This window comes from Streptomyces sp. NPDC107471, from assembly GCF_055582845.1.
The window spans coordinates 1-49,176 of record NZ_JBVJPC010000010.1; the positions used below are offsets into that span (position 1 = coordinate 1).

Here is a 49,176-nt window from a genome sequence, read left to right on the forward strand (position 1 = left end):
CTCCGCCGCCCTCGACGCCGGCACCACCCACGGCCGCGTCCACAACACCCTCAAGAACACCGACGGCCCCCACCCCGCCCTCACCGTCCGCGCCACCACCACCCAGGGCGACATCACCGCCCGCAGCCTCTGACCCGCGGCCTCCGCCAGCCTTCGAAGGAGCACCCACCATGACCGAACTGGCCATATCGGCGAGCGGACTGCGCAAGTCCTACGGGGACAAGACCGTCCTCGACGGCATCGACATCCGGGTGCCGGCCGGCACGATCTTCTCCCTCCTCGGACCGAACGGAGCCGGCAAGACCACCGCCGTCAAGATCCTCTCCACCCTCGTGCCCGCAGGCCCGGGCACCGGTGACATCCGGGTCGGCGGGCACGACCTGGCCGCCGACCCGCAGGGGGTGCGCGCCTGCATCGGTGTCACCGGGCAGTTCTCCGCGGTGGACGGGCTGATCACCGGGGAGGAGAACATGCTGCTCATGGCGGACCTGCACCACCTCGCCAAGAGCGAGGGGCGACGGGTCGCCGCCGAACTGCTGGAGCGCTTCGACCTCACCGACGCGGCGAAGAAGCCCGCCTCCACCTACTCCGGCGGCATGAAGCGCCGCCTCGACATCGCCATGACCCTCGTCGGCGACCCGCGGATCATCTTCCTCGACGAACCGACCACCGGCCTCGACCCCCGCTCCCGGCACACCATGTGGCAGATCATCAGGGACCTGGTCGCCGACGGTGTCACCGTCTTCCTCACCACCCAGTACCTGGAGGAGGCCGACGAACTCGCCGACCGGATCGCCGTCCTCAACGGCGGCAGGATCGTCGCCGAGGGCAGCGCCGAACAGCTCAAGCGCCTGGTCCCCGGCGGACACGTCCGGCTCCGCTTCACCGACCCGGACGCCTACCGCGGTGCCGCCCGCGAACTGCGCGAGGTCACCGGGGACGACGAGTCCCTCACCCTGCGCCTCCCGAGCGGCGGCAGCCAGTCCGAGCTGCGCACCCTCCTCGACCGGCTCGACGCGGCCGGCGTCGAGGCCGACGAACTGACCGTGCACACCCCCGACCTGGACGACGTGTTCTTCGCCCTGACCGGCCCCGCCCAGACCAAGGAGACCGTCCGATGAGCAACCTCGCCCTCGTGGTCCGCGACTCCTCCACGATGCTGCGCCGCAACCTCCTGCACGCCCGGCGCTATCCCTCGCTCACCCTGAACCTGCTGCTCACGCCGATCATGCTGCTGCTCCTGTTCGTCTACGTCTTCGGCGACACCATGAGCGCGGGCATCGGCGGCGGCGACCGCTCCGACTACATCGCCTACCTCGTCCCCGGGCTGCTGCTGATGACGATCGGCTCCACCACGATCGGCACCGCGGTCTCCGTCTCCAACGACATGAGCGAGGGCATCATCGCCCGCTTCCGGACGATGGCGATCCACCGCGGTTCGGTGCTGGTCGGGCACGTCGTCGGCAGTGTGCTCCAGTCGGTGGTCAGCGTGGTGCTGGTCGGAGCGGTCGGGGTGGCCATCGGCTTCCGCTCCACCGACGCCACCGCCCTGGAGTGGCTCGCCGCCTTCGGACTGCTCGTGCTGTTCGCCACCGCGCTGACCTGGATCGCCGTCGGCATGGGCCTGATCAGCCCCAACGCCGAGGCGGCCAGCAACAACGCCATGCCGCTGATCTTCCTGCCGCTGATCTCCAGCGCGTTCGTCCCGGTCGACGCGATGCCGGGCTGGTTCCAGCCGATCGCCGAGTACCAGCCGTTCACCCCGGCCATCGAGACCCTGCGCGGACTGCTCCTCGGCACCGGGATCGGCAACAACGGCTGGATCGCCGTGGCCTGGTGCCTCGGGCTCGCGGTGCTCGGCTACCGCTGGGCGACCGCGAGGTTCAACGGCGAACCGAAGTGACCATGTGGACCGCACGGGTCAACTCCCTTGCACTGTCCGCAGGTTGGTGGCCCCGGCGCCGGCCAAGAACGGTTCAGTGTTCGCCCATGAAACACCAACGCCCGGTCATGAAAAGGCAATCCGAACGGGAAGGGAACGGGTCGGACGTACGTTCCCCTCCGTGAACTCCGACCAACGACCCCACGGAACCGCGCGGCGCGCTCTCCTGCGCGCCGCGCTCACCGGTACCGCGGCCCTCGGTACCGGTCTCGCCGCCGGCGTCCCGGCCGCCGTTGCCGCGCCCTCCGCGACCGCCCCGCGCAAGCGGCCCAGCACCGCAGAGGAGGCCCTGCGCGAGCTGGCCGAGGGCAACCGGCGCTGGCGCACCTACCGCGAGCGGCACCCCGACGAGACGCCCGCCGTCCGGCAGGCGCTGACCACCTCCCAGCACCCCTTCGCCCTCGTGCTCGGCTGCATCGACTCCCGGGTGGCGCCGGAGCTGGTCTTCGACCAGGGGCTCGGCGACCTGATGACCGTACGCACCGCGGGCCAGGTCCTCGACGAGGCGGTGCTGGGCAGCCTCGCGTACGGGGTGCTCGAACTGGGGATCCCGCTGCTCATGGTGCTCGGCCACCAGTCGTGCGGGGCCGTGAAGGCGGCGGTGCAGGCGGACGGGTCGGGCGCCCAACTGCCCGCCCACATCCAGTACTTGGCTGACCAGATCAGCCCGGCGATCGACCGTACGAAGACGGGGGACGCGCGGATCGACGCGACGGTCGACGCGAACATACGGCTCGTCCGGGCACGGCTCGCGGCCGAACCCGACCTCGCCGCCAAGATGGACTCCGGCGAACTGGCCGTCGTGGGCGCCCGCTACGAGCTGACCACGCAGCGGGTGCACCGACTCGACTGAGGTGCGGGGGACCCCGGCCGCCTCAGTCGGCGCTGTAGGGCTCGCCGAGGTCCCACGCCTGGTACATCGCCTCCGCGAAGGCCGCCGCGATCTTGTGCTCGCCGCTCGCGTTCGGGTGGGTGCCGTCGTAGGTGTCGTGGTCGATGTCGTACGTCGACGGGGGCGACGCCGGCAGCAGGGGGGAGCGGGGCTCGTCCAGGTCGGCGATCACCTTGGCCAGGAGCTCGTTGAAGCGGGTGACCTCCCTGGCGAAGGGCGGGTCGGTCTCCGCCCGGACGTTGGGGATCACCGGGAGGACGGCCATCCGGATCCGGGGGTTGGCCCGGCGGGCCCCGGCGACGAAGGCGCGGACGTTGTCGGCGGTCTGTTCCGCGTTCGTGTAGAAGCCGAGGTCGATCAGGCCGAGGGAGACCAGGAGCACGTCCGCGCGGTGCGCCCGTACCGCCTCCCCGATCAGCGGGGCCATGTGCAGCCAGCCCTCGCCCCAGCCGGCCAGGTGGGCCCGGGGGAAGTCGGGATCGGCGTACTCGTACGACGTGGGGGCGTCGGCCGCCTTGTCGTACAGCGTCTCGCGCGGTCCCACGAGAGCGAAGGGGCCGCCGTGGCTGTCCCGCAGGTGCTGCCACATCCGGTACCGCCAGGTGTGCTCCCCCGCGCTTCCGATCGTCATCGAGTCACCGACCGGCATGAATCTGAGCATCCGCTCATGATGGATCATCCACCCCCGCTCCGGCATGTGAGTCCGCCCACGCCACCCCAGCGGCCACCACACCAGACGGCCCCACCGCACCTGCTTCTACGCCGTCCGGGGCTCGTCCGGTCCCAGGCGACCCCGTCCCCCCCCAACCCGCAGCCGACGAAACCCCGCCGTCCCGTCGCCCGCCCCGAGCCGTCCCCACCCCGGGCCCCTCACCGGGTCCTCGCCCCCACCCCCCTTTCCCCGATCGCTCGACCCCGCCCCCGACCACCCCCGCTCAACCCCCGGAGGGGATGGCAGGCTTGGGGTATGCGTCGATCCTTTGCCCTGTTCGTCGGGGTCCTCTTCCTGGGTGGTCTCAGCCTGCCCTTGGCCGTGCCCGCCTCCGCCGCCGACGGGGACGGGAAGGGGGACCGGGGCTTCACCATCAGCGACCCCCGGATCACCGAGTCCAGCGGGCTCGCCGCCTCGCGGCAGCACCCGGGGATCTACTGGACCCACAACGACCAGGACACCGGCGCGTACCTGTACGCCGTCGACAGCGCCACCGGGAAGACCGTCGCCAGGATCACCATGACCGGCGTCGGCACCCCGCGGGACGTCGAGGCCGTGTCCATCGGGCCCGACAACCAGATCTGGGTCGGTGACATCGGTGACAACGACGGGGTCACCTGGCCCTACGTGTGGATCTACAAGCTGCCCGAGCCCAAGGACCTGAAGGACCAGTCCGTCAAGGCCACCCAGTACGTCGTGAAGTACACCGACGGCTCGCGCGACGCCGAGTCGATGGTCGTCCACCCGAGGACCGGGCGCGTCTACATCATCGACAAGCAGGAGGACGGCGGACATCTCTACGAGGGACCCGCCACCCTCTCCCCGTCCGGGAGGAACGTCTTCAAGCCCGTGAAGGCCGTCGACCTGTGGGCCACCGACGCCGCCTTCTCGCCGGACGGCCGCCGACTCGTCGTACGCGGCTACTTCGGCGGCATCTGGTACGACTGGAACGACGGCGACCTCAAGCGCGGCGGCCGGATCACCGTGCCCCTCGGGCAGGGGGAGTCCGCCTCCTACTCGCCGGACGGGACCAAGCTCCTGCTCGGGATGGAGGGCGCCGACAGCGAGGTGGAGGCGCAGGACGCGCCCGGCGGCGGCGGGTCCGGGGCGTCCTCGGACGGCGGGAGCCCCTCGGCCTCCGGAGCCGACGGCAGCGGGAACTCCGTCGGCACCGTCAAGATCGGCGCCCTCGCCCTCGGGGCCGTCGTCGCGTTCTTCGGACTCCGACGGCTATTCCGCCGCTCCTGAGCCCTCCCGCCGGCCGGCCACGAACACCTCGAGACCGTCCAGGATCCGCTGGAGCCCGAACTCGAAGTGGTCGAACCCCGGGCTCCAGGTGTCCTCGGCGAGGGACCCGAGGACCGGGTACCGGCCGGTGGCCATGACCTTCTCCAGGAACGGCGCCTGGGCCGCGAAGAAGTCCGCGGTCGTCATGCCCGACGTGCGCTCCGCCTCCCGCTGGTAGACCTGCGTGCGCGCGGCCCCGACGACGTACCCGTCGACCATGATGACCGCCGACACCAGCTCCGGGTCGCTCAGTCCCATCGGCCGGATCCGGCCCAGCACCTTCTCCATGCCGTCCAGCGCGCTCGGGCCGAGCAGCGGCCGGGCCTGGTTGACGCCGAGCAGCCAGGGATGGCGGGTGTAGAGGGCGAGCGTGGCGCGGGCCATGGCCTCGAGGGCCGAGCGCCAGGTGCCGTCGCCGAGGTCGGCCGGGTTCTCCGAGGGGCGCTGGACGCGGTCGAGCATCAGGTCGAGCAGCTCGGCCTTGCCGGGGACGTACCGGTACAGCGACATCGCGCCGGTGCCGAGCTCGGCGGCGATCCGGCGCATCGAGACCGCGTCCAACCCCTCCTCGTCCGCGATCCGGACGGCCGCTTCCACGATCCGGTCGAGCGTCAGCCCCGGCCTGGGCCCCCGGCTGGGCCGCGGAGCCCCGTCCCACAGCAGTTCGAGCGTGCGGACGATGTCCCCGCCGCCACTGGTCTCACCGCTGCTCGTCATGGGTGCAGCTTAGTTCCGGCGAAAAACCGAGTACAGCGTACGCGCAATCGGGTACGGTGTACTCAATTGAGGAGCGAAGGGGGACCCATGACCACCGACGACGGATACGCCGTCCACGCCGAGGGGCTGGAGAAGCGGTACGGCGACAAGCGCGCCCTGGACGGCTTCGACCTCGCCGTCCGCGAGGGCACCGTGCACGGCCTGCTCGGTCCGAACGGCGCGGGCAAGACCACCGCGGTCCGCATCCTGTCCACGCTGATCCGGCTGGACGGCGGCCGGGCCACCGTCGCCGGACTGGACGTGGCCCGGCAGGGGCGCGAGGTGCGGTCGAGGATCGGTCTCACCGGGCAGTACGCGGCCGTGGACGAGGTCCTCACCGGCCGGCAGAACCTGGAGATGTTCGGCCGGCTGTTCCACCTCGGCGGCAGCCGCGCCAAGCAGCGGGCCGCCGAGCTCCTGGACCGGTTCGACCTGACCGACGCCGCCGACAAGGGCGTGGGCAAGTACAGCGGCGGCATGCGGCGCCGTCTCGACCTGGCCGCCTCCATGATCCTCGCGCCCGCCGTGCTCTTCCTCGACGAGCCGACCACGGGACTCGACCCCCGCAGCCGCGGCGAGGTCTGGGACTCGGTCCGGGCGCTGGTGGCGGGCGGCACCACGGTCCTGCTGACCACCCAGTACCTGGAGGAGGCCGACAGGCTCGCCTCCCGCATCACCGTCATCGACCAGGGCCGGGCCATCGCCGACGACACCCCGGACGGCCTCAAGGACCGCGTCGGCGGCGACCGGATCGAGGTCGTGGTCTTCGAGCGGGCGGACATCCCGCGCGTGGTGAAGGTCGTCGCCCGCGTCAGCGACGGCGAACCGGAGTCGCACGAGGGGGAGTTGCGCGTGCACGCCCCGGTCGTCGACCGCGTCTCGGCGCTCACCGAGGTGGCCCGCACCCTCCAGGACGAGGGCGTGCGGGTCGAGGACATCGGACTGCGCAGGCCGAGCCTCGACGACGTGTTCCTGCGCCTGACCGGACACCGCACGGAGACCGAGGAGGCGGCGGCATGAGCACACTGGAGGCCACCCGCGGCCGCACCTACTGGGTCCTGGCCGACGTCTGGAACGTCGTCCGCCGAGGACTCACCCACTACCAGCGCCAACCCGTCAACATCGCCTGGCAGTTGGGCTTCCCGATCCTGTCCGTCCTGCTCTACGGCTATGTCTTCGGCAGCGCCATGCAGGTGCCCGGCGGCGGGGACTACAAGGACTTCCTGATGCCGGGCATGTTCGTGATGACGATGGCCTTCGGCTTCATCAACACCGCGACGCTGGTGGTGCACGACGCCACGAAGGGCGTGATCGACCGGTTCCGCTCGATGCCGATGGCCTCCTCCGCGGTGGTCGCCGGACGCGGGGTGACCGATCTCCTCGTCGCCTGCGCCGAGTTGGCGATCATGATGCTCACCGCGGTGGCCATGGGCTGGCGGCCGGACGGCGGCCTCGGCTTCCTCGCCGCCTTCGGACTGCTGCTGTGGCTGCGGTTCGCGCTGATCTGGATCGGGGTGTGGCTCGGCCTGATGGTCCCCAACCCGGAGGCGGCGGGCGGCCTGTTCGCGGTCGCCTTCCCGCTCACGATGATCTCCAGCATCTTCGTGGCGCCGCAGCTCATGCCCGACTGGCTGGGCGCGGTGGCCGCGTGGAACCCGATCTCCTCGACGGCCGCGGCCACCCGTGACCTGTTCGGGACGCCGGTGGGCGGCGGGGACTCCTGGGTCGAGCAGCACGCGCTGCTGATGGCCTGGGTGTGGCCCGTGGTGCTCACGGCGGTCTTCCTGCCGCTGGCGGTACGCAGGTTCCGCAAGCTCGGCCGGTGACGTCACCTGCGGGGGGAGGCGCCACCGGCACAAGGTGACGTCCGGTGTCTTGACGTGTCCATGTGACCTGACTTCCATGGGGGGTGCAGGGCGGTGGGAGCGCTCCCATCGTGTTCCGGGCCCGCGCCTCCCGAGAGGAAGCAGCGAACATGTTCCGCAGCTTGCGAAGAGCGCTGTGCGTGATGGCGGCGGCTCTCCTGGTGCTACTGGGGACCGCAGGTCTCCAGACGGCCGACGCCGCCGAGGCGGCCGGCGCCGGTTACTGGCACACCAGCGGCCGCCAGATCCTGGACGCCTCCGGGCAGCCGGTCCGGATCGCCGGCATCAACTGGTTCGGCTTCGAGACCAGCAACCAGGTCGTCCACGGCCTCTGGTCCCGCGACTACAAGTCCATGATCGACCAGATGAGGACGCTGGGCTACAACACGATCCGCATCCCGTTCAGCGACGACATCCTCAAGTCGGGGGCCGTCCCCAACAGCATCGACTTCTCCGCCGGCAAGAACGCCGACCTCCAGGGCCTGAACTCGCTCGGCGTCCTGGACAGGATCGTGTCGTACGCCGGTCAGGACGGCCTCAAGGTCATCCTCGACCGGCACCGCCCGGACTCCGCGGGCCAGTCGGCACTCTGGTACACGGCCGCGGTCCCGGAGTCGACGTGGATCGCCAACCTCAAGGCGCTCGCGACCCGGTACAAGGGCCAGGACACCGTCGTCGGCATCGATCTGCACAACGAACCCCACGACCCGGCCTGTTGGGGCTGCGGGGACACCGCCACCGACTGGCGGCTGGCCGCCCAGCGGGCCGGGAACGCGGTGCTGTCCGTCAACCCCGAGCTGCTGATCTTCGTGGAGGGCGTGCAGACCTTCAACGGCGTCTCGGGCTGGTGGGGCGGCAACCTGATGGGCGTCGCCCAGTACCCCGTGCAACTCGACGTCGCCAACCGGGTCGTGTACTCCGCCCACGACTACGCGACCAGCGTGGCCCAGCAGAGCTGGTTCAGCGACCCGGTGTTCCCCGCCAACATGCCGGGGATCTGGGACAAGTACTGGGGTTACATCTTCAAGCAGAACATCGCACCGGTGTGGGTGGGCGAGTTCGGCACCACCCTCCAGTCGACCGTGGACCAGAAGTGGCTCTCCGCGCTGGTGAGTTACCTGCGGCCGACCTCGACGTACGGCGCCGACTCCTTCCATTGGACCTTCTGGTCCTGGAACCCCAACTCCGGTGACACGGGCGGCATCCTGAAGGACGACTGGCAGAGCGTGGACACCGTGAAGGACGGGTACCTCGCGAGCGTCAAGGCGCCGGGCTTCCCGAGCTCGGGCGGCGGGAGCGACCCCGGAGGCCCGGGCGGCGGCACGGCGGCCTGCACCGCCGCCTACGCGGTCAGCAGCGACTGGGGCGGCGGCTTCAACGCCGAGGTCAAGGTGACCAACACGGGGACGACGGCCCTGTCCTCCTGGAAGGTGACCTGGACCTGGCCGGGCGCCCAGAAGGTCACCTCGATGTGGAACGCGTCGTACACCCAGACCGGCTCGACCGTGACCGCCGGCAACGCCGCGCACAACGGGGCGGTCACAGTGGGCGGTTCGGCGACCTTCGGGTTCGGGGGCGCGCCCGGGGGCGGGGGTGTGCCGAGTGTGAGCTGCACGGCTGCGTAGGACCGTGCGCCCTGTGGTGCCGGAGGCACTTGGTACGGGCCAAGTGTCTCCGGATCAAAGGAGTTTCAAATCTTTCGCTCAGGCGTTTCTCATCCGAAGACTTCTTCGACAGGATGCGGCGTCATGAGAAGAAGCGCAGTTGTGCTGTGCGGTGCGGCCATCGTCCTGGCGGGAGCCGTCACGGCCGTCCCCGCCGAGGCCGGTACGTCCGTCACCGCGGCTCCCGCCCAGGCGGCGGCGAAGGTCAGTTGGAAGAAGTGCGCCACCGACGACTACCCGACCCTGGAGTGCGGGTCGGTGAAGGTGCCGCTCGACTACGCCAGGCCGAAGGGCCGCCAGATAACCCTGGCCCTGTCCCGGGTCCCGCACACCGCGACGAAGTACCAGGGTCCGCTGCTGGTCAACCCCGGCGGCCCCGGCGGCAGCGGTCTCACCCTCGCCGGGTTCGTCGCCTCGAACCTGCCCAAGGCGGTCGCGGCCCAGTACGACGTCATCGGCTTCGACCCGCGGGGCGTGGGCCAGAGCAAGCCCGCCCTCGACTGCGTGCCGGGCTACTTCAACCCGGTCCGCCCCCCGAGCGTGCCGAGCACGCCCGCGATCGAGAAGGCCAACCTGGAGCGCGCCAGGTCCTTCGCCGCCGCCTGCGGCCGCAAGTACGCCGACGTGCTGCCGTACATCGACACGATCAGCGCCGTGAAGGACATGGACGCCATCCGCGCGTCCCTCGGCGCCAGGAAGATCAACTACTTCGGGTACTCGTACGGCACCTACCTGGGCCAGGTCTACGCCAAGCTCTTCCCGAGCCGGGTGCGCCGACTGGTCCTCGACTCCATCGTGAACCCCGACGGCGTCTGGTACGACGACAACATCGGGCAGGACTACGCCTTCGACGCCCGCCACAAGGCGCTCATGGCGTGGATCGCGAAGTACGACTCGACGTACAGGCTCGGCACGAACCCGGCCCGGATCGAGGCCAAGTGGTACGCCATGCAGGCCGAGTTGGCGAAGAGGCCGGCCGGCGGCAAGGTGGGCGCGGCCGAGCTGGAGGACACCTTCCTGCCCGGCGGCTACTACAACGGCTACTGGCCCTACCTGGCCGACGCCTTCGCCGCGTACGTCAACGACAAGAACGCCGAGCCGCTGGTCGAGGCGTACCAGAACTTCGCCGCGATCGACCCCTCCGGCGACAACGGCTACAGCGTCTACGCGGCCGTGCAGTGCCGTGACGTCGCCTGGCCGCGCGACTGGAAGCAGTGGCGGAAGGACAACTGGGCGGTCTACAAGAAGGCGCCCTTCAACGCCTGGAACAACGCCTGGTACAACGCGCCGTGCGCGTTCTGGCCCACCAAGTCGCTGAAGCCGGTGAACGTCGCCAACGCCAAGCTCCCGCCGGTGCTGCTGTTCCAGGCGACGAACGACGCGGCCACCCCGTACGAGGGCGGTGTCACCGTGCACCGCCTGCTCAAGCACTCCAGCCTGGTCGTCGAGCAGGGCGGCGGCAACCACGGCATCTCGCTGAGCGGCAACGCCTGCCTCGACAAGTACCTGGCGAGGTACCTGACCGACGGCACCGTCCCGCGCGGCCACGGCACCGCCGACGCGGTCTGCCAGAAGCTGCCCGACCCCAAGCCGCTGGAGGCCCAGCCGGCGACGGCGTCGGCCCTGACCGGCGCGTCCACGCCGGCCGCGGCGGTGCCCGGCGGCGGCACGCTGCACGGTCTGCTCGGCTTCCGCGGCTGACCGTGAGCTGACGGACGAAGAGGGGCGCCCGGTGTCCGCCGGGCGCCCCTCACTGTCGTACCGGAGTGATCAGAGCTTCTCGATCACGTAGTCGACGCACCGGGTGAGCGCCTCGACGTCCGCGGGGTCGATCGCCGGGAACATCGCGACCCGCAACTGGTTGCGGCCGAGCTTGCGGTAGGGCTCGGTGTCGACGACGCCGTTGGCGCGCAGCACCTTGGCGACCGCGGCGGCGTCGATCTCGTCCGAGAAGTCGATCGTGCCGATGACCTGGGAGCGCTTGGCCGCGTCGGTGACGAACGGCGTGGCGTGCTTGGACTCCTCCGCCCAGGTGTAGAGGCGGGTCGAGGAGTCCTTCGTACGGGCCGTCGACCAGGCGAGGCCGCCCTGGCCGTTGATCCACTCGAGCTGCTGGTTCAGTAGGAAGAGAGTGGCGAGGGCCGGGGTGTTGTACGTCTGGTTCTTGCGGGAGTTGTCGATCGCCGTGGGGAGCGAGAAGAACTCCGGGATGTGGCGGCCGGACGCGTGGATCCGCTCGGCCCGCTCGATCGCGGCCGGGGAGAACACGCCGATCCACAGGCCGCCGTCGGAGGCGAAGGACTTCTGCGGGGCGAAGTAGTAGACGTCCGTCTCGGCGATGTCGACCGGGAGGCCGCCGGCGCCCGAGGTGGCGTCCACCAGGACCAGCGCGCCGGAGTCCGCGCCCGCGACCCGCCTGATCGGGGCGGCGACACCGGTGGAGGTCTCGTTGTGCGTGAACGCGTACACGTCGACGCCCTCCTCGGCCCGCGGGTCCGGGTGGGTGCCGGGGTCGGAGGAGACGACGGTGGGCTCGGCCAGCCAGGGGGCCAGCTTGGACGCCTTCGCGAACTTCGACGAGAACTCGCCGAAGGTCAGGTGCTGCGACTTGTTCTCGATCAGGCCGTGCGTCGCCACGTCCCAGAACGCGGTGGAGCCGCCGTTGCCGAGGACGACCTCGTAGCCCTCGGGCAGCGAGAACAGCTCGGAGATCCCCTCACGGACCTTGCCGACCAGGTTCTTCACCGGAGCCTGGCGGTGGGAGGTGCCGAGGAGGGAGGTACCGGTCGCGGCCAGCGCGTCCAGCGCTTCCGTCCGCACCTTGGAGGGGCCCGCGCCGAATCGACCGTCGGCGGGCTTGATGTCAGCGGGAATCTGGATCTCAGCCACGAGGGGAGCGTAGCCGCTGGGGAAACCCGGTCGAAACGTCGTCCGTCCGGTGAGACGCGGGGATGTCGGCCGGACGGCGGGGGCGGCGCGTCCTGACAGACTCCGGCCATGGACACGAGCACCTGGACCCTGCGTCCCGCGACCCCATCCGACGTCGAGCCGATAGCCGAGCTGCGGGCCGTGGTGATGCGCCCCGACCTGGAGCGCTTGGGCCGGTTCGACGAGCAGCGGGTGCGGCAGCGGTTCCGGGACGCCTTCGTCGCGGAACACCTCTCGGTCATCGAGTCCGACGGCCGCCTCGCGGGGTGTGTCGCGCTGCGCCCGGCCGAGGACGGGCTGTGGCTGGAGCACTTCTTCGTCGACCCGGCGCTCCAGGGCCGCGGCCTGGGCTCGGCCGTCCTGCGCGCCCTGCTCGCCCGCGCCGACGCCGGCGGCGGGACCGTCCGCCTGAACGTCCTCCAGGGCAGCGCGGCCAGGCGGCTCTACGAGCGGCACGGCTTCGTCGTCGAGAGCGAGGACCCGGTCGACGTGTTCATGGTGCGGCGCTGAGACAGTCGTATACCGGGTTTACGCACCTGACTGAGTCCATTAACCTGGACCGAGTAGTGCAGCGTGATGAACAATACCCCGGAACCGACCTCCTGGAAGCACCGTGACCGCCCCCAGCACCGACCTGTCCTCCTCGCTCCCGGTCGCCACGACGCCCGCCGGCGGCCCCCGTCGCCTCGGCTCCCTCGGCCCCGTCGGACTGGTCCTCGCGGGCGGTGTCTCCGTGCAGTTCGGCGCGGCGCTGGCCGTGACCCTGATGCCGAGGGCCGGTGCGCTCGGGGTGGTGACGCTGCGGCTGCTGGCCGCCGCGGTCGTGCTGCTCGTGGTGTGCCGTCCGCGGCTGCGCGGCCACTCCCGCACCGACTGGGGCACGGTCGTCGTGTTCGGTCTCGTCATGGCCGCGATGAACGGCCTCTTCTACCAGGCCGTCGACCGCATCCCGCTCGGCGCCGCGGTCACCCTGGAGGTCCTCGGGCCGCTCACCCTCTCGGTGCTCGCCTCCCGGCGCGCGGTCAACCTCCTGTGGGCCGCGCTCGCCCTCGCCGGCGTCTTCCTCCTCGGCGGCGGGGACTTCGGCGACCTCGACCCGCTGGGCGTGGCCTTCGCGATGGACGCGGGGGTGATGTGGGCGGCGTACATCGTCTTCAGCGCGCGTACCGGACGCCGTTTCCCGCAGGCCGACGGGCTCGCCCTGGCGATGGCGGTCGGTGCGCTGGCGTTCCTGCCGTTCGGGGCCGTGGAGTCCGGCAGCAGGCTCCTCGACCCGGTGACCGTGGCCCTCGGCGCGGCGGTGGCCGTGATGTCCTCCGTGCTGCCCTACACCCTCGAACTCCTCGCCCTGCGCCGCCTGCCCGCCTCCACTTTCGCGGTCCTCATGAGCCTGGAGCCCGGCCTGGCCGCCCTGGCCGGCTTCCTGATCCTCGGCCAGTCCCTGTCCGCCCTCCAGGCCCTCGCCGTCGCCCTGGTGATCGCGGCGAGCATGGGAGCGGTACGCACCCAGACGACCCGGGCCAAGCCGATCACACCCTGAGCCGGGGCGCGTTGTCGGGGGGCGCCGGTCGCATCCGAGGCGCCCGGCGCGTTGTCGGGCGGGGCTGGCCGCTGGCGAGGCGCATGGGCGGGGCGAAGGGGAACGCCTTGATTCGGGGTGTTGTCGGGGCGTCGGCGTGTTGTCAGGGGGCGTCGGCCGCTGCCGAGGCGTGGGGGTGGGGGCCGGGCCAAGGGGATCGCCCTGAGCCGTGGCGTTTTCGGGGGCGTTGGCGCGCTGTCAGGGGCGTCGGCCGTTGCCCAGGCGTACGGGTCGAGCCAAGGCGATCACGCCCTGAGCCGCCGCGCTGCCCGAGCGTCGGCGTGTTGCCGGGGAGCGCCGGTCGCTGTCCACAAGCACGGCCCGGCCGGCGGTGGCCCCAGATGCCGTACGGCGTCGACTCGGGCCGTGGGCCGTGGTCAGTTCGACGGCTTCTCCCATACCGAGACGTGGGAGTCGCTGTCGGTGGTGAAGGGGGCTCGGGTCCAGTCCGCCCATCGGTGCCGTAGTCGCAGCCCGGCCAGCCGGGCCATCAGGTCCAGCTCCGCCGGCCACACGTACCGGAAGGGGATGGACCGGAAGGAGCCCCGGCCGTCCTCCCCGACCCGCACATGGTGGGAGGCCATCGCCTGCGTGGCGGTGTCGTAGGTGTCGAAGCCGAGGCGGCCGTCGCCGATGTGGAAGGGCACGGCGTTCTGCCCGGGCGGGAGCTTCCGCAACTGGGGGACCATGACCTCGACGACGAACGTGCCGCCCGGCTCCAGATGGCCGGCGGCATTGCGGAAGCAGTCCACCTGGGCGTCCTGGGTCGTCAGGTTCATGATCGTGTTGAAGACCAGATAGGCGACCGAGAAGCCGCCCGGCACCCGGGTCGTCGAGAAGTCCCCGATCGTCACCCCGACCGCCGCACCGCCCGGCTTGGCCCGCAGCCGCTCCGCCATCGCCCCGGACAGCTCGATCCCGTGCACCGCCACCCCGCGCGCCGCCAGCGGCAACGCGATCCGCCCGGTCCCGACGCCCAGTTCCAGGGCCCGCCCCTCGCCGGCGAGCTCCGCCAGTACGTCCACGACCGGCTCCACCGCCTCCGCCGTGAACATCGCCGCCGCCGACTCGTCGTACGTCGCCGCGACGGACTCCCCGAAGTGACCGTCGTCATCGCTCATCGGGGGACCGTACTGCGGGGGAGGTGCCGGGCGCCTCCCGAATATGAGCGCGCGAAATTAATGCAAGCATGCTTGCTTGTTTCTGGAGTCGCTGACATTCTCCCCCCATGGCAGACCCCACACCCGTCATCGACGACCTGTGCGCGGAGAGCGAGGAACTCGACCGGCTCGTAGCCGAGTTGAGCGCCGAGCAGTGGGCCCTCGCGACCCCCGCCCCCGGGTGGACCGTGGCCCACCAGATCGCCCACCTCGCCTGGACCGACCACTCCTCCCTGCTCGCCGTCACCGACCGGGCGGCCTTCTCCCGCGAGGTCGAGAAGGCGCTCGCGGCACCCGGGGACTTCGTGGACGCCGGCGCGGCGGAGGGCGCCCGAAGGCCGCCGGCGCGACTGCTCGCCTACTGGCGGGCGGGCCGCGAGGACCTGGCCGAGGCCCTGCGGAACGCCCCCGAGGGCGCCCGTTTCCCCTGGTACGGCCCGCCCATGTCGACCGCCTCCATGGCCACCGCCCGCCTCATGGAGACCTGGGCGCACGGCCTGGACGTGGCGGACGCGCTGGGGGTGACCCGCGAGGCGACCGACCGGATCCGGCACATCGTCCGGCTCGGCGTCCGCACCCGCGACTTCGCCTTCGGCGTGCACGGACTGACCCCGCCCTTCGAGGAGTTCCGCATCGAACTCACCTCACCGTCGGGCGAGTTGTGGACCTACGGCCCCGAGAACGCCACCGACCGCGTCAGCGGCCCCGCCCTCGACTTCTGCCTCCTGGTCACCCAGCGGGCCCACCGGGCCGACCTGGCCCTGCATGCCGAGGGCGAGGACGCCGACGCATGGCTCGACATCGCCCAGGCCTTCGCGGGCCCACCCGGCAAGGGGCGCGCGCCCAGGGGGGCGGGCCGGTGACTCCTCTGCGCATCGGCAACGCCTCCGGCTTCTACGGCGACCGCTTCGACGCCCTGCGCGAGATGCTCACCGATGGCGAGCTCGACGTGCTCACCGGTGACTATCTCGCCGAGCTGACCATGCTCATCCTGGGCCGGGACCGGCTGAAGGACCCGGCGGCGGGCTACGCCCGCACGTTCCTGCGGCAGTTGGAGGAGTGCCTCGGCCTGGCGCGGGAGCGCGGGGTCCGGATCGTCGCCAACGCGGGCGGCCTCAATCCGGCCGGACTCGCCGCGCGGATCGGCGAGTTGGCGGACCGGCTGGGCCTGGACGTACGGGTCGCGCATGTCGAGGGCGACGACCTCACCGCCCGCCACCCGGGCAGTCTCGCCGCCCACGCCTACCTCGGCGGCTTCGGCATCGCGGCCTGTCTGCGCGCGGGCGCGGACGTGGTCGTGACCGGCCGGGTGACGGACGCGGCCCTGGTCACCGGCCCGGCCGCCGCCCACTTCGGCTGGGGCCCGGGCGACCACGACCGCCTGGCGGGAGCGGTCGTCGCCGGGCACGTCCTGGAGTGCGGGACCCAGGCGACCGGCGGGAACTACGCGTTCTTCGCCGAGGGCGGCCACGATCTGCGCAGGCCCGGCTTCCCGCTCGCCGAGCTCCACGAGGACGGCACCGCCGTCATCACCAAGCACCCCGGCACCGGTGGCTTCGTGGACGTCGGCACGGTGACGGCCCAACTGCTGTACGAGACGCAGGGCGCCCGGTACGCGGGACCGGACGTCACCGCCCGCCTGGACACGGTCCGCCTCGCCCAGGACGGCCCCGACCGCGTCCGGATCTCCGGCGTCCGCGGCGAGGCCCCGCCGCCCACCCTCAAGGTCGGCCTCAACCGGCTCGGCGGCTTCCGCAACGAGGTCGTCTTCGTCCTGACCGGCCTGGACATCGAGGCCAAGGCGGCTCTGGTGCGGCAGCAGTTGGAGCCGGCCCTCGCCAAGGTCACCGACGTCCGCTGGGACCTGGTCCGCACGGACCGCCCGGACGCGGGCACCGAGGAGACCGCCAGCGCCCTGCTGCGGCTGGTCGTCCGGGACGCGGACCAGGAGGCCGTCGGACGGTCGCTCAGCGGGGCCGCCGTGGAACTGGCTCTCGCCAGCTACCCCGGGTTCCATGTGGTGGCACCACCGGGAAAGGGCTCGCCCTACGGCGTCTTCGAGGCCGCGTACGTCCCTCAGGGCGACGTCGACCACGTGGCCGTCCTCCCCGACGGGCGACGGATCGCCGTGGTGCCGGCCCAGGAGACCGCCGTACTCGAGGACCCGCCGGAGCCGCCGCTGCCCGGGCCGCCGCCGTCCGGCCCGACCCGGCGGGCCCCTCTCGGGCTCGTCGCCGGGGCCCGCAGCGGGGACAAGGGCGGCAACGCCAACGTCGGCGTGTGGGCGCGCACGGACGAGGGCTGGCGGTGGCTCGCGCACACGCTCACCGTGGACCGGCTGCGTGAACTCCTGCCGGAGACAGCCGACCTGCCCGTCACCCGGCACGCCCTCCCGCACCTTCGCGCCCTGAACTTCGTCGTGGCGGGGATCCTCGGCGAGGGCGTCGCCGCCCAGCACCGCTTCGACCCGCAGGCCAAGGCCCTCGGCGAATGGCTGCGCTCCCGCCACCTGGACATCCCGGAGGCCCTGCTGTGACCGTCCTTCAGTCCACCCTCGACACCACCGGCCCCGACCACCGGGCCCACCGCGACACCATGCTCGGCAAGCTCGCCGAGCTGGACGCCGAGCACGCGAAGGCGCTGGCGGGCGGGGGCGAGAAGTACGTCCAACGGCACCGCGACCGGGGCAAGCTGCTCGCCCGGGAGCGCATCGAGCTGCTCCTCGACCCCGACACGCCCTTCCTGGAGCTGTCCCCGCTGGCCGCCTGGGGCAGCGACTACACGGTCGGCGCCTCCCTCGTCACCGGGATCGGGGTGGTGGCGGGCGTGGAGTGCCTGATCACCGCCAACGACCCGACCGTGCGCGGCGGGGCGAGCAACCCCTGGTCGCTGAAGAAGGCCCTGCGGGCCAACGACATCGCCCTCGCCAACCGGCTGCCCTGCATCAGCCTGGTGGAGTCCGGGGGCGCCGACCTGCCCTCGCAGAAGGAGATCTTCATCCCGGGCGGGGCCGTCTTCCGGGACCTGACCCGGCTGTCGGCGGCCGGAATCCCGACCGTCGCCGTCGTCTTCGGCAACTCCACGGCCGGCGGCGCCTACGTCCCCGGCATGTCCGACCACGTGATCATGGTCAAGGAGCGGGCCAAGGTGTTCCTGGGCGGCCCGCCCCTCGTCAAGATGGCCACCGGCGAGGAGAGCGACGACGAGTCCCTCGGCGGGGCCGAGATGCACGCGCGCGTGTCCGGCCTCGCGGACTACTTCGCCGTGGACGAGCGGGACGCCCTCAGGCAGGCCCGACGGGTCGTGGCCCGCCTCAACCACCGCAAGGCGTACGACGATCCGGGCCCGGCCGAGCCGCCCGAGTACGACCCGGAGGAGCTCCTGGGCATCGTCCCCGGCGATCTCAGGACACCCTTCGACCCGCGCGAGGTGATCGCCCGGATCGTCGACGCCTCGGACTTCGACGAGTTCAAGCCGCTGTACGGCACCAGCCTGGTCACCGGGTGGGCGGCGCTGCACGGTTACCCGGTCGGAGTGCTGGCCAACGCCCAGGGAGTGCTGTTCTCCGAGGAGTCCCAGAAGGCGGCCCAGTTCATCCAGTTGGCGAACCAGCGGGACATCCCCTTGCTGTTCCTGCACAACACCACCGGTTACATGGTCGGCAAGGAGTACGAGCAGGGCGGCATCATCAAGCACGGCGCCATGATGATCAACGCCGTCAGCAACTCGCGGGTCCCGCATCTGTCCGTCCTCATGGGCGCCTCGTACGGCGCGGGCCACTACGGCATGTGCGGCCGCGCCTACGACCCCCGCTTCCTGTTCGCCTGGCCGAGCGCCAAGTCGGCCGTCATGGGCCCCCAGCAGCTCGCCGGCGTGCTCTCCATCGTCGCCCGCCAGTCGGCCGCGGCGAAGGGCCGCCCGTACGACGAGGAGGGCGACGCCGCCCTGCGCGCCATGGTGGAACAGCAGATCGAGTCCGAGTCGCTGCCCATGTTCCTGTCCGGGCGGCTCTACGACGACGGCGTCATCGACCCCCGGGACACCCGGACGGTCCTCGGCATGTGCCTGTCCGCGATCCACACCGCCCCCTACGAGGGCGCCCGCGGCGGCTTCGGCGTCTTCCGGATGTGAGGAACCCTTCAGTGATCACTTCTGTGCTCGTCGCCAACCGGGGCGAGATCGCCCGCCGGATCTTCCGCACCTGCCACGAGCTGGGCATCCGGACGGTCGCCGTGTACGCGGACGCGGACGCGAACGCCCTCCACGCGCGCGAGGCGGACACGGCCGTACGACTGCCGGGCGCGGCCCCCGCCGACACCTACCTGCGGGCCGACCTGATCGTGAAGGCGGCGCTCGATGCCGGCGCCGACGCCGTGCACCCCGGCTACGGCTTCCTCTCCGAGAACGCCGACTTCGCGCGGGCCGTCCTGGACGCGGGCCTGACCTGGATCGGACCGCCCCCGTCGGCGATCGAGGCGATGGCGTCCAAGACGCGCGCCAAGGAACTGATGGGGCTGGCACCCCTGCGGGACGTGACGCCGGCCGACCTGCCGGTGCTGGTGAAGGCGGCGGCGGGCGGCGGCGGTCGCGGCATGCGGATCGTGCGCCGCACGGAGGACCTGGCGGCCGCCCTGGAGAGCGCCCGCGCCGAGGCCGCGAGCGCCTTCGGCGACGGCGAGGTCTTCGTCGAGCCGTACGTCGAGGACGGCCGGCACGTCGAGGTCCAGATCCTCGCCGACACCCACGGCACGGTCTGGGCCCTGGGCACCCGCGACTGCTCCCTGCAACGCCGCCACCAGAAGGTGATCGAGGAGGCACCGGCCCCCGGCCTCCCGCAGAGCCTCACGGCGGAGCTGCACGAGCTGGCGGTACGGGCGGCCCGCGCGGTGGACTACGTGGGCGCGGGCACGGTCGAGTTCCTGGTCTCCGGCACCACGGCCCACTTCCTGGAGATGAACACCCGCCTCCAGGTCGAACACCCGGTGACGGAGGCGGTGTTCGGCCTGGACCTGGTGGCGGAACAGCTCCGGGTCGCGGAGGGCGCCGCCCTGCCCGACGAGCCGCCCCCCGCGCGAGGCCACGCGGTCGAGGCCCGCCTGTACGCCGAGGACCCGGCACGCGACTGGACCCCGCAGACCGGCACCCTGCACCGCTTCTCGGTCCCCCCGTCCGTCCGCCTCGACACCGGCTACGAGAGCGGCGACGACATCGGCGTCCACTACGACCCGATGCTCGCCAAGGTCGTCGCGCACGCCCCGACCCGTGCGGAGGCGGTGCGCGCGCTGGCGGGCGCGCTGGAGCGGGCGACGATCCACGGCCCGACCACGAACCGGGACCTGCTGGTCAACTCCCTGCGCCACGAGGAGTTCACGACCGCCCGCATGGACACGGGCTTCTACGACCGGCACCTGTCCGAACTCACCGAGGCCGTCCCGGACCCGCTGGCCCCCCTGGCCGCGGCCCTCGCGGACGCCGTCGGACGCTCCCGCTTCGGCGGCTGGCGCAACCTGCACTCGGCCCCGCAGACGAAGCGGTACGCGAGGGCGGGGGAGGAGCACGAGGTCCGCTACCGGCACACGAGACAGGGCCTGGAGGCGGACGGCGTCCGGGTGCTCCACGCGGCCGCTGACGTGGTCGTACTCGAAGTGGACGGCGTGCGGCGGACGTTCGAGGTGGCCCGGTACGGCGACCAGGTGTACGTGGGGAGCACGGCCCTGACGGCGCTGCCCCGCTTCCCGGACCCGACCGCCCAGCTCGCCCCGGGCTCCCTGCTGGCCCCCATGCCGGGAACGGTCGTCCGGGTCGCGGACGGCCTGGCCGAGGGCTCCGCCGTGGAAGCGGGCCAGCCGCTGCTGTGGCTGGAGGCCATGAAGATGGAACACAGGATCACGGCGCCGGTGAACGGCACGCTCACGGCACTTCAGGCAGTACCCGGCCAACAGGTGACGGTCGGCTCTCTATTGGCAGTAGTGGAACCCACCTAGGGGCGCGGGACCGAATCAATGTGCGGCTACCGCCGCGCGGCCGCGACCAGCCACGACGAAGGAGCCCCATGCCCACGATCGAAACCGACGAGCACAAGTCCCTGCGACAAGCAGTATCCGCCCTCGGCAGGCGCCACGGCCGCGACTACGACCGAGAGCAACTCTGGGCCGAGGCAGCCAAGCTCGGCTACCTGGGCGTCAACCTCCCCGAGGAGTACGGAGGCGGAGGTGGCGGCATCGCCGAACTCTCCATCGTCCTGGAGGAGCTCGGCGCGACCGGCGCCCCCCTGCTGATGATGATCGTGTCCCCCGCCATCTGCGGCACGGTCATCGCCCGGTTCGGCACCGAGGCCCAGAAGCGGGAGTGGCTCCCCGCGCTCGCCGACGGCACCCGCACGATGGCGTTCGGGATCACCGAACCCGACGCCGGTTCCAACAGCCACCGCATCAGCACCACGGCCCGCCGCGACGGAGCCGACTGGCTGCTGACCGGCCGCAAGGTGTTCGTCTCCGGCGTCGACATCGCCGACGCCACCCTCATCGTCGGCCGCACGGAGGACGCCCGGACCGGCCGCCTCAAGCCCTGCCTGTTCATCGTCCCCCGGGACGCCCCGGGCTTCGGCAGGCGCATGATCGAGATGGAACTGAACGCCCCGGAGAAGCAGTTCGAGCTCACCCTCGACGACGTGCGCCTGCCCGCCGAGGCGCTCGTGGGGGACGAGGACGCCGGCCTGCTCCAGCTCTTCGCCGGTCTCAACCCCGAGCGCGTCATGACGGCCGCCTTCGCGATCGGCATGGGCCGCTACGCGCTCTCCCGGGCGATCACCTACGCCAAGGACCGCACGGTGTGGAACATCCCCATCGGCGCCCACCAGGCCATCGCCCACCCCCTCGCCCAGGCCCACATCGACCTCGAACTGGCCCGCCTGATGACGCAGAAGGCCGCCCACCTCTACGACGAGGGCGACGACATGGCCGCGGGCGAGGCCGCCAACATGGCCAAGTACGCCGCGGGGGAGGCCTGTGTGAAGGCCGTGGACCAGGCCGTCCACACCCTCGGCGGCAACGGCCTCACCAAGGAGTTCGGGATCGCCTCGCTGATAACGGCCGCGCGCGTGGCTCGTATCGCCCCGGTCAGCAGGGAGATGATTCTCAACTACGTCTCCCACCAGACCCTGGGCCTGCCCAAGTCGTACTAGGCCGTCCCGGAATCAGGCCGTCTTGGAGGAACCGTGTTCCGCAGCGAGTACGCAGACGTCCAGCCCGTAGAACTGCCCATCCACGACGCCGTGCTGGCGCGCGCCCCCGAGTTCGGTGACGCGCCCGCCCTGATCGACGGCACCGACGGCACCACCCTCACGTACGCACAGCTCGACCGGTTCCACCGCCGGGTCGCCGCGGGCCTCGCGGAGGCGGGCGTCACCAAGGGGGACGTGCTCGCTCTGCACAGCCCCAACACGATCGCCTTCCCGACCGCGTTCTACGCCGCCACCCGCGCGGGCGCCTCCGTCACGACCGTGCACCCGCTCTCCACGGCCGAGGAGTTCGCCAAGCAGCTCTCCGACTCCGCGGCCCGCTGGATCGTCACCGTCTCGCCGCTCCTGGAGACCGCGCGCCGGGCCGCCGAACTCGCGGGCGGCGTACGGGAGATCTTCGTCTGCGACAGCGCCCCCGGCCACCGCTCCCTCATCGACATGCTCGCCTCGACGGCCCCCGAACCGCACGTCGACATCGACCCGGTGGCGGACGTTGCGGCCCTGCCGTACTCCTCGGGCACCACCGGCACCCCCAAGGGCGTGATGCTCACCCACCGGCAGATCGCCACCAACCTCGCCCAGCTCCAGCCTTTGATGTCCGCGGGCCCCGAGGACCGCATCCTCGCGGTCCTGCCCTTCTTCCACATCTACGGCCTCACCGCCCTCATGAACGCGCCCCTGCGCGTCGGCGCGAGCGTCGTCGTGCTGCCCCGCTTCGACCTGGAGACCTTCCTCGCGGCCATCCAGAACCACCGCATCACCGGCCTGTACGTGGCCCCGCCGATCGTCCTCGCCCTCGCCAAGCACCCGCTGGTCGAGCAGTACGACCTGTCGTCCCTGCGCTACCTCGTCAGCGCCGCCGCCCCGCTGGACGCCCGGCTCGCCGCCACCTGTTCGGCCCGCCTCGGCCTCCCGCCCGTCGGCCAGGCGTACGGCATGACGGAACTCTCGCCCGGCACCCATGTCGTCCCCCTGGCCGCCATGCCCGAGGCGCCCCCGGGGACCGTCGGCAAGCTCATCGCCGGCACCGAGATGCGGATCGTCTCCCTCGACGACCCCGACAAGGACCTCGACATCGGCGAACCCGGCGAGATCCTCATCCGCGGCCCGCAGATCATGAAGGGCTACCTCGGCCGCCCCGACGACACCGCCGCCATGATCGACGCCGACGGCTGGCTGCACACCGGGGACGTCGGCCATGTCGACGCCGACGGCTGGCTGTTCGTCGTGGACCGGGTCAAGGAGCTCATCAAGTACAAGGGCTTCCAGGTGGCCCCCGCCGAACTGGAGGCGCTCCTGCTCACCCACCCCGGCATCGCCGACGCGGCCGTCATCGGCGTCTACAACGACGACGGCAACGAGGTCCCGCACGCCTTCGTCGTCCGCCAGCAGCACGCGAGCGACCTCTCCGAGAGCGAGGTCATGATGTACGTCGCCGAACGCGTCGCCCCCTACAAACGCGTCCGCCAGGTCACCTTCACCGAGGCCGTGCCCCGGGCCGCCTCCGGCAAGATCCTGCGACGACAGCTCAGGGAGCGCATGTGACACCGATCGCCCGTACCCGCGCGCGGGGCGTGGAGACCCTCGCCCTGGACTCCCCCCACAACCGCAACGCCCTGTCGGCCACGCTGGTGGGGGAGCTGTCCGCGGCGCTGGCGGACTGCGCCAAGGACGACGCCGTCCGCGCGGTCGTCCTCACCCACACCGGCAACACCTTCTCCGCGGGCGCCGACCTCAAGGACCCCCCGGACCCGGACGCCCTGGTCGGGCTCCTGCGGCAGATCGTGGAGCTCGCCAAGCCGGTCGTCGCCCGCGTCACCGGGCACGTCCGCGCGGGCGGCCTCGGCCTCCTCGCCGCCTGCGACATCGCCGCCGCGTCCACGGAGTCGACGTTCGCCTTCACCGAGGTCCGGATCGGGGTCGCCCCGGCGGTCATCTCCCTGACCCTGCTGCCCCGCACCGACCCCCGCGCCCTCGCCCGCCACTACCTCACCGGCGAACGCTTCGACGCGGCCGAGGCGGCCCGCATCGGCCTGGTGACGGCGGCGGGCGACGACGTGGACGCCGTACTCGAACCGATCCTGGACGGTCTGCGCCGGGCCGCCCCCGAAGCCCTGGCCGAGACGAAACGGCTGCTCACCGCTAGGGTGCTGGAGACCTTCGACCGGGACGCGGCCGACCTGACCGCGCTCTCGGCCCGGCTGTTCGCCTCACCGCACGCGCGCGAGGGGATGACAGCCTTCCTGGAACGACGGGATCCCTCATGGGTGGTGTGAGCACGATCGGCGACCGGGCCGACCGCGTGCCGAAGCAGGACCGCAGCCGGGCCACCCGGCAGCGCCTCCTCGAAGCCGCCGTGGCCTGCCTCGCCGAGCACGGCTGGGCCGGCTCCACGGTCACCGTCGTCGCCGAACGCGCCGGCGTCTCCCGGGGCGCCGCCCAGCACCACTTCCCGACCCGCGAGGCCCTGTTCACCGCGGCCGTCGAGTACGTCGCCGAGGAGCGCTCCACGGCCTTGCGCGCCCTGTTCCCGCAGGGCGCGGCGGACGACCGGCGCGCGGTGATCTCCGCCCTCGTCGACCTCTACACCGGCCCGCTGTTCCGCGCCGCCCTCCACCTGTGGGTCGCCGCCTCCAACGAGGAGCAACTGCGCCCCCAGGTGACGGAACTGGAGGCGCGGGTGGGCCGGGAGACCCACAGGATCGCGATCGACCTCCTGGGCGCGGACGAGTCCGAGCCGGGCGTCCGCGAAACGGTCCAGGGCCTCCTGGACATGGCGAGGGGCCTGGGCCTGGCGAATCTCCTCACGGACGACCACGCTCGCCGTGAAAAGGTCGTGGCGCAGTGGGCCGTACTGCTGGACGAGGCCCTGCTTTGAGTTTTCAGGGGCGCGGGGAACTGCGCGACCAGCCACAAACGGCCCGCAGTCGCCCACGCTCCTCAAGCACTCCCTTCAGTGGGCGATGCTCCCGTACCCCTCGATGTCCTGCGGACTCCGCGAGCCGGGCCCCACATACCGCGCGGACGGCCGCACCAACCGCCCCGTCCGCTTCTGCTCAAGGATGTGCGCCGACCACCCCGCCGTACGCGCGCACGTGAACATCGACGTGAACATGTGCGCCGGCACCTCCGCGAAGTCGAGGACGATCGCCGCCCAGAACTCCACGTTGGTGGCGAGCACCCGGTCCGGCCGCCGCGCGTGCAGCTCGGCGAGCGCCGCCTTCTCCAGCGCCTCCGCGATCTCGAACCGGGGCGCCCCCAGCTCCCGCGCGGTCCTGCGCAGCACCCGCGCGCGCGGGTCCTCGGCCCGGTACACCCGGTGCCCGAACCCCATCAGCCGCTCACCGCGGTCCAGCGCCTGCCTGACGTACGCGTCGGCGTCCCCGGTCCGCTCGATCTCCTCGATCATCCCGAGCACCCGGGACGGCGCACCGCCGTGCAACGGCCCGGACATGGCACCCACGGCACCGGAGAGCGCGGCGGCGACATCCGCCCCCGTGGAGGCGATCACGCGCGCGGTGAACGTCGACGCGTTCATGCCGTGCTCCGCGGCCGACGTCCAGTAGGCGTCCACGGCGGCCACGTGCTTGGGGTCCGGCTCCCCGCGCCAGCGGATCATGAACCGCTCGACGACGGACTGCGCCTTGTCGATCTCCCGCTGCGGCACCATCGGCAGGCCCTGCCCGCGCGCGGACTGGGCGACGTAGGAGAGGGCCATCACGGCGGCCCGGGCGAGGTCGGCACGCGCCTGCTCGGCATCGATGTCGAGCAGCGGCTTGAGCCCCCACACCGGCGCGAGCATGGCGAGCGCCGACTGGACGTCCACGCGGATGTCCCCGGAGTGCACCGGGATCGGGAACGGCTCGGCGGGCGGCAGGCCGGGGTTGAAGGCGCCGTCGACCAGCAGCCCCCACACGTTGCCGAACGAGACGTGGCCGACCAGATCCTCGATGTCGACGCCCCGGTACCGCAGCGCGCCGCCCTCCTTGTCCGGTTCGGCGATCTCCGTCTCGAACGCGACGACTCCTTCGAGACCAGGTACAAAGCCGGGGTCGAGGTCGGACATCAGGCGGCTCCTCGTGACGTGTACGACGGATGACGCCACGATATCCCCGGGTGCCACCTTTGGGGAGAGCAAGCGGCACTCAGTGCCACCTGCCCTGGGAAGGCGATCCGTACGGCAAGATGACGACGTGACCGACGCAGCACACGCCGTCTCCCCGGACCCCGCCTCCATGCGCCGGCAGTACCGCGCGGAGGGCCTCGCCGAGGCCGACCTGGCCGCCACGCCCGTAGAGCAGTTCGCGCGCTGGTTCAAGCAGGCGGCGACCGAGGCGCACCTCTTCGAGCCGAACGCCATGGTCGTCTCCACCGCGGACGCCGAGGGCCGCCCCAGCTCCCGCACGGTCCTGCTCAAGCAGTTCGACGAGCAGGGCTTCGTCTTCTACACCAACTACGACTCCCGCAAGGGCAGGGAACTCGCCGAGAACCCGTACGTCTGCCTGCTCTTCCCCTGGCACCCCATGGCCCGCCAGGTCATCGTCACCGGCCTCGCCCGCCGCACCGGCCGCGACGAGACCGCCGCCTACTTCCGCACCCGCCCGCACGGCTCCCAGCTCGGCGCCTGGGCCAGCGCGCAGTCCTCGGTGATCGAGACCCGCGACCAGGTCGACACCGCCTACGCGGAACTCGCCGCCCGCTACCCCGAGGGCGAACAGGTCCCGGTGCCGCCGCACTGGGGCGGCTTCCGGGTGGCGCCGGAGACGGTGGAGTTCTGGCAGGGTCGCGAGAACCGCCTGCACGACCGGCTGCGCTATGCGGCGGAGCCGGACGGGAGCTGGCGGGTGGAGCGGCTGAGCCCCTGAGCCGGGGCCGCGCAAACGCAGGCGACCCGCGAGCTCTGGGTCCCTCCGCCTGACGGCGGGGGAGCCGGCCGGACGTTACCGGCGAGCTCGCGGGTCGGGTGACTGCGTTGGATTGGCCGGCTGCGTGCATCTCGTACACGCGGGTCCGGCACCGCACTCGGTGGGTGACGGGCCGCTAGCCCGCAGCCACCTCTTCCGTCCGGTATGAATACATCTGCCGAACCACCTCCTCTCCGAAGTACCTGCACCCTAAAAAACCTCCCCCCTCCGGTTCAACCCCTTTTTCGGGAGACGGGGTCGCCAGTCCCCGAAGGCCATGGACGCGCCCGGAACGATCACCTAGCGTGCGGCCCATGACTGATCTGCGGATCGAACCCGTCGCAGGGGACGAGATGGCCGAGGAGTGGCGGCACGTGCACAACGTGATCGTGCCGCCGGCCGCCATGGGGATCGAGGACGTACGGGAGCGCGGTCGGCGGTACCGCCTGGAGAACGCCTATCTCGGGGACACCCTCGTGGGCTGCTCGACCGTCCGCCCGCCGGACGGGGAGGACGCCGTGGCGACCGTCATCGCGCGCGTGCTGCCCGATTACCGCGGACGGGGTTTCGGGACGGCCCTCTACGAGAAGGGTCTTGATCATGCGCGCGGCCTCGGCGCCCGGGTGATCGAGACCTGCGTGCTGGCCGTCAACGAGGACGGGACGCGGTTCGCGCGGGCACGCGGGTTCGTCGAGGTCGACCGGTATGTGCTGGACGGCGGCAGCGACGAGTGGATCGACCTGCGGCTGGAGCCGGGCCGGGAAGGCGTTTGAGGGCATCCGACGCGTTTCCGGCGTACAACGATTCCCTCAATCTTGGGGGAACCCGGTGTGTGCTGCGTCACGTTCGAGTTCAATGATTGTCAGTGAGCGAAGCAGCCGGCAGGGGGTCCAGGTGAGTGCTTCCCGGCGTAGTGGGACCACCGACGAGCTGGGGCCCGACGGGCCCGGGCCCGACGGCCCGGACGGCTCGGGCGGCTCCGACCTGCTCGCCGCGCTGCTGGACGGCATGGACGCGGCACTGTGTGCCTTCGACGCGGACGGCGTCGTCACCCACTGGAACCGCGAGGCCGAGCGCATCCTCGGCTGGACCGCGGCCGAGGCCGTGGGACGGCACGGGTTCGCCGGCTGGGCCGTGCGGCGGGCGGACGCCGAGGAGGTCGAGGAGCGGCTGATGTCCGCCATGCAGGCGCCCGGCCGCCAGGTGCACGAGTTCGCGCTGCTCACCAAGGACGGCGGCCGGGTGCTCGTGCGCACCCAGTCCGCGGCCGTGCGCGGCCCCGACGGCAAGCCGGCCGGGGTGTACTGCGCCTTCAGCGAGGTGCACACCCAGATCGACCTGGAGCGCTCGATCGCGCTCAGCGAGGCCCTGTTCGAGGACGCCTCGTGGGGTGTCGTCCTGGTCGACGCCGACCTGCGGCCCGCCGTGGTCAACGCCCACGCGGCCCGGTCACTGGGCATCGGGCGTACGTCCGTGCTGGGCCGGCCCCTCGGGGAGCTGCTCGCCCAGGGCGTGGAGGAGCTGGAGAGCGCGCTGACCCATGTGCTGGCCGAGGGCGCGCCCCCGGCACCGGCCGAGATCTGGGTCGGGGTGCGGACACCGGACGGCGAGAAGCGGCGCTGCTGGCGCTGCGGGTTCGTACGGCTGGCCTCGCCGCTCGCGGAGGAACCGGTGCCGTTGGGCGTCGGCTGGCTGTTCCAGGACGTCACCGAGGCCAAGCAGAGCGAGCAGGAGGCCTCGCTGCTGCGGTTCCGCGCGAACCAGCTCCACCGGGCGGCCCGGGCCGCGGCGGAGTGCGAGGACCCGGCCGAGGCCGCCGTCGTCCACCTGGACTTCGCCCTCGCCGGCTTCGCCGACCACGCCGTGATCGACCGGGTGGCCGGGGGCGCGGTGGCCGACGGCGAGGAGAGCGGTCCGGTCCGTCTCGTACGGGTCGCCGCGACGCCCTCCGGGGCACCGGGGCCCAGCCTGCAGGCGTCCGGCGCGGCCGGACTGCCGGTGCGGTACGGGGAGGGGCACCCGGCCTTGCAGTGCGTGGACCGGGTCGGGTCGGTCCGGGCGAGCGTCGGGTCGGTGCCGGCGGAGCGGGCTCGCGAGTGGGCCGAGGCCCGCCAGTGGCCCCCGGACGTGGTGCACGCGCTGTGCGCGGTGCTGCGCAGCCGCGGGCGCACGCTCGGCGTCGTGACGTTCCTGCGGGGCTCCGGCAGGGGCCAGTTCGAGCGGGGCGACGCGGTGTACGCGGAGGACGTGGCCGTGCGCATCGCCTCCGCGCTGGATCTGGGCGGGGTCGTGGAGCGGGCGTAGGGCTGTTGCCGCGGGCGCAGGGCTACTGCCGGTAGAAGATCCGGTCGCCGTACTCCTCGAACACCCGGTCGTTCCACTCCAGCCCGCCGTCCACGTTGCCCGAGCGCAGGAGCGGCGGTTCGACGCCCCGCTCCGCCAGCGCGCCCGCCGCCGTCGCCATGACGGCCTGGAGCAGCGCCGAGGTCACGACCGTGGAGGCCGGGGCGAAGGGGGCCGGGATGGTGTCCAGGGACAGCTCCGCGTCCCCCGGGGCGATCTTCGAGTCGAGGACGACGTCGCAGTGGTCCTTCAGGAAGGTGCCCGAGCGGTGACGGGGCTTCGTCTCCCGGGTGTAGGCGACCGAGGTCACACCGATGACCTTCACCCCGCGGGCGCGCGCCTCCTGGGCCATCTCGACGGGGAGCGCGTTGCGGCCGGAGAGGGAGATGATCACCAGGGCGTCGCCCGCGCGGAGGGGCGAGCAGTCCAGGACCGCGCTCGCGAGGCCGTCCACGCGCTCCAGGGCGGAGCCCAGGGTCGCCGGCATGACGTCGACACCCACGACCCCCGGCACGGTCAGCAGGTTCATCAGGGCGAGGCCGCCGGCCCGGTAGACGAGGTCCTGGGCGGCCAGCGAGGAGTGTCCGGCGCCGAAGGCGAAGAGGCGGCCACCGGCGGCGACGGTGTCGGCGAGGAGCTCACCGGCCGCCACGACGGAACCGGTCTCCTCCTCGCGGAGTCGTTGCAGCAGCCCGATCGCGGCGTCGAGGAACTGCCCGGCCAGTGTGCCGTCAGCGCTCGCGGAGCCCGTCTCGCCCATGCGTCGTCCAACCCTTCGTCGCTGTGTCGCGGATCACGGTGCGGTCTGGACCAGTGGGATGTCAATACGGCCGCGCGCCTGCTCGCGAGCGCCTGGTTTCCACGGCACGGCACGGTTGTCAGTGGCATCCGGCAGAATTGACGTCAGGGCCAGCGCACACGCCGGGACGCTGTCGTGCTTCCGGCAGATCTCATCAAGGGGCACGTATGTCCGGACTGATCGACACCACGGAGATGTATCTCCGCACCATCCTCGAGCTGGAGGAGGAAGGTGTGGTCCCCATGCGTGCCCGGATCGCCGAGCGACTCGACCAGAGCGGGCCGACCGTCAGCCAGACCGTGGCGCGGATGGAGCGCGACGGCCTGGTGTCCGTCGCCAGCGACCGGCACCTGGAGCTGACGGACGAGGGCCGGCGGCTGGCCACCCGCGTGATGCGCAAGCATCGGCTCGCGGAGTGCCTGCTCGTCGACGTGATCGGCCTGGAGTGGGAGCAGGTCCACGCGGAGGCGTGCCGCTGGGAGCACGTGATGAGCGAGGCGGTGGAGCGCCGGGTGCTGGAGCTGCTGCGCCACCCCACCGAGTCGCCGTACGGCAACCCGATCCCGGGGCTGGAGGAGCTGGGCGAGAAGGACGGCCCGCACCCCTTCCTGGACGAGGGCATGGTGTCCCTGGCCGACCTGGACCCGGGTCTCGACGGCAAGACGGTCGTCGTGCGCCGGATCGGCGAGCCCATCCAGACGGACGCCCAGCTCATGTACACGCTGCGGCGGGCGGGCGTGCAGCCCGGTTCGGTGGTGAGCGTGACGGAGTCGGCCGGCGGGGTGCTGGTGGGCAGCGGCGGGGAGGCCGCCGAGCTGGAGTCGGACGTCGCCTCGCACGTGTTCGTCGCCAAGCGCTGAGGCTGCCGCGGGCTCAATTGCCGTGCGGTGTCGGGCAGTTGTGGATTTCCGGTCGCTCGTGCGACCGGCCGGCCGGGACTCGTCCCAGGTCTCGTCGATCCGAGATTCAGTGTGCGGAATCGCAGCGCTTCGACGCTTCCCGTGCGAGGCTGTCGCGTGAGGCATATGACCGGAGGGGGCGGACGGATGTGCCGTGGACATGGGGATGGCCCCGGCGCCTTACGGCGCCGGGGCCGGTCCTCCCCTGTGCTGACCCGGAGCCCCGAGCTCCCAGGGTCAATCCCCTCGGACCGATGTCCCCGAGCGGTCCGCCTCCCGCTGAAGGTCTCCCCTCGGCGGCGGCGATCATTCCTTGAGTGCGGTCACTCGAACGAGGGGTGTTGCCGGCCGAGAGCGCATTCTCGAATAGGCATTCGATAATCTGGCGGGGTGACGGGGCGCGCGGGGCGTGCGCTGCACAGATGTACGACAGAGCAAGGGCGGACAGGACAGACACGGCAGTCAGGACACGGTTCACAGGGCGGCCCGGCGGGAGCGGGCGGTCCGGGCGGAGCTAGGGGGGTGCCAATGGCGCGGCGCATCGACGTGACCGGGGCGGACGGCGTACGTCTTGCGGCGTGGGAGTTCGGTGACCCTCCCAAGACCGATCCGGCGGACCCGGCGAGGGAGAGCGCGCGGGCCCCGGAGAAACGATCACCCGGGGTGCTGTTACTCCACGGCCTGATGGGCCGTGCCTCGCACTGGGCTTCCACCGCCCGCTGGCTCTCCGAGCGCTACCGGGCCGTCGCGCTCGACCAGCGCGGTCACGGCCAGAGCGACAAGCCCCCTCGGGCCGCCTTCACCCGGGACGCGTACGTCGAGGACGCCGAGGCCGCCCTCGAACAGCTCGGCCTCGCCCCGACCGTCCTCATCGGCCACGCCATGGGCGCCCTGACGGCCTGGCAGCTCGCCGCCCGCCGGCCCGACCTGGTCCGCGGAGTGATCATCTGCGACATGCGGGCCTCCGCCCTAGGCGCGGCCTCTCAGCGGGAGTGGGGCGAGTGGTTCCGGGCCTGGCCCGTCCCCTTCGCCACCCTGGCCGACGTCCGCAAGTGGTTCGGCGAGGACGACCCCTGGGTGGAGCGGCCCAACCCGGCGCGCGGCGAGTTCTACGCCGAGGTGATGGCCGAGTCCCCCGACGGCTGGCGCCCCGTCTTCGACCCCGAGCAGATGCTGTCGTCCCGCGAGAGCTGGGTCTACGACGCCCACTGGGAGGAACTGACCCAGGTCAGGTGCCCCGCCCTGGTCGTCCGCGGCCTCGACGGCGAACTGGGCCGCGCCGAGGCCCAGGAGATGGTCCGCGTCCTGCCCCGCGGCGAGTACGCCGAGGTCGCCGACGCCGGCCACCTGGTCCACTACGACCAGCCGGAGGCCTGGCGCGCCGCGATAGAGCCTTTCCTGGACACCTTGGACACCCACCCGGACGGCACCCCCACCTGAGCCCACCTGGCGCGCCGCCCCGGCCCCCCGCGGGCGGGCGCCACTCCCACACGGTCTCGGCCGGCCCCGGCAGGGTCGTCCGTCGGTGTGACGCCCGCCCCTGACGGACACCGGCGACTGGGTCTCCGAGCCCGTTCCCCGGATCCTGCCCGCCCGATGCGCCGCCCCGCCCCTCACGGCCAGGCGCCACCCCGCACGGCCCCGGCAGGCTCCCCTGGCCGCCGACCGGCTTCCGTCGGGCGACGCCCCGCCACGACGACCCCGGCGACCGAGTCTCCGAGCCCGCCCCTGGACCCTGCCCCCTGACGCGCCGCCCCGGCCCCCCCATGGCCGGGCGCCCCCCGCGCCCGTCCCGAGCCCCGGCGCCGCTGTTGTCACGGCTCCTCCGGTCCCGTCTCAGGTCTTGCTGACTGCCTGCAGGATTTCTGGGAGGTTGCGGGCTGTGCGTGGGGCCGCCAGGTGGAGGCCTGCCAGGGTGACGGCGGTGCCGTAGGCGGTGCCGAGCGGGAGCAGGAGCCAGCTCCAGTCGTCGCCGTTCGGGCTGAGGGCGGCCCAGATGGCCAGGGCGATCACGGGGGCGCAGAGCAGGGCGGCCGAGACCATTCCGCCGACGACAGCGGCGGCCGCGAGGCCGGACTGGCCCGGGGCCACGTTCTTGTAGCCCTCCTGCGGAATCGAGTACGGGAACCGCGCCGACGTCCACGCCCCGGTCGCCAGCATCGCCCCGAGCAGCGCGAAGGACACCCCGAGCACCTCGGGCAGTTGCGGCCAGTCGCCGATCAGCGCGGTCGTGAGGACGGTGACGAGGGTGGCGTACGGCACCGTGATCACCAGCAACGCGAGCGCTCGTGCGCGGAGTTCGACGTAGGCGTCCCGCGTGGAGGAGATCGTCGTCGCGACCATCCAGAACGCCGAGGTGTCCTGCCCGAACTGGTTGTACATCTGCACGCCGAGCATCCCCGACGCGAAGCACGCGAAGTAGACGGACCCCGTGCCCTGCACCGCGTTGAACACCGGCACGATCAGCCCGATCGCCAGGGACGTCACCCACGCGGCCTTGGTCTTGGGGTCGCGCCACACATAGCGCAGGCTGCGCTCCATGACGGTGCCGGTGCGCCCGGCGGGCAGCAGCCGGCCGAGCCCCGACGAACGGCGCTCACGGGCGGCGCTCCCGGCGGAGGGGAGCGTGGAGCCGTCCGGGGAGGTCATCAGCCTGGTCAGATGGCGTGACCAGAGGGCCAGCAGCCCCACCAACGCGGCTGCCGACAGACCCAGTTGCACGACGGCGACCGCGTACGACCCCTCGCTCGCCGAGTCGACCGCCCCGATCGCCGACGCGGGCGGCACCCACTTCAATACCGCTGCCAGACCGTCCAGTTGCCCCAGACCACCGGAACCCAGCCGCTGCGCACCGAAGTTCACGACCTGCGCGCCGACGGCGACGACGAGCCCGCTCAGCACCGCGAGATCACGGCCCTTGCGGCTGGTCAGCAGCCGGATGTTGGCGACGGCCACGGCCCGCGCCAGCGCCACGCACACCAGCAGCGCCAGCACGACCCCGAGCACGGAGAGGACGTACGCCGGCACCCCGTGCGCGACCGACACGACGGACCCGACGAGCAGGCAGAGCGTGAACACCGGCCCGATGCCGACCAGCGAGGCCACCAGCAGCGCCCGCACCAGCGGCCGGGGCCGCAGCGGCAGCATCACCAGGCGGGTGGGGTCGAGGGTCTCGTCGCCGCCGGGGAAGAACAGCGGCATCACGGCCCACCCGACCGCCAGCACGGCGACCAGCGGGACGACGACGGAACCGGCGTGCTCGTTGCCGCGCAGAGCGACGAGACCGAGCAACTGGAGGACGGAGAAGAGCAGCACGGCGATCGCCGAGGCGACGTAGGCGGCCCGCCGCCCGCCGGACCGCCGCAGCCCGTTCCTGAGCAGCGACAGCTTCAGCCGTACGACGACCGGGGTGATGTCGACGGTCATCGGGCCCCGCCGCCCAGCCAGTCGAGGTCCGTCCCGGCGTCCTGCCCCTGCGCGCCCACGAGTTCGAGGAAGGCGCGCTGCAACGAGGGCGCCTCACCGCGCACCTCGTCGAGCGGCCCGTGGGCGCGGATGCGGCCGGCGGCCATGACGGCCACCCAGTCGCACAGGGACTCCACCAGCTCCATCACGTGCGAGGAGAAGACGACGGTGGCGCCGGAGGCGGTGTACCGCTCCAGCACCCCGCGGATGGTGTGCGCGGAGACGGGGTCGACGCCCTCGAACGGCTCGTCGAGGAAGAGCACCTCGGGATTGTGGAGCAGGGCGGCCGCGAGCCCGATCTTCTTCCGCATCCCGGTCGAGTAGTCGACGACCAGCTTGTGCTGGGCCCCCGCCAGATCGAGCACGTCGAGCAGTTGGGAGGCGCGCCGGTCGACCTCGCCCCCGGGCAGCCCCCGCAACCGCCCGGAGTACGCGAGCAGTTCACGCCCCGAGAGCCGCTCGAACAGCCGCAGCCCCTCGGGCAGGACGCCGATCCGGGACTTCACCTCGACCGGATCTCGCCACACGTCGTGCCCGACCACGGAGACGGAGCCCTGGTCGGGCCGCAGCAGCCCGGTCACCATGGAGAGGGTGGTGGTCTTCCCGGCCCCGTTCGGACCGACGAGACCGATGAACTTGCCCGCGGGCAGCTCCAGATCGATGCCGGCAACCGCAACCTGCTGCCCGAACCGCTTCCAGAGCCCACGCACACTCACAGCCGACGTCATGGACGCCAACCCTAGGGGCGCGCTGCGGCCGACCCGTCACCGATCCCTGCCGCACGCGTACGCGAGCGGTGAGATCAGCTCCTCGGCGTCCGGCAGCCAGCGGTTCGCGGGCGTCGGCCGGCAGGCCCACTGCACGGCCCCGCTGGACCCGTACCGGGTGGGGGGACCGGCGACGTACGCCCCTTCCCCCAGGGCGACCAGATCGAGCGACGACGGGGTCCAGCCGAGCTTGCGCACCAGCTCCGGCACCTTCACCGACGCCCCCGGCAGCACGAAGAACTGCATCCGGCGGTCGGGCGTCAACGTCACGGGGCCCAGCGTCAGCTCCATCCGCTCCATACGGGCCAGCGCCAGGAACCCCGCGGTCTCCGGGACGGAGATCGCGTCGAAGGTCCGCCCGGTGGGCAGCAGGATCGAGGCCGTCGGCTGCTTCTGCCACATCCGGCGCGCGACCGTCGCACTGCCGGTGGCCTGCGTGGCCCAGTCGTCCCGGGCGGGATGCGCCCCGGGCGCGGCGCACGCGGTGTCACCGCAGGAGCACCGCTGCACCCCGTCGACGGCTTCCAGCCAGGTGCCGGGAAAGACGTCCCAGTGACGCTCCTCGGCGTATCGTACGGCTGTCTCCAGCAGCGATTCCCCGCGCTGCTTCGGAATCTGAGCGGCTTCGGTACCCGCGATCGTCTCTTCCACGCAGAGCACAACTCCCGCACCCACCTCGGGTTACGGCCAGGGCCCGCGCGCGGGGGCAGCGCATCGATTCCGCGTCCGGGGCGCATGGATGCATGTGTGGGGGCGCAGAGGAGGAACCTCGGCGTGGGCTGGGTAGCCAGGTGTGGGGTCGGTACGAGTCTTTACCCCGGCAATCCTCGCATGCCTCGCATTTTCGACACGTTGGTGGGGCATTGATCTTCACGGCCGGAACTTTTCGGTGGAAGACACGTCAACTCGGTGCGTGGGCAGGCACCGCAGCCACAGGGGGTACGCCATGGCCGCAAGGCCTCTCGTCGCGCGGCAGCCGAACGAACGGTTGCAGGCGCTCATCCAGGAGGCGGGGTGCTCGAACGCCGGGCTCGCCCGCCGGGTCAACATGTGCGGTGCCGAGCACGGCCTCGACCTGCGCTACGACAAGACGTCCGTGGCCCGTTGGCTGCGCGGACAGCAGCCGCGGGGCAGGGCGCCCGCGATCATCGCGGAGGCCCTCGGCCGCAAGCTCGGCCGTACGGTCACGATCGACGAGATCGGCATGGCCAACGGCAAGAACCTCGCCTCCGGCGTGGGGCTCCAGTTCTCGCCGACGGTCCTGGGCGCCATCGAGCAGGTGTGTGAGCTGTGGCGCAGTGACGTGGGCCGCCGGGACTTCCTGTCCGGCTCCTCGGTCGCCGCGTCCGCGCTGGTCGAGCCGAGCCGTGACTGGCTGATCTCCTCTCCCGACTCGCAGGTGGCGCGCCAGGCGGGCCCGCGCGTGGGGCAGTCCGACGTGGCGGCCGTGCGCGCGATGACCCAGGCGCTCGTCGACCTCGACCACCAGTACGGCAGCGGGCATGTGCGCCCGGTCGTCGTGCACTACCTCAACAGCGTGGTCTCCGGCCTGCTCGCGGGGTCGTACCGGGAGGCGACGGGGCGTGAACTGTTCGCTGCCGTCGCACGGTTGACGGAGCTCGCCGGCTACATGGCGATCGACACCGGGCAACCGGGCCTGGCCCAGCGGTACTACATCCAGGCGCTGCGGCTCGCGCAGGCGGCGGGGGACCGCGGATACGGCGGCTATGTGCTCGCCGCGTCCATGAGCCACCTCGCCGCACAGCTCGGGAACCCGCGCGAGATCGCCCAGTTGGCGAGGGCGGCGCAGGAAGGGGCGCGGGGGCGGGTGACCCCGCGCGCGGAGGCGATGTTCTACGCGGCGGAGGCACGCGGGCACGCCCTCATGGGCGACGCGCGGGCCACCCAGGCGGCCTCCGGACGGGCCGTGCACGCCCTGGAGGCGGCGGACTCCTCCTCCGGCGACGACCCGGCGTGGATCGCGCACTTCGACGAGGCCTACCTGGCCGACGAGTTGGCCCACTGCCACCGTGACCTCGGCCAGGCCGACGCGGCGGCGCGGTGCGCGCAGGAGTCCCTGGACGGGCTCCCCGAGAACAAGGCGCGCCGGCGGGCCATCGGTCTGGTCCTGCTCGCCACCGCGCAGGTGCAGCAGCGCGAGATCGAACAGGCCTGCAACACCGGCCTGAAAGCGGTGGAGTTGCTGGAGACCGTCCGCTCCAACCGGGGCGCGGAGTACCTCGACGACTTCCAGCAGCGGCTGGATCCGTTCCGGGACGAGCCTGTCGTAAGGGAGTTCGGGGCCCGGCTGGACCTGCAGGCGGCTGCGTAAAGGAGGACATATACAGCGGATACGAGCCCGGAATCGTCACGGGATCTCCCGGGACCTGTTACTGCGGTCACAGGGGCGCAGGTCACGTCCTGTGCTACGTGGCACCGGGCTCGGAGGACCCGGTAGCGTGAGCCGACGATTCCGAAGTTCCCCCATAAGTAGGAGTCCCGGTGACGCAGAGTGGACAGGGCGAGCAGCCCTCGGCGCGCGAAGCGCGCGAAGGCATCGTGCTGCCCTCCGACGGCGGGGAACCCCTGCTGCCGGGACAGACGGGTGGATACGGCGGCCCGCAGCCCGGCTACGGCCCGCCGCAGCAGGGCGGTTACGGCGGCCCGCAGAGCGGCCGGTCCGGTCAGGCCGCCGACGCGGCCTACGGCCAGCCGCCCGGCGGCCAGGCCTGGGGCACCCCGTGGGGCCCCGAGCAGCAGCAGGGGCAGCCGCCGCAGCAGGACCAGTCCCAGCCGCAGGCCCAGGACTGGTCGCAGCCGCACACCCAGCACTGGGGGACGCCCCAGCAGCCCGGCGGCACACCGCCCCAGGCGCAGCCGCAGCCGGCGTACGACTCCAATGAGCCGACGTCGTACTACCTGCCGCCGGTCGGTCAACCCGCCCCGCAGACCCCGTCGCAGCCGCTGCCTCCGCAGCAGGGCCAGGTGGAGTCGTACGGGACTCCCGGGACCGGCGCGCCCCAGCAGCAGGCCACGCCGGGCTACCACGCGGACGAGCCCACCTCGTACTACCTGCCGCCGGTGGGCCAGCCGCTCCCGTCCACCTCCGGCACACCCGCCTCCGCGCCCCTGCCGCCCGCCGACGAGGGCGCCACCCAGTTCATCCCGCCGGTCCAGGCCGCCGCCGACCACGAGGGCGCCACGCAGTTCCTGCCGCCCGTGCGCCCCGGCGCACTGCCGCCCGAGGTGTCCGCCACGGCGGCGCAGTACCCCGGGCAGCACCCGCAGGCCCCGTACGGCGCCCAGAACCCGGCCGCCGGCCCCGACGCCGAGGCCACGCAGTTCATAGCGCCCGTGCCCGACCAGGGCTACGGCGGGGAACGGCAGCCGCCCTCCGACTTCGACAACCTCTTCCGCGGCGGACCGGGCGGTGACGGCGGCGCCTCCGCCACGCAGCAGATGCCGCGCTTCGCCCAGCCCGAGCCCGTACCGCCCGCGTACGGGGCCCCGCAGCCGTCGTACGGCGCCCAGCCGCCTTACGGCCCGCCGGGCGGCGACTCCTACGACGACGGTGACCGGGGCGGCCGCAAGCGCTCGCGGGTGCCGGTCATCGCCGCCGTGGGCATCGGCATCGTCGTGCTCGGCATCGGCGCGGGCGCGCTGCTCGCCGGCGGCGGCGGGGACGGCGACGGCGGCGACAAGAACCAGACGGTGTCGGCGACGGCCCCCGCGACCGACGGCTCCTCCTCGCCGGCCGCCGATCCGGCGCAGGCGCAGGCCGTCGAACTGGACCAACTGCTCGCCGACAGCGGCAACAGCCGGTCCTCGGTGATCAGCGCGGTGGCGAACGTGAAGTCCTGCAAGAACCTCGGCCAGGCGGCCGCGGACCTGCGGGCCGCGGCGGCCCAGCGCACCGGTCTGGTGACCCGGCTCAAGACCCTGTCGGTCGACCGGCTGCCCGGCCACGCCGAGCTGACCGACGCCCTCACCAAGGCCTGGCAGGCGTCCGCGTCCGCCGACAACCACTACGCGGCCTGGGCCGACCAGGCCGCCGGCAAGAAGGGCTGCAAGAAGGGCCAGGCCCGCACCACCGGCCAGACCCAGGCCGGCAACCGGGACAGCGGCACCGCCAGCACCGAGAAGGCCAAGGCGGCCCGGCTGTGGAACGCGATCGCCGGCAAGTACAGCCTGACCGAGCGCACGGCCACCCAGCTCTGAACGGTCGGCGGGGGGCGCGTCGGCGTCCCCCGCCGGTCAGTCGACGTCCGCGTTCTGGAGGGTCCCCGTGACGTCGGTGAAGCCCTTGCGCGCGGCCACGAGCTGGCCCCCGCGCACCACCTGGAGCGTCACATGGGCGTTCACCATGCGCGGGAAGCCCACCGAGGCGAGGTCGTCGGCGGTGCTCCAGGTGTCCCGGGTGGTCCACTGGAGGGTCGGTGTGAGACCGCCGGTGGAGATCTTGAGGCCGTCGTTGAGGGCACCGCGCACGCTGTCGGCGGAGACCTCGCCGGTGCCCAGCGACTCGACGGCCTTCTCGAAGACCGTGTAGGCGATCCACGTGGTCTGCACGCCCGCGTCCGCCGAGTCGATGCGGTTGTCGCCGAACGCCTCCGCGTTGATGACCTTCTTCATCGCGTCCCAGCGGGCGTCGCTCTCCACCGGGTACCAGCCGGTGATGTACGACCCCTCGTAGGGGCCCGAGGCCCCGCCGGACGCGTCGATCACCGTCTGGTCGACGCTGCCCATCGCCATGGCGGTGCGCACCTCGGGGTAGTCCTCGCGGGCGCGCCGGAAGGAGTCCATGAAGGTGCTGGTGCGGTCCCCGAGCGCGGGCACCACGCACCCCTCCTTCGCGCCCTTCACGCCGGAGCCCGCGGCGCCCGACGTCGAGCTGACGAGCGCCTTCGTCGACTGCGCCGAGTACTCGGTGGCGTCGTCCGCCGCCCGCACGTCGCTCGCGGCCCGGTGCCCGCCGGTGGTCAGCCCGGAGTCCAGCAGCACGGGCAGCTCGTCGCCCACGATGGTGTCGGGCCGTACGAGGGTGACGTCGCCGCAGGCCGCGGCGAGCTCCTTGCCGAGGCCGGCCAGCAGGGTCGGCTGGCCGCCGTTGACGGGGTAGGACAGCGGGCTGGTGAACTCGTCGTTGGTGACGCCGTAGCCGCCGATGTAGGGGATGCCCGCGCCCTCCAGCGGCGGGAAGAAGGAGTCGCCGTACTGGCTGTAGGAGCCGACGACCGCGACGACGTTCTCCTTGACCGCGCGCCGGGCGCACTGCGCCGCGGACACCCCGTCGTTGTGGTCGTTGCAGGTCAGGACGGTGAGCTTACGGCCGTTGATACCGCCCCTGGAGTTGACCCAGCGGGCGTAGGCGCGGGCGAAGGCGGGCATGCCGGGCTTGTTGGTCGCGTTGGTGTCGGACGGGGCCCAGGTCATGACCTTGATCGGGTCGCCCCCGGAACCCCCCGTGGTACCGGGGACGACCCCGCAACCGGCGACGAGGGAGGCACACGCCATCAGGGCTCCCGCCGCGAGGGCGGTGGCTCTGACGGGCCGGTGCTGGGGGAGGAAGGTGCTGCGGATGCGTCGCCTGCCGGTCATGGACACACACGCTTCCGCCACATCGCCAACTCGGGAGTGACCCTCGGTCAAGGGAAGGTGACGTAAAGGTGAACAGCGAGGGCCTGTGCGGCCCGTATGGGGGAGGAACGTACGATCGGTGACCGTGCAAGGTTCGGAGAACTCTTCCCGTCGCGGCCGTCGCTCCTCCACCATGGGCGGCATGCCACTGAACGACATGCCGTGGTGGCGCTGGCGCAGCAATGTGCGCTCCGCGCTGCACATGCTCTCCGACCCCGTCTTCCAGCAGAACGTCTGGCTGGCCGGTGTCGAGGGGTACGGGGACGTCACCGACGCCGTGTACCGCCTCGTCGAGGACACCTGGCTGGACAACTGGTCCGCCGAGAAGTACGTGGGCACGATCTTCCGGGACTCCCAGGAGGCGGCCCTGGTCGACACCGCCGTGCTGCGGGTGCTGCGGATCATGCACCAGGTCGGCCCGGACGCCCCCGTCTCCGTGTACATGGAGAACCCGGGGTGGCCGGACGCGGTGCGGGCGGCGCGGGACGCGCACGTGCGGATGGCGACGGCCGACGGGGAGGACCCCGACGCGCCCCCGCGCACGCTCCAGGTGTTGCAGATCATGACCCGGTCCGCGTGACGGACGCGGTGTCTGCCGCACCGGTGGATATGCGACCCTGTCGTGCATGAACGCGCAGTCCCCCCGAGCCGAGGCCCTGGCCGACCAGTACGTCCTGACCCTGTCCTGCCCTGACAAGCAGGGCATCGTGCACGCCGTGTCGAGCTATCTCTTCATGACCGGCTGCAACATCGAGGACAGCCAGCAGTTCGGCGACCACGACACGGGTCTGTTCTTCATGCGCGTCCACTTCTCGGCCGAGGCGCCGGTGACCGTGGACAAGCTGCGGGCGTCGTTCGCGGCCATCGGTGACTCGTTCCACATGGACTGGCAGCTCAACCGGGCCGAGGACAGGATGCGGGTCGTGCTGATGGTCAGCAGGTTCGGGCACTGCCTGAACGACCTGCTCTTCCGCGCGCGCATCGGAGCCCTCCCGGTCGAGATCGCTGCGGTGGTCTCCAACCACACCGACTTCGCCGAGCTCGTGGGGTCGTACGACATTCCCTTCCACCACATTCCGGTGACGCGGGAGAACAAGGCCGAGGCGGAGGCGCGGCTGCTGGAGCTGGTGCGGGAGCAGGACGTCGAACTCGTCGTGCTCGCCCGGTACATGCAGGTGCTCTCCGACGACCTGTGCAAGCAGCTCAGCGGGCGGATCATCAACATCCACCACTCGTTCCTGCCGAGCTTCAAGGGCGCGAAGCCGTATCACCAGGCTCATGCGCGGGGCGTGAAGCTGATCGGGGCCACCGCGCACTACGTGACCGCGGACCTCGACGAGGGGCCGATCATCGAGCAGGAGGTCGAGCGGGTGGGGCACGACGTCACCCCGGACCAGCTTGTGGCGATCGGGCGGGACGTGGAGTGCCAGGCGCTGGCGCGGGCCGTGAAGTGGCATGCGGAGCGGAGGATTCTGCTGAACGGTCGGCGTACGGTCGTTTTCGCCTGAGCGCTCGGGTCCGGATGTCGTGGGGCGGCTGCGGGTCGTCTGTGGCTGGTCGCGCAGTTCCCCGCGCCCCTGAAGGCGCGTTCACTGCACGTACTCAAGGGGCGCGGGGAACTGCGCGATCAGGCCCCACTCACCCGCAGCCGGCCACGAACCGGCACCCGCCCCCACCTACATGCGGCTCAGGCTCGCCGCGGCGAAGAGCACGTCCCTGATCGCCTCACGGTCACCCACCTGCCCCGCCGCAGCCTCCGCAGGAGACACGTGGCCCGCCGCCAACTGGCAGAACTCCACGCCGTCCAGCGCCACATGCGCCACCTCGTGCTCCGCCGACCCCACCGCGGCCGGGGAGTCGAGGGGGATCAGCCACTCGCCGCCGCCCAGACCCTCGATCTCCAGACGCAGGGTGCGGCCGGGGCCGCCGGCGCTCACGAGATGCCGTCCGGGGGCCGGTGCCGTCAGCCCCTTCCGCCGCCGTTCCGCCAGCACCGCGGGCAGCATCCTGGCCGCCAGGTCGATCATGCGGTTGAGGTGGCGCGGGGACGGCGGGTCGTAGGGGTAGTCGACCGCCCGGGCGATGTCCTCGGCGTGGACCCAGCACTCGAAGGCGCGGTCCAGCATCGCGTCGTGCAGGGGCAGCGTGAAGTCGCCGTAGGCCACCTCCAGCTTCCCGGCGGTGCCGCCGGTGAAGGACACCGTGCGCACGAGGTCGTGGCTCTGCTCGCGCCACCGGGGCCGGACGGAACGGGTCGGCGGGAAGTGCGAGGCGCGCCAGTACGCCTCGGTGCGGCCCGACGGCGTGGGCACCTCCGCGCGGGACTCGCCCAGCGGGTCGTCCAGGCCCAGGGCGACCGCGACGAGACCGTCGACCGACAGCAGGTGGGCTATGACCCCGGCGACCGTCGTACGGCGGCTCGTGGCCTCGTCGGCGTCGAACCAGCGCAGTCTCACCGGGGCGTGCCACTCGGCGTCGCCGAAGTCCTGGAGCAGGGCGTCGAGACGGGCGGTCTCGGCGTCGTACGGCATGGCCCAGCCGGGGATCGGGATGCGCGGCGGGCGCCGGTCGAGGCAGCCGTCGAGGACGCGGGTGCGCAGGCCGGGATCCAGGTCGAGGCTCTCCGGGCGCTGCAGCAGGCCCACCGCGCCGCGCAGCCGCAGCGCTTCCTCGGCGCAGGTGCCGCACTCGCCGAGGTGGTCCTCCACGGCGGCCGTCTCCTCGGCGGAGCACGCGGCCAGCGCCCAGGCCCCGAGCAGCGACTTCAGCACGCGGTGCTCCAGGACCAGGGGAGCGGACGGGGCCGGCTCGTCCAGTGCGGGCAGCGGGCGCCCGGAGTCCTCGACGGAGGCCCGGGGCAGGGGTATGCGGGGCGGTCGGCCGGGGTCGCCCTGGTCGCCCGGCCCGCCGTCGCCGTCGCCGCCGTTCCCGGGGCCGGCTGTGCTCCCGGTGCTGTCGGAGCCTTCCGCCCCCTCGGGACCCGGTACGTGGTCGTCGGGCCCGTCCTGGTTGTCGTACGCCTCGAAGTCCTCTGTTCCGCTCATGCCGCGCCCCCGTATCCCGGCGGTGCCCCGGGCGCTCCGGTGTCGTGGGCCGTGGACAGGAGCTGGAGGCCCAGGCGCAGGCGGCGGCGGGCCTCGTCCTCGGTGATGCTGAGGTCGGCGGCGGCCTGGCGGTAGTCGCGGCGCTGGAAGTAGGCCAGCTCCAGGGCGGCCCGCAGGGGGGTGGGCATGGACTGGACGATGTAGTCGGCGCGGGCGGCGACCGAGGCGTGCCGCACCTTGCGCTCCAGTTCCTCGGCGGAGCCCTCGCCGGCCCGGGTGAGCGCGGCGGTCTCGGTGGCGCGCAGCCGCTGCACGGCCAGGCGGTGGGTCAGGGCGGCGACCCAGGAGCGCAGCGGCCCCTGTTTGGGGTCGTAGGTCTCGGGGTGCTCCCAGACGTGGGCGAAGACGTCCCGGGTGATGCCGTCGGCGGCGCGCTCGTCCCCGAGCACGCGGTGGGCGAGGCCGTGCACGAGCGAAGCGAAACGGTCGTAGAGCTCGCCGAGGGCGGCCGCCTCACCGCGTGCGAGCCGCTGCTGCATCTTGCGGTCCCAGCGGGGCGGTGCGTCCTTCTTCGCCATGCGGCCCCCTCACCCCCGGAAGTGTCCGGTCAAGCCTGCGCCGACCGTCTCCTCGAATGTAGTCGGCACCCCCGACAGTGCACGCCCCTTTGTTCCAATGCGCGCCCCTTGAGGGGCCTCAGGTGGTAGTGGACGTTCCTCTACCCGTTCGCTCTTTGATCAGACCCGATCGAACAGGATCGAAGCCGACTAAAACAAGCCTCTTTCGAACGCTTTCCGTTTCTCGGTCTGTGTTTCAGGGAACGGCCGCTGGGCAGCCACGCTGCAAGGAAGCGTAGGAAAGGCTTCCGTTTGCTTTCCGGCGAATGAAGGGCATGGTGGTGGCGTTCAATGTGACCGGCGACGAGCAGGGCGACTGGACCGTGCTCAGTGTGTCGGGCGAGCTGGACCTCGTGACCTCGCCGGTGCTCCGCCAGCGGGTGCACGACGCGGTGGCCGAGGGCCGCCACAGCCTCGTCCTCGACCTCTCCGAGGTCTACTTCTGCGATTCCAGCGGTGTCGGCGTCCTCATCGCCTCCCGCCGCCTGATCCGCTCCTGCCGGGGCGAACTGCGGCTGATACTGCCGGCCCAGGGCGCCGCCGACGGCTCCCACGTCAACCGCGTCCTCGGCGCGCTGGGCGTCCGCCGCCTGTTCGAGGTCCACCCGGACCTGGACTCGGCGACCGACGAGGAGGCGGGACCCCTGTCCGCCTGACCCGGCACCGGCCCGCCCCGACTGTGACCCGGGGCACCCCCTGTGCCACACCGTTGTCCCGAAATTCCCCCGGTCCTGGCACAAGCGTCGCCTTCCCGCCCCCTGGGCGTCGCCCGCGTCGTACGCTCCGATGCGAGATGCACCCGATGTGATGTGAGGCGGCCCGAAGACATGGTCAGCAGCGAGTACGAGCGCAGGATCGCCGACCGGTTCGCCACCTTCGACCAGGACGGCAACGGCTACATCGACCGCGAGGACTTCAACGTGGCGGCCAAGGCGCTGCTCACGGAGTTCGGTACGGCGGCACGCTCAGACAAGGGACAGGCGCTGTACGTCGGTGCCGAGGCGTTCTGGCAGGGCATGGCCGGGATCGCCGACCGCGACGGCGACCAGCGGATCACCCGCGACGAGTTCGTGAACGGCGCCCTCAAGCGGCTGCGCGACAACCCGGACCGGTTCGCCGAGATCGCGCGCCCCTTCCTGCACGCGGCGATCGCCGTCGCCGACCAGGACGGCGACGGACGCGCCACCGTCGAGGACACCGCGCGCGTGCTGCGCATCCTGGGCGTCGGCGAGGACGTCGCCGAGGCGGCCGCGGCCGTGCTGGACACCGACGGCGACGGCAGGATCGGCGAGGCGGAGATCGTGCCCGCCTTCGCGCGCTACTTCACCGTCCCCGAGTAGCGCTCCCTGAGCCGGTACTTGAGGACCTTGCGCAGGGTCTCGTTGCGCGGAAGGGCGTCCACCACCTCCAGTTGCTCCGGCAGCTTGTGCGGCGACAGCCCTGCCGCGCGCAGATAGCCGGTCACGGCGTCCAGGGACAACTCCGGCGCGCCTTCGGGCTGTTCCACCACGGCACACACGCGTTCCCCGCGCTCGGCGTCCGGCAGCCCGATCACCGCCACGTCCCCGACGGCCGGATGCGCGGCCAGCAGGTCCTCGATCTCCTTCGCCGAGATGTTCTCGCCCTTGCGGATGATGACGTCCTTGAGCCGCCCGGTGAGCACGAGATGGCCGCTGTCCGTCACGAACCCCAGGTCGCCCGTGCGCAGATAGCCCTCCTCGTCGAAGGCCTCGGCGGTCTGGGACGGGTCGAGGTACCCCTGGCACACCGCCTCCCCCTTCAGCCGCACCTCCCCGTCCACGATCCGCACGGACATCCCCTCCGGGGGCCGCCCCTCGGTCGTCGCCAGGTTCTCCACCGTGTCGTCCGGCACGCCCATGGTGATCATCGGCACCTCGGTCATGCCGTACCCGTGCGTGAGCTGCACCCCCAGCTCCCGTACGACCGCGTGGTAGACCTCAGGCGGCTTGGGCGCCCCGCCGCCGGCGAGCAGCCGCAGGGTCGGGATGATCCGCTCACCCGGACGTTTGCGCTGCTCGGCGAGGAACATCGAGTAGAACGCCGTCGAACCGCCCGCCACCGTCACCCCGTGCCTGCGGTAGCCCTCCAGTGCGTCCGGCAGCGCGAACTGCTCGAACATCACCGCCGGGAAGCCGTACAGCAGCAGCATCACCGTGTAGTCGGGGCCCGCGATGTGCGCGTACGGGAAGGCCATCGAGCCCACGTCCGCCGCCGTCAGACGCAGCGCGTGCGCGAGGCAGGAGCCGCCCGCGATCAGCGAACGGTCCGTGTGCAGCACGCCCTTGGGGTCGGAGGTGGTGCCCGAGGTCCAGTAGATCCACCGGACCGAGGTGCCCTCGGCGGGCGGGGCGGGCAGGACGGCAGGATCGCCGTCCGGGAGGTCGTCGTACGCCTCGAAGATCCCCTTGGCGCCGAGCCGCCGGGCCATCTCCGTGTGGTCGAAACCCCGCCAGGTGCCCGGTACCGCGAAGAACTCCGCCTTCGACTCGCGCAGGGCGAAGCCGACCTCGCGGTCCCGGTAGAAGGGGATGACCGGGGACTGCACGGCGCCCAGCCGGGCCAGCGCGAAGGAGAGCAGGGCCGTCTCGATGCGGGTGGGCAACTGCCAGGCGACGACCGTGCCGGGGCGTACGCCCAGGCCGTGCAGGCCGGCCGCCACCCGCTCGGCCCGGCCGCACAGTTCGCCGAAGGTGAGCGTGCGCTCGTCCTGGAGGAGGACCGGGCGGTCCGGGGTCAGGTCGGCGCGGCGGGCGACCAGGTCCCAGAGGGTGCGGGACGCGCTGAGCGCGTGGGCGGTGTCGGTCACGGCGGCCCCCTTGTGAGGCAACAGAGCTGACGGCTCGTCAGATCGTGGCCAGAGCGTAGGGCTCGACGCCTTGTCGGTCCAGGGGTGTGCGACCTAGCCTTCGTGCACGAGCTGTATCTGACGAGTCATCAGATATGGGGTGGCGTCATGGATCTCGCGTACACGCCGGAAGAGGAGGAGTTCCGGGCGCGGCTGCGGGAGTGGCTCGCGAAGGCGCTCCCCACGCTGCCGCCGAAGCCGTCCCCGCAGGACTGGCCCGGCCGCAGGGCGTACGACCTCGGCTGGCAGCGCATGCTCCACGACGCCGGGTACGCCCATGTGCACTGGGACGCCACGCCCACCACACGGCTGATCTTCCTGGAGGAGACGGAGACCGCGGGCGCCCCCTATGTCGGCGCCGGGTTCGTCGGACTGCTGCACGCCGGACCCACGATCGCCGCCGAGGGGACGCCGGAACAGCGCGCCCGCTGGCTGCCGCCGATCCTGCGCGGCGAGGAGGTCTGGTGCCAGGGGTTCAGCGAACCGGACGCCGGGAGCGACCTCGCGGCGCTGCGCACCCGCGCGCGCAGGGACGGCGACGACTATGTGGTGACCGGGTCCAAGATCTGGACCTCGCACGCCGAAGTCGCCGACTGGTGCGAGCTGTTGGTGCGGACGGACGCGGCGGCGCCGAAGCACCGGGGCATCACCTGGCTGGCGATGCCGATGTCCGCGACCGGGGTCGTGGTGCGTCCGCTGCGCACGCTCACCGGGTCCGCGGAGTTCGCCGAGGTGTTCCTCGACGAGGTGCGGGTGCCGGTGGCGAACCGGGTGGGCGAGGAGAACGACGGCTGGCGCGTGACGATGGTGACGCTGTCCTTCGAGCGCGGCACGGCCTTCGTGGGCGAGGTCGTCGCCTGCCGACGGGTGCTGCGCGAACTCGCCCGCACGGCCCGGGACAACGGCCGCTGGGACGATCCGGTGCTGCGGCGGCGGCTCGGACGGTTGAACGCGGAGTTCCGGGCGCTGTGGCGGCTCACCCAGTGGAACGTGAGCGAGGCGGAGGCGAGCGGGGGAGTGCCCGGGGTCGGAGGGTCGGTCTTCAAGCTCCGGTACTCCCATGCGCGGCAGGAGTTGTACGACGCGGCGGCGGAGGTCCTCGGCGCGGAGTCGCTGGACCTGCGACGGTCCTGGGTGCCGGACCGGCTGTCCTCGCTGTCGTACACCATCGCGGCCGGGACCTCGCAGATCCAGCGGAACATCGTGGCCGAGCGGGTTCTCGGGCTGCCGAAGGGACCGTGACGGTGGTGGGAGCCGGGGGAGGGGTGACGGCATGCGTTTCCGACTGACCGACGACCAGCGCGCCCTGCGGGCCGGGATGCGTGAGCTGCTGGCCCGGCGCTTCGACGCGCAGGCCCTGCGGGCGACCGCGGCGGAACCCCGGCTGGACCGGGCGCTGTGGCGGGAGCTGGGCGCCGCCGGGTTCTTCGCGCTGCGGGTGCCCGAGGCGGACGGCGGCGTCGGACTGGGCCTGCCGGAGGCGGTGTTGGCCTTCGAGGAGGCCGGGCGCGCCCTGCTGCCCGGACCACTGGTGGCGACCCACCTCGCGGCCGCCACGGTGCCGGGCGCGGCCACTGGTGAGACGGTCGTGACCGACGTCGACGGCAGCGGCCTGGTGGAGTGGCTGGACGAGGCGGACGTCGTGCACGGGGACACATCGGGGGCGGTGCCCCTGCACTCCGTGGACCCGTTGACGCCCTTGCATCGCGTGCCCGGCGCGACGACCGGGGTCCGGGCGACCGGGACCGGGGAGGACCGGCCGGCGGTGGGGCGGACGGGGGGCTCGTCCGGGGTTGGTCCGCGGGGGAGT

At 72.2% G+C, this 49,176-nt stretch carries 44 protein-coding genes and 1 pseudogene; 32 read left to right on the plus strand and 13 right to left on the minus strand.

The genetic code is table 11. The features are described 5' to 3' along the window. The 4 genes and pseudogenes from ACZ66S_RS30330 to ACZ66S_RS30345 all read left to right on the plus strand — a co-directional run. A pseudogene (locus ACZ66S_RS30330) lies at positions 1 to 133 on the plus strand (DUF4097 family beta strand repeat-containing protein); the annotation flags it as partial. A gap of 37 nt (positions 134 to 170) precedes the next feature. After that, positions 171 to 1,121 carry an ATP-binding cassette domain-containing protein gene (locus ACZ66S_RS30335; protein WP_469904739.1) on the plus strand — a complete coding sequence of 317 codons (951 nt, stop codon included), beginning with the start codon at positions 171 to 173 and terminating at the stop codon, positions 1,119 to 1,121. Next, positions 1,118 to 1,903, plus strand: coding sequence for an ABC transporter permease (locus tag ACZ66S_RS30340; RefSeq protein ID WP_469904740.1), 786 nt, complete (start codon positions 1,118 to 1,120; stop codon positions 1,901 to 1,903). Before ACZ66S_RS30335 ends, ACZ66S_RS30340 begins: the two co-directional genes overlap by 4 nt. Positions 1,904 to 2,063: 160 nt before the next feature. Further along, entirely contained in the window at positions 2,064 to 2,795 is a 732-nt protein-coding gene (locus ACZ66S_RS30345) for a carbonic anhydrase (RefSeq protein WP_469904741.1), read from the plus strand. Positions 2,796 to 2,817: 22 nt separating this feature from the next. Here the strand turns inward: ACZ66S_RS30345 and ACZ66S_RS30350 are convergent, their stop codons facing one another. Beyond that, positions 2,818 to 3,495: an SGNH/GDSL hydrolase family protein gene (locus tag ACZ66S_RS30350; RefSeq protein ID WP_469904742.1), complete on the minus strand. Its 678-nt coding sequence runs from the start codon at positions 3,493 to 3,495 to the stop codon at positions 2,818 to 2,820. Between the two features lie 306 nt (positions 3,496 to 3,801). On the opposite strand from ACZ66S_RS30350, the gene ACZ66S_RS30355 reads away from it, so the two are divergent. Next, on the plus strand, positions 3,802 to 4,794 hold the full coding sequence (locus tag ACZ66S_RS30355) for a WD40 repeat domain-containing protein (protein WP_469904743.1): 993 nt from the start codon (positions 3,802 to 3,804) through the stop codon (positions 4,792 to 4,794). On the opposite strand, the gene ACZ66S_RS30360 is transcribed toward ACZ66S_RS30355, so the two are convergent. Then, positions 4,777 to 5,550 carry a TetR/AcrR family transcriptional regulator gene (locus ACZ66S_RS30360; protein WP_469904744.1) on the minus strand — a complete coding sequence of 258 codons (774 nt, stop codon included), beginning with the start codon at positions 5,548 to 5,550 and terminating at the stop codon, positions 4,777 to 4,779. The genes ACZ66S_RS30355 and ACZ66S_RS30360 overlap by 18 nt on opposite strands. An 87-nt stretch (positions 5,551 to 5,637) precedes the next feature. On the opposite strand from ACZ66S_RS30360, the gene ACZ66S_RS30365 reads away from it, so the two are divergent. The 4 genes from ACZ66S_RS30365 to ACZ66S_RS30380 all read left to right on the plus strand — a co-directional run bounded on the left by ACZ66S_RS30365 (position 5,638) and on the right by ACZ66S_RS30380 (position 10,819). Beyond that, positions 5,638 to 6,609 (plus strand): ATP-binding cassette domain-containing protein, encoded by a 972-nt coding sequence (locus tag ACZ66S_RS30365; protein WP_469904745.1) that lies wholly within the window; start codon positions 5,638 to 5,640, stop codon positions 6,607 to 6,609. Next, positions 6,606 to 7,415, plus strand: a complete 810-nt coding sequence (locus tag ACZ66S_RS30370; protein ID WP_469904746.1) for an ABC transporter permease — start codon at positions 6,606 to 6,608, stop codon at positions 7,413 to 7,415. The genes ACZ66S_RS30365 and ACZ66S_RS30370 overlap by 4 nt, the downstream gene beginning before the upstream one ends. 149 nt (positions 7,416 to 7,564) lie before the next feature. Further along, complete coding sequence (locus ACZ66S_RS30375) at positions 7,565 to 9,079, plus strand: cellulase family glycosylhydrolase (protein WP_469904747.1); 1,515 nt, start codon at positions 7,565 to 7,567, stop codon at positions 9,077 to 9,079. A 123-nt stretch (positions 9,080 to 9,202) separates the two neighbouring features. Continuing rightward, positions 9,203 to 10,819 carry an alpha/beta hydrolase gene (locus ACZ66S_RS30380; RefSeq protein ID WP_469904748.1) on the plus strand — a complete coding sequence of 539 codons (1,617 nt, stop codon included), beginning with the start codon at positions 9,203 to 9,205 and terminating at the stop codon, positions 10,817 to 10,819. Between the two features lie 69 nt (positions 10,820 to 10,888). Here ACZ66S_RS30380 and serC read toward each other — a convergent pair whose 3' ends face one another. Next, a complete protein-coding gene (gene serC / locus ACZ66S_RS30385) occupies positions 10,889 to 12,007 on the minus strand; it encodes a phosphoserine transaminase (protein ID WP_469904749.1) in 1,119 nt (372 codons plus the stop codon). Between the two features lie 108 nt (positions 12,008 to 12,115). Here serC and ACZ66S_RS30390 point away from each other — a divergent pair, with 108 nt between their 5' ends. Next, on the plus strand, positions 12,116 to 12,556 hold the full coding sequence (locus tag ACZ66S_RS30390) for a GNAT family N-acetyltransferase (protein ID WP_469904750.1): 441 nt from the start codon (positions 12,116 to 12,118) through the stop codon (positions 12,554 to 12,556). A gap of 103 nt (positions 12,557 to 12,659) precedes the next feature. Continuing rightward, positions 12,660 to 13,586, plus strand: coding sequence for an EamA family transporter (locus tag ACZ66S_RS30395; RefSeq protein ID WP_469904751.1), 927 nt, complete (start codon positions 12,660 to 12,662; stop codon positions 13,584 to 13,586). Between the two features lie 416 nt (positions 13,587 to 14,002). Here the strand turns inward: ACZ66S_RS30395 and ACZ66S_RS30400 are convergent, their stop codons facing one another. Then, on the minus strand, positions 14,003 to 14,746 hold the full coding sequence (locus ACZ66S_RS30400) for a class I SAM-dependent DNA methyltransferase (protein ID WP_469904752.1): 744 nt from the start codon (positions 14,744 to 14,746) through the stop codon (positions 14,003 to 14,005). 107 nt (positions 14,747 to 14,853) lie between these two features. On the opposite strand from ACZ66S_RS30400, the gene ACZ66S_RS30405 reads away from it, so the two are divergent. From ACZ66S_RS30405 to ACZ66S_RS30440, 8 genes are all read left to right on the plus strand, one after another. Beyond that, positions 14,854 to 15,648, plus strand: a complete 795-nt coding sequence (locus ACZ66S_RS30405) for a TIGR03084 family metal-binding protein (protein WP_469904753.1) — start codon at positions 14,854 to 14,856, stop codon at positions 15,646 to 15,648. After that, on the plus strand, positions 15,645 to 17,321 hold the full coding sequence (locus ACZ66S_RS30410) for an acyclic terpene utilization AtuA family protein (protein ID WP_469904754.1): 1,677 nt from the start codon (positions 15,645 to 15,647) through the stop codon (positions 17,319 to 17,321). Before ACZ66S_RS30405 ends, ACZ66S_RS30410 begins: the two co-directional genes overlap by 4 nt. Next, positions 17,318 to 18,916, plus strand: coding sequence for an acyl-CoA carboxylase subunit beta (locus tag ACZ66S_RS30415; protein ID WP_469904755.1), 1,599 nt, complete (start codon positions 17,318 to 17,320; stop codon positions 18,914 to 18,916). The genes ACZ66S_RS30410 and ACZ66S_RS30415 overlap by 4 nt, the downstream gene beginning before the upstream one ends. Before the next feature lie 11 nt (positions 18,917 to 18,927). Next, positions 18,928 to 20,769, plus strand: a complete 1,842-nt coding sequence (locus ACZ66S_RS30420; protein ID WP_469904756.1) for an acetyl/propionyl/methylcrotonyl-CoA carboxylase subunit alpha — start codon at positions 18,928 to 18,930, stop codon at positions 20,767 to 20,769. Between the two features lie 68 nt (positions 20,770 to 20,837). Continuing rightward, positions 20,838 to 21,968 (plus strand): acyl-CoA dehydrogenase family protein, encoded by a 1,131-nt coding sequence (locus tag ACZ66S_RS30425; protein ID WP_469904757.1) that lies wholly within the window; start codon positions 20,838 to 20,840, stop codon positions 21,966 to 21,968. Positions 21,969 to 22,001: 33 nt separating this feature from the next. Further along, entirely contained in the window at positions 22,002 to 23,570 is a 1,569-nt protein-coding gene (locus ACZ66S_RS30430; RefSeq protein WP_469904758.1) for a 4-coumarate--CoA ligase family protein, read from the plus strand. Continuing rightward, on the plus strand, positions 23,567 to 24,301 hold the full coding sequence (locus ACZ66S_RS30435) for an enoyl-CoA hydratase family protein (RefSeq protein ID WP_469904759.1): 735 nt from the start codon (positions 23,567 to 23,569) through the stop codon (positions 24,299 to 24,301). The genes ACZ66S_RS30430 and ACZ66S_RS30435 overlap by 4 nt, the downstream gene beginning before the upstream one ends. After that, positions 24,289 to 24,903: a TetR/AcrR family transcriptional regulator gene (locus tag ACZ66S_RS30440; protein WP_469904760.1), complete on the plus strand. Its 615-nt coding sequence runs from the start codon at positions 24,289 to 24,291 to the stop codon at positions 24,901 to 24,903. Before ACZ66S_RS30435 ends, ACZ66S_RS30440 begins: the two co-directional genes overlap by 13 nt. A 75-nt stretch (positions 24,904 to 24,978) precedes the next feature. On the opposite strand, the gene ACZ66S_RS30445 is transcribed toward ACZ66S_RS30440, so the two are convergent. Continuing rightward, a complete protein-coding gene (locus tag ACZ66S_RS30445; protein ID WP_469904761.1) occupies positions 24,979 to 26,091 on the minus strand; it encodes a citrate synthase 2 in 1,113 nt (370 codons plus the stop codon). A 169-nt stretch (positions 26,092 to 26,260) separates the two neighbouring features. On the opposite strand from ACZ66S_RS30445, the gene pdxH reads away from it, so the two are divergent. From pdxH to ACZ66S_RS30460, 3 genes are all read left to right on the plus strand, one after another. After that, the gene (gene pdxH / locus ACZ66S_RS30450) at positions 26,261 to 26,890 is read left to right on the plus strand and encodes a pyridoxamine 5'-phosphate oxidase (protein ID WP_469905023.1); all 630 of its coding nucleotides are present in this window, start codon (positions 26,261 to 26,263) and stop codon (positions 26,888 to 26,890) included. A gap of 353 nt (positions 26,891 to 27,243) precedes the next feature. Next, a complete protein-coding gene (locus ACZ66S_RS30455) occupies positions 27,244 to 27,702 on the plus strand; it encodes a GNAT family N-acetyltransferase (protein ID WP_469904762.1) in 459 nt (152 codons plus the stop codon). 121 nt (positions 27,703 to 27,823) lie between these two features. Next, positions 27,824 to 29,233: a PAS domain-containing protein gene (locus tag ACZ66S_RS30460; RefSeq protein ID WP_469904763.1), complete on the plus strand. Its 1,410-nt coding sequence runs from the start codon at positions 27,824 to 27,826 to the stop codon at positions 29,231 to 29,233. Between the two features lie 22 nt (positions 29,234 to 29,255). Here the strand turns inward: ACZ66S_RS30460 and ACZ66S_RS30465 are convergent, their stop codons facing one another. After that, on the minus strand, positions 29,256 to 30,032 hold the full coding sequence (locus tag ACZ66S_RS30465; protein WP_469904764.1) for an SIS domain-containing protein: 777 nt from the start codon (positions 30,030 to 30,032) through the stop codon (positions 29,256 to 29,258). A 206-nt stretch (positions 30,033 to 30,238) separates the two neighbouring features. Here ACZ66S_RS30465 and ACZ66S_RS30470 point away from each other — a divergent pair, with 206 nt between their 5' ends. Continuing rightward, positions 30,239 to 30,931: a metal-dependent transcriptional regulator gene (locus ACZ66S_RS30470; RefSeq protein ID WP_469904765.1), complete on the plus strand. Its 693-nt coding sequence runs from the start codon at positions 30,239 to 30,241 to the stop codon at positions 30,929 to 30,931. Between the two features lie 567 nt (positions 30,932 to 31,498). Beyond that, entirely contained in the window at positions 31,499 to 32,410 is a 912-nt protein-coding gene (locus ACZ66S_RS30475) for an alpha/beta fold hydrolase (RefSeq protein ID WP_469904766.1), read from the plus strand. Between the two features lie 396 nt (positions 32,411 to 32,806). Here ACZ66S_RS30475 and ACZ66S_RS30480 read toward each other — a convergent pair whose 3' ends face one another. The 3 genes from ACZ66S_RS30480 to ACZ66S_RS30490 are packed head-to-tail and all read right to left on the minus strand — an operon-like array spanning position 32,807 to position 35,862. Then, on the minus strand, positions 32,807 to 34,396 hold the full coding sequence (locus ACZ66S_RS30480) for a transporter (protein WP_469904767.1): 1,590 nt from the start codon (positions 34,394 to 34,396) through the stop codon (positions 32,807 to 32,809). Next, positions 34,393 to 35,163: an ABC transporter ATP-binding protein gene (locus ACZ66S_RS30485; RefSeq protein WP_469904768.1), complete on the minus strand. Its 771-nt coding sequence runs from the start codon at positions 35,161 to 35,163 to the stop codon at positions 34,393 to 34,395. The genes ACZ66S_RS30480 and ACZ66S_RS30485 overlap by 4 nt, the downstream gene beginning before the upstream one ends. 36 nt (positions 35,164 to 35,199) lie before the next feature. Beyond that, positions 35,200 to 35,862 carry a bifunctional DNA primase/polymerase gene (locus tag ACZ66S_RS30490; protein WP_469904769.1) on the minus strand — a complete coding sequence of 221 codons (663 nt, stop codon included), beginning with the start codon at positions 35,860 to 35,862 and terminating at the stop codon, positions 35,200 to 35,202. Between the two features lie 286 nt (positions 35,863 to 36,148). On the opposite strand from ACZ66S_RS30490, the gene ACZ66S_RS30495 reads away from it, so the two are divergent. Both ACZ66S_RS30495 and ACZ66S_RS30500 read left to right on the plus strand, forming a co-directional pair. After that, positions 36,149 to 37,534 (plus strand): transcriptional regulator, encoded by a 1,386-nt coding sequence (locus ACZ66S_RS30495; RefSeq protein WP_469904770.1) that lies wholly within the window; start codon positions 36,149 to 36,151, stop codon positions 37,532 to 37,534. Between the two features lie 170 nt (positions 37,535 to 37,704). Next, positions 37,705 to 39,420 carry a hypothetical protein gene (locus ACZ66S_RS30500; protein WP_469904771.1) on the plus strand — a complete coding sequence of 572 codons (1,716 nt, stop codon included), beginning with the start codon at positions 37,705 to 37,707 and terminating at the stop codon, positions 39,418 to 39,420. A gap of 36 nt (positions 39,421 to 39,456) precedes the next feature. Here ACZ66S_RS30500 and ACZ66S_RS30505 read toward each other — a convergent pair whose 3' ends face one another. Continuing rightward, the gene (locus ACZ66S_RS30505; RefSeq protein WP_469904772.1) at positions 39,457 to 40,800 is read right to left on the minus strand and encodes an ABC transporter substrate-binding protein; all 1,344 of its coding nucleotides are present in this window, start codon (positions 40,798 to 40,800) and stop codon (positions 39,457 to 39,459) included. A gap of 118 nt (positions 40,801 to 40,918) precedes the next feature. On the opposite strand from ACZ66S_RS30505, the gene ACZ66S_RS30510 reads away from it, so the two are divergent. Both ACZ66S_RS30510 and purU read left to right on the plus strand, forming a co-directional pair. Continuing rightward, positions 40,919 to 41,419, plus strand: coding sequence for an SCO4402 family protein (locus ACZ66S_RS30510; protein WP_365452152.1), 501 nt, complete (start codon positions 40,919 to 40,921; stop codon positions 41,417 to 41,419). Between the two features lie 46 nt (positions 41,420 to 41,465). Continuing rightward, positions 41,466 to 42,347 carry a formyltetrahydrofolate deformylase gene (gene purU / locus ACZ66S_RS30515; protein WP_469904773.1) on the plus strand — a complete coding sequence of 294 codons (882 nt, stop codon included), beginning with the start codon at positions 41,466 to 41,468 and terminating at the stop codon, positions 42,345 to 42,347. Positions 42,348 to 42,515: 168 nt separating this feature from the next. Here purU and ACZ66S_RS30520 read toward each other — a convergent pair whose 3' ends face one another. Then, positions 42,516 to 43,883: a maleylpyruvate isomerase N-terminal domain-containing protein gene (locus tag ACZ66S_RS30520; RefSeq protein ID WP_469904774.1), complete on the minus strand. Its 1,368-nt coding sequence runs from the start codon at positions 43,881 to 43,883 to the stop codon at positions 42,516 to 42,518. Further along, positions 43,880 to 44,461, minus strand: coding sequence for a sigma-70 family RNA polymerase sigma factor (locus ACZ66S_RS30525; protein WP_053846137.1), 582 nt, complete (start codon positions 44,459 to 44,461; stop codon positions 43,880 to 43,882). The genes ACZ66S_RS30520 and ACZ66S_RS30525 overlap by 4 nt, the downstream gene beginning before the upstream one ends. 314 nt (positions 44,462 to 44,775) lie before the next feature. Between ACZ66S_RS30525 and ACZ66S_RS30530 the strand changes: the two genes are divergently transcribed. Together ACZ66S_RS30530 and ACZ66S_RS30535 are read left to right on the plus strand one after the other, a co-directional pair. After that, complete coding sequence (locus tag ACZ66S_RS30530; protein ID WP_280854169.1) at positions 44,776 to 45,156, plus strand: STAS domain-containing protein; 381 nt, start codon at positions 44,776 to 44,778, stop codon at positions 45,154 to 45,156. 171 nt (positions 45,157 to 45,327) lie between these two features. Beyond that, positions 45,328 to 45,840 carry an EF-hand domain-containing protein gene (locus tag ACZ66S_RS30535; RefSeq protein ID WP_469904775.1) on the plus strand — a complete coding sequence of 171 codons (513 nt, stop codon included), beginning with the start codon at positions 45,328 to 45,330 and terminating at the stop codon, positions 45,838 to 45,840. Here ACZ66S_RS30535 and ACZ66S_RS30540 read toward each other — a convergent pair. Beyond that, positions 45,819 to 47,327, minus strand: a complete 1,509-nt coding sequence (locus ACZ66S_RS30540) for a class I adenylate-forming enzyme family protein (RefSeq protein WP_469904776.1) — start codon at positions 47,325 to 47,327, stop codon at positions 45,819 to 45,821. The genes ACZ66S_RS30535 and ACZ66S_RS30540 overlap by 22 nt on opposite strands. 147 nt (positions 47,328 to 47,474) lie before the next feature. Between ACZ66S_RS30540 and ACZ66S_RS30545 the strand changes: the two genes are divergently transcribed. Continuing rightward, positions 47,475 to 48,608: an acyl-CoA dehydrogenase family protein gene (locus ACZ66S_RS30545; protein ID WP_469904777.1), complete on the plus strand. Its 1,134-nt coding sequence runs from the start codon at positions 47,475 to 47,477 to the stop codon at positions 48,606 to 48,608. 31 nt (positions 48,609 to 48,639) lie between these two features. Next, positions 48,640 to 49,176: acyl-CoA dehydrogenase family protein (locus ACZ66S_RS30550; RefSeq protein ID WP_469904778.1), on the plus strand; the 537-nt coding region annotated here is incomplete at its 3' end.

What these genes read in the sequence shown, in the direction of transcription:
- ACZ66S_RS30400 (WP_469904752.1), bottom strand. Translation starts at nt 14,746, where the DNA reads ATGAGCGATGACGACGGTCACTTCGGGGAGTCCGTCGCGGCGACGTAC.
- ACZ66S_RS30530 (WP_280854169.1), top strand. Translation starts at nt 44,776, where the DNA reads ATGGTGGTGGCGTTCAATGTGACCGGCGACGAGCAGGGCGACTGGACC.
- ACZ66S_RS30370 (WP_469904746.1), top strand. Translation starts at nt 6,606, where the DNA reads ATGAGCACACTGGAGGCCACCCGCGGCCGCACCTACTGGGTCCTGGCC.
- ACZ66S_RS30505 (WP_469904772.1), bottom strand. Translation starts at nt 40,800, where the DNA reads ATGACCGGCAGGCGACGCATCCGCAGCACCTTCCTCCCCCAGCACCGG.
- ACZ66S_RS30545 (WP_469904777.1), top strand. Translation starts at nt 47,475, where the DNA reads ATGGATCTCGCGTACACGCCGGAAGAGGAGGAGTTCCGGGCGCGGCTG.
- ACZ66S_RS30440 (WP_469904760.1), top strand. Translation starts at nt 24,289, where the DNA reads ATGGGTGGTGTGAGCACGATCGGCGACCGGGCCGACCGCGTGCCGAAG.
- ACZ66S_RS30355 (WP_469904743.1), top strand. Translation starts at nt 3,802, where the DNA reads ATGCGTCGATCCTTTGCCCTGTTCGTCGGGGTCCTCTTCCTGGGTGGT.
- ACZ66S_RS30390 (WP_469904750.1), top strand. Translation starts at nt 12,116, where the DNA reads ATGGACACGAGCACCTGGACCCTGCGTCCCGCGACCCCATCCGACGTC.
- ACZ66S_RS30465 (WP_469904764.1), bottom strand. Translation starts at nt 30,032, where the DNA reads ATGGGCGAGACGGGCTCCGCGAGCGCTGACGGCACACTGGCCGGGCAG.
- ACZ66S_RS30470 (WP_469904765.1), top strand. Translation starts at nt 30,239, where the DNA reads ATGTCCGGACTGATCGACACCACGGAGATGTATCTCCGCACCATCCTC.
- ACZ66S_RS30535 (WP_469904775.1), top strand. Translation starts at nt 45,328, where the DNA reads ATGGTCAGCAGCGAGTACGAGCGCAGGATCGCCGACCGGTTCGCCACC.
- ACZ66S_RS30485 (WP_469904768.1), bottom strand. Translation starts at nt 35,163, where the DNA reads ATGACGTCGGCTGTGAGTGTGCGTGGGCTCTGGAAGCGGTTCGGGCAG.
- purU (WP_469904773.1), top strand. Translation starts at nt 41,466, where the DNA reads ATGAACGCGCAGTCCCCCCGAGCCGAGGCCCTGGCCGACCAGTACGTC.
- ACZ66S_RS30445 (WP_469904761.1), bottom strand. Translation starts at nt 26,091, where the DNA reads ATGTCCGACCTCGACCCCGGCTTTGTACCTGGTCTCGAAGGAGTCGTC.
- ACZ66S_RS30455 (WP_469904762.1), top strand. Translation starts at nt 27,244, where the DNA reads ATGACTGATCTGCGGATCGAACCCGTCGCAGGGGACGAGATGGCCGAG.
- ACZ66S_RS30405 (WP_469904753.1), top strand. Translation starts at nt 14,854, where the DNA reads ATGGCAGACCCCACACCCGTCATCGACGACCTGTGCGCGGAGAGCGAG.
- ACZ66S_RS30520 (WP_469904774.1), bottom strand. Translation starts at nt 43,883, where the DNA reads ATGAGCGGAACAGAGGACTTCGAGGCGTACGACAACCAGGACGGGCCC.
- ACZ66S_RS30380 (WP_469904748.1), top strand. Translation starts at nt 9,203, where the DNA reads ATGAGAAGAAGCGCAGTTGTGCTGTGCGGTGCGGCCATCGTCCTGGCG.
- ACZ66S_RS30350 (WP_469904742.1), bottom strand. Translation starts at nt 3,495, where the DNA reads ATGCTCAGATTCATGCCGGTCGGTGACTCGATGACGATCGGAAGCGCG.
- ACZ66S_RS30475 (WP_469904766.1), top strand. Translation starts at nt 31,499, where the DNA reads ATGGCGCGGCGCATCGACGTGACCGGGGCGGACGGCGTACGTCTTGCG.
- ACZ66S_RS30340 (WP_469904740.1), top strand. Translation starts at nt 1,118, where the DNA reads ATGAGCAACCTCGCCCTCGTGGTCCGCGACTCCTCCACGATGCTGCGC.
- ACZ66S_RS30365 (WP_469904745.1), top strand. Translation starts at nt 5,638, where the DNA reads ATGACCACCGACGACGGATACGCCGTCCACGCCGAGGGGCTGGAGAAG.
- ACZ66S_RS30335 (WP_469904739.1), top strand. Translation starts at nt 171, where the DNA reads ATGACCGAACTGGCCATATCGGCGAGCGGACTGCGCAAGTCCTACGGG.
- ACZ66S_RS30375 (WP_469904747.1), top strand. Translation starts at nt 7,565, where the DNA reads ATGTTCCGCAGCTTGCGAAGAGCGCTGTGCGTGATGGCGGCGGCTCTC.
- ACZ66S_RS30480 (WP_469904767.1), bottom strand. Translation starts at nt 34,396, where the DNA reads ATGACCGTCGACATCACCCCGGTCGTCGTACGGCTGAAGCTGTCGCTG.
- ACZ66S_RS30360 (WP_469904744.1), bottom strand. Translation starts at nt 5,550, where the DNA reads ATGACGAGCAGCGGTGAGACCAGTGGCGGCGGGGACATCGTCCGCACG.
- ACZ66S_RS30525 (WP_053846137.1), bottom strand. Translation starts at nt 44,461, where the DNA reads ATGGCGAAGAAGGACGCACCGCCCCGCTGGGACCGCAAGATGCAGCAG.
- ACZ66S_RS30425 (WP_469904757.1), top strand. Translation starts at nt 20,838, where the DNA reads ATGCCCACGATCGAAACCGACGAGCACAAGTCCCTGCGACAAGCAGTA.
- ACZ66S_RS30495 (WP_469904770.1), top strand. Translation starts at nt 36,149, where the DNA reads ATGGCCGCAAGGCCTCTCGTCGCGCGGCAGCCGAACGAACGGTTGCAG.
- pdxH (WP_469905023.1), top strand. Translation starts at nt 26,261, where the DNA reads ATGCGCCGGCAGTACCGCGCGGAGGGCCTCGCCGAGGCCGACCTGGCC.